Source organism: Leclercia adecarboxylata, assembly GCF_035787115.1.
GTDB lineage: Bacteria > Pseudomonadota > Gammaproteobacteria > Enterobacterales > Enterobacteriaceae > Enterobacter > Enterobacter adecarboxylatus_E.
In genome coordinates this window covers 57,672-100,859 of the sequence record NZ_JALKTL010000009.1, presented here as the reverse complement: position 1 = coordinate 100,859, position 43,188 = coordinate 57,672, and the positions used below count along the sequence as shown (strand labels likewise).

General features: G+C 55.5%; 41 protein-coding genes and 1 pseudogene (1 of these 42 cut by a window edge). 19 read left to right on the top strand and 23 right to left on the bottom strand.

Annotated elements, in window-relative coordinates; all coding sequences use genetic code 11:
* Window positions 1–169 precede the first annotated feature (169 nt).
* Both mobB and mobA read right to left on the bottom strand, forming a co-directional pair.
* The gene (gene mobB, locus MXM41_RS21355; protein ID WP_325934252.1) at window positions 170–676 is read right to left on the bottom strand and encodes a molybdopterin-guanine dinucleotide biosynthesis protein MobB; all 507 of its coding nucleotides are present in this window, start codon (window positions 674–676) and stop codon (window positions 170–172) included.
* A complete protein-coding gene (gene mobA / locus MXM41_RS21350) occupies window positions 673–1,257 on the bottom strand; it encodes a molybdenum cofactor guanylyltransferase MobA (protein WP_325934251.1) in 585 nt (194 codons plus the stop codon). Before mobA ends, mobB begins: the two co-directional genes overlap by 4 nt.
* Window positions 1,258–1,325: 68 nt before the next feature.
* On the opposite strand from mobA, the gene MXM41_RS21345 reads away from it, so the two are divergent.
* From MXM41_RS21345 to dsbA, 3 genes are all read left to right on the top strand, one after another.
* On the top strand, window positions 1,326–1,595 hold the full coding sequence (locus MXM41_RS21345; protein ID WP_039032193.1) for a YihD family protein: 270 nt from the start codon (window positions 1,326–1,328) through the stop codon (window positions 1,593–1,595).
* 75 nt (window positions 1,596–1,670) lie between these two features.
* Window positions 1,671–2,657 (top strand): serine/threonine protein kinase, encoded by a 987-nt coding sequence (locus MXM41_RS21340; protein WP_325934249.1) that lies wholly within the window; start codon window positions 1,671–1,673, stop codon window positions 2,655–2,657.
* A 27-nt stretch (window positions 2,658–2,684) separates the two neighbouring features.
* Window positions 2,685–3,308 carry a thiol:disulfide interchange protein DsbA gene (dsbA, locus tag MXM41_RS21335; protein WP_325934248.1) on the top strand — a complete coding sequence of 208 codons (624 nt, stop codon included), beginning with the start codon at window positions 2,685–2,687 and terminating at the stop codon, window positions 3,306–3,308.
* Between the two features lie 15 nt (window positions 3,309–3,323).
* Here the strand turns inward: dsbA and MXM41_RS21330 are convergent, their stop codons facing one another.
* A complete protein-coding gene (locus tag MXM41_RS21330) occupies window positions 3,324–4,232 on the bottom strand; it encodes an acyltransferase (RefSeq protein ID WP_325934247.1) in 909 nt (302 codons plus the stop codon).
* A 436-nt stretch (window positions 4,233–4,668) separates the two neighbouring features.
* Between MXM41_RS21330 and polA the strand changes: the two genes are divergently transcribed.
* Entirely contained in the window at window positions 4,669–7,461 is a 2,793-nt protein-coding gene (polA, locus tag MXM41_RS21325; protein ID WP_325934246.1) for a DNA polymerase I, read from the top strand.
* A 310-nt stretch (window positions 7,462–7,771) separates the two neighbouring features.
* Here polA and yihA read toward each other — a convergent pair whose 3' ends face one another.
* A complete protein-coding gene (gene yihA, locus MXM41_RS21320) occupies window positions 7,772–8,398 on the bottom strand; it encodes a ribosome biogenesis GTP-binding protein YihA/YsxC (protein ID WP_325934245.1) in 627 nt (208 codons plus the stop codon).
* A 581-nt stretch (window positions 8,399–8,979) separates the two neighbouring features.
* On the opposite strand from yihA, the gene yihI reads away from it, so the two are divergent.
* Together yihI and hemN are read left to right on the top strand one after the other, a co-directional pair.
* Window positions 8,980–9,492 carry a Der GTPase-activating protein YihI gene (gene yihI, locus MXM41_RS21315; protein WP_325934244.1) on the top strand — a complete coding sequence of 171 codons (513 nt, stop codon included), beginning with the start codon at window positions 8,980–8,982 and terminating at the stop codon, window positions 9,490–9,492.
* Window positions 9,493–9,680: 188 nt separating this feature from the next.
* On the top strand, window positions 9,681–11,054 hold the full coding sequence (hemN, locus tag MXM41_RS21310) for an oxygen-independent coproporphyrinogen III oxidase (protein WP_325934243.1): 1,374 nt from the start codon (window positions 9,681–9,683) through the stop codon (window positions 11,052–11,054).
* 51 nt (window positions 11,055–11,105) lie between these two features.
* On the opposite strand, the gene MXM41_RS21305 is transcribed toward hemN, so the two are convergent.
* The 4 genes from MXM41_RS21305 to glnA all read right to left on the bottom strand — a co-directional run bounded on the left by MXM41_RS21305 (window position 11,106) and on the right by glnA (window position 15,395).
* Window positions 11,106–11,216, bottom strand: a complete 111-nt coding sequence (locus MXM41_RS21305; RefSeq protein ID WP_325934242.1) for a YshB family small membrane protein — start codon at window positions 11,214–11,216, stop codon at window positions 11,106–11,108.
* A gap of 108 nt (window positions 11,217–11,324) precedes the next feature.
* Window positions 11,325–12,737 (bottom strand): nitrogen regulation protein NR(I), encoded by a 1,413-nt coding sequence (glnG, locus tag MXM41_RS21300; protein ID WP_325934241.1) that lies wholly within the window; start codon window positions 12,735–12,737, stop codon window positions 11,325–11,327.
* 11 nt (window positions 12,738–12,748) lie between these two features.
* Window positions 12,749–13,798, bottom strand: a complete 1,050-nt coding sequence (glnL, locus tag MXM41_RS21295) for a nitrogen regulation protein NR(II) (RefSeq protein WP_325934240.1) — start codon at window positions 13,796–13,798, stop codon at window positions 12,749–12,751.
* 187 nt (window positions 13,799–13,985) lie between these two features.
* Complete coding sequence (gene glnA, locus MXM41_RS21290; RefSeq protein ID WP_325934239.1) at window positions 13,986–15,395, bottom strand: glutamate--ammonia ligase; 1,410 nt, start codon at window positions 15,393–15,395, stop codon at window positions 13,986–13,988.
* A 388-nt stretch (window positions 15,396–15,783) separates the two neighbouring features.
* Between glnA and typA the strand changes: the two genes are divergently transcribed.
* From typA to fabY, 5 genes are all read left to right on the top strand, one after another.
* Window positions 15,784–17,607, top strand: a complete 1,824-nt coding sequence (gene typA / locus MXM41_RS21285) for a ribosome-dependent GTPase TypA (protein ID WP_325934238.1) — start codon at window positions 15,784–15,786, stop codon at window positions 17,605–17,607.
* Window positions 17,608–17,738: 131 nt separating this feature from the next.
* Window positions 17,739–18,338 (top strand): glucose-1-phosphatase, encoded by a 600-nt coding sequence (gene yihX / locus MXM41_RS21280; protein WP_325934237.1) that lies wholly within the window; start codon window positions 17,739–17,741, stop codon window positions 18,336–18,338.
* Entirely contained in the window at window positions 18,332–19,213 is an 882-nt protein-coding gene (locus MXM41_RS21275; protein ID WP_325934236.1) for a virulence factor BrkB family protein, read from the top strand. Before yihX ends, MXM41_RS21275 begins: the two co-directional genes overlap by 7 nt.
* The gene (gene dtd, locus MXM41_RS21270) at window positions 19,210–19,647 is read left to right on the top strand and encodes a D-aminoacyl-tRNA deacylase (RefSeq protein WP_325934235.1); all 438 of its coding nucleotides are present in this window, start codon (window positions 19,210–19,212) and stop codon (window positions 19,645–19,647) included. Before MXM41_RS21275 ends, dtd begins: the two co-directional genes overlap by 4 nt.
* A gap of 44 nt (window positions 19,648–19,691) precedes the next feature.
* Window positions 19,692–20,633 carry a fatty acid biosynthesis protein FabY gene (gene fabY / locus MXM41_RS21265; protein WP_325934234.1) on the top strand — a complete coding sequence of 314 codons (942 nt, stop codon included), beginning with the start codon at window positions 19,692–19,694 and terminating at the stop codon, window positions 20,631–20,633.
* Window positions 20,634–20,701: 68 nt separating this feature from the next.
* Here fabY and MXM41_RS21260 read toward each other — a convergent pair whose 3' ends face one another.
* Window positions 20,702–21,262 (bottom strand): Ail/Lom family outer membrane beta-barrel protein, encoded by a 561-nt coding sequence (locus MXM41_RS21260; RefSeq protein WP_325934233.1) that lies wholly within the window; start codon window positions 21,260–21,262, stop codon window positions 20,702–20,704.
* 167 nt (window positions 21,263–21,429) lie between these two features.
* A pseudogene (locus MXM41_RS21255) lies at window positions 21,430–21,867 on the bottom strand (alpha/beta hydrolase fold domain-containing protein); the annotation flags it as partial.
* 200 nt (window positions 21,868–22,067) lie between these two features.
* Between MXM41_RS21255 and MXM41_RS21250 the strand changes: the two are divergent.
* Complete coding sequence (locus tag MXM41_RS21250) at window positions 22,068–22,310, top strand: ribbon-helix-helix protein, CopG family (RefSeq protein WP_220435040.1); 243 nt, start codon at window positions 22,068–22,070, stop codon at window positions 22,308–22,310.
* A gap of 2 nt (window positions 22,311–22,312) precedes the next feature.
* Window positions 22,313–22,684, top strand: a complete 372-nt coding sequence (locus MXM41_RS21245) for a type II toxin-antitoxin system VapC family toxin (RefSeq protein ID WP_325934225.1) — start codon at window positions 22,313–22,315, stop codon at window positions 22,682–22,684.
* A gap of 39 nt (window positions 22,685–22,723) precedes the next feature.
* On the opposite strand, the gene fdhE is transcribed toward MXM41_RS21245, so the two are convergent.
* The 4 genes from fdhE to fdnG are packed head-to-tail and all read right to left on the bottom strand — an operon-like array spanning window position 22,724 to window position 28,247.
* Window positions 22,724–23,653, bottom strand: a complete 930-nt coding sequence (fdhE, locus tag MXM41_RS21240; RefSeq protein ID WP_325934223.1) for a formate dehydrogenase accessory protein FdhE — start codon at window positions 23,651–23,653, stop codon at window positions 22,724–22,726.
* On the bottom strand, window positions 23,650–24,285 hold the full coding sequence (fdoI, locus tag MXM41_RS21235; protein WP_103825280.1) for a formate dehydrogenase cytochrome b556 subunit: 636 nt from the start codon (window positions 24,283–24,285) through the stop codon (window positions 23,650–23,652). Before fdoI ends, fdhE begins: the two co-directional genes overlap by 4 nt.
* The gene (gene fdxH, locus MXM41_RS21230) at window positions 24,282–25,184 is read right to left on the bottom strand and encodes a formate dehydrogenase subunit beta (RefSeq protein WP_325934222.1); all 903 of its coding nucleotides are present in this window, start codon (window positions 25,182–25,184) and stop codon (window positions 24,282–24,284) included. Before fdxH ends, fdoI begins: the two co-directional genes overlap by 4 nt.
* A 12-nt stretch (window positions 25,185–25,196) precedes the next feature.
* Window positions 25,197–28,247 carry a formate dehydrogenase-N subunit alpha gene (fdnG, locus tag MXM41_RS21225; protein WP_325934221.1) on the bottom strand — a complete coding sequence of 1,017 codons (3,051 nt, stop codon included), beginning with the start codon at window positions 28,245–28,247 and terminating at the stop codon, window positions 25,197–25,199.
* 438 nt (window positions 28,248–28,685) lie between these two features.
* Here fdnG and fdhD point away from each other — a divergent pair, with 438 nt between their 5' ends.
* Entirely contained in the window at window positions 28,686–29,486 is an 801-nt protein-coding gene (fdhD, locus tag MXM41_RS21220) for a formate dehydrogenase accessory sulfurtransferase FdhD (RefSeq protein WP_418936803.1), read from the top strand.
* Between the two features lie 114 nt (window positions 29,487–29,600).
* Entirely contained in the window at window positions 29,601–29,813 is a 213-nt protein-coding gene (locus tag MXM41_RS21215; protein ID WP_325934220.1) for a YdgH/BhsA/McbA-like domain containing protein, read from the top strand.
* A gap of 41 nt (window positions 29,814–29,854) precedes the next feature.
* On the opposite strand, the gene MXM41_RS21210 is transcribed toward MXM41_RS21215, so the two are convergent.
* Both MXM41_RS21210 and MXM41_RS21205 read right to left on the bottom strand, forming a co-directional pair.
* Window positions 29,855–30,178 (bottom strand): AzlD domain-containing protein, encoded by a 324-nt coding sequence (locus MXM41_RS21210; protein WP_325934219.1) that lies wholly within the window; start codon window positions 30,176–30,178, stop codon window positions 29,855–29,857.
* On the bottom strand, window positions 30,178–30,837 hold the full coding sequence (locus MXM41_RS21205) for an AzlC family ABC transporter permease (protein ID WP_325934217.1): 660 nt from the start codon (window positions 30,835–30,837) through the stop codon (window positions 30,178–30,180). Before MXM41_RS21205 ends, MXM41_RS21210 begins: the two co-directional genes overlap by 1 nt.
* A 103-nt stretch (window positions 30,838–30,940) precedes the next feature.
* Between MXM41_RS21205 and MXM41_RS21200 the strand changes: the two genes are divergently transcribed.
* The 4 genes from MXM41_RS21200 to MXM41_RS21185 all read left to right on the top strand — a co-directional run bounded on the left by MXM41_RS21200 (window position 30,941) and on the right by MXM41_RS21185 (window position 36,051).
* Complete coding sequence (locus MXM41_RS21200; RefSeq protein ID WP_325934215.1) at window positions 30,941–31,489, top strand: XRE family transcriptional regulator; 549 nt, start codon at window positions 30,941–30,943, stop codon at window positions 31,487–31,489.
* Between the two features lie 19 nt (window positions 31,490–31,508).
* Window positions 31,509–32,504, top strand: coding sequence for a LacI family DNA-binding transcriptional regulator (locus MXM41_RS21195; RefSeq protein WP_325934213.1), 996 nt, complete (start codon window positions 31,509–31,511; stop codon window positions 32,502–32,504).
* A 104-nt stretch (window positions 32,505–32,608) separates the two neighbouring features.
* Window positions 32,609–34,732 carry an alpha-galactosidase gene (locus tag MXM41_RS21190; protein WP_325934212.1) on the top strand — a complete coding sequence of 708 codons (2,124 nt, stop codon included), beginning with the start codon at window positions 32,609–32,611 and terminating at the stop codon, window positions 34,730–34,732.
* Window positions 34,733–34,776: 44 nt separating this feature from the next.
* On the top strand, window positions 34,777–36,051 hold the full coding sequence (locus MXM41_RS21185) for an MFS transporter (protein ID WP_325934210.1): 1,275 nt from the start codon (window positions 34,777–34,779) through the stop codon (window positions 36,049–36,051).
* Here the strand turns inward: MXM41_RS21185 and rhaM are convergent.
* The 7 genes from rhaM to rhaD form a co-directional block, all read right to left on the bottom strand.
* Entirely contained in the window at window positions 36,039–36,353 is a 315-nt protein-coding gene (gene rhaM / locus MXM41_RS21180) for an L-rhamnose mutarotase (protein WP_325934209.1), read from the bottom strand. The genes MXM41_RS21185 and rhaM overlap by 13 nt on opposite strands.
* Window positions 36,350–37,498 (bottom strand): lactaldehyde reductase, encoded by a 1,149-nt coding sequence (gene fucO / locus MXM41_RS21175; RefSeq protein ID WP_325934207.1) that lies wholly within the window; start codon window positions 37,496–37,498, stop codon window positions 36,350–36,352. The genes rhaM and fucO overlap by 4 nt, the downstream gene beginning before the upstream one ends.
* Window positions 37,499–37,719: 221 nt before the next feature.
* Window positions 37,720–38,724: an ABC transporter permease gene (locus MXM41_RS21170; RefSeq protein ID WP_325934206.1), complete on the bottom strand. Its 1,005-nt coding sequence runs from the start codon at window positions 38,722–38,724 to the stop codon at window positions 37,720–37,722.
* Window positions 38,721–39,725, bottom strand: a complete 1,005-nt coding sequence (locus tag MXM41_RS21165; RefSeq protein WP_325934205.1) for an ABC transporter permease — start codon at window positions 39,723–39,725, stop codon at window positions 38,721–38,723. Before MXM41_RS21165 ends, MXM41_RS21170 begins: the two co-directional genes overlap by 4 nt.
* On the bottom strand, window positions 39,725–41,227 hold the full coding sequence (locus tag MXM41_RS21160; RefSeq protein ID WP_325934203.1) for a sugar ABC transporter ATP-binding protein: 1,503 nt from the start codon (window positions 41,225–41,227) through the stop codon (window positions 39,725–39,727). The genes MXM41_RS21165 and MXM41_RS21160 overlap by 1 nt, the downstream gene beginning before the upstream one ends.
* A gap of 152 nt (window positions 41,228–41,379) precedes the next feature.
* The gene (gene rhaS, locus MXM41_RS21155) at window positions 41,380–42,366 is read right to left on the bottom strand and encodes a rhamnose ABC transporter substrate-binding protein (protein ID WP_325934202.1); all 987 of its coding nucleotides are present in this window, start codon (window positions 42,364–42,366) and stop codon (window positions 41,380–41,382) included.
* Window positions 42,367–42,447: 81 nt separating this feature from the next.
* A protein-coding gene (rhaD, locus tag MXM41_RS21150; protein WP_325934200.1) for a rhamnulose-1-phosphate aldolase crosses the window boundary here: on the bottom strand, window positions 42,448–43,188 show its 3' portion. It continues 90 nt past the right edge of the window; the window shows 741 of its 831 coding nt (coding positions 91–831); its start codon lies beyond the right edge, outside the window — the gene reads right to left on this strand; the stop codon is at window positions 42,448–42,450.

Genomic DNA, 43,188 nt, shown 5'->3' with positions numbered 1-43,188 from the left:
ATGCCGAACTCAGAAGTGAAACGCCGTAGCGCCGATGGTAGTGTGGGGTCTCCCCATGCGAGAGTAGGGAACTGCCAGGCATCAAACAAGCCGAAAGCCCGTCCGCAAGGACGGGCTTTTTGCGTTGCGGCGCCGGAAAGCGCGCCGGGCGACGCTGCGCTTGCCCGGTCTACGAAGTCTTCATCCAGTCCTGAATGAAATCCACGATCCCCTCCGCATCATTGATATCTAATACCGGTACCTGAAGCGACAGGGAAATGTCACTGGCCACCGCGATAACATGCTCATCAAGCGTTAATTCATTAATTTCATGCCCTGTCTCGCTGCGAAATAGCAGGATCTTTGCCACAGGCTCATGCTTAAACCCTTCTACCAGAACCAGATCCAGCGTCGAATGATCCATCCGGCTGATGAGGTAAGTCAGATCAACGTCTTTTTCTTCAGGTGTCTCGGTCATCAAGGCCCAACGTTGGCTGCTGGCGACAAGGGTTTGCGCCGCGCCGGCTTTACGCAGTTCATAACTGTCCTTACCGGGAATATCGACATCCATATTGTGGTGGGTATGCTTGATAAGACCGGGGCGCACACCTCTGTCACACAGTACCGGGATCATAGCTTTCAAAAGGGTGGTTTTCCCCGTACCGCTCCACGCGGCGATCGCTAAAACAGGTATCATTGCTGCCTCTGCATAGTGTTTATCTGTTCGAGGGTATTTATGTTAATAAACGACTGTTTCATATCGCTAAAATCAACAGAATGCCCGCCCGCCTGCCGCATAAAGACCATCACCCGGCGCTCGCCCGCAGCTAAATAGTTTTGTAACTCCGGTATAAGCTGGCGGTTCATTAACGCAATCGTTGGATGGTCGCGTTCGCCGTCATGCGCCCAGACAACGGCTGCCGCTTCCCTGTGCTTAACAAACCGCTCAGTCAGGCAATCAGGGATAAAGGGTGTATCGCAGGGGCAAAACAGAAACCACTCGGCATCGCACTGCTGCATAACGGAAAGCATGCCAGCCAGCGGCCCCGGGTATTCAGCCAGCAGATCAGAGTAAATGGGGTATCCGCTTTCCTGATAAACGCCCATATTCTTGTTGGCACTGACAACGAGAGAACTCACTTGTTTACTTAGCATTTGTGCAACGTGCTGCCACAGAGGTACGCCGTTCAGCATCTGCAGACCCTTATCGATTCCCCCCATACGGGATGCCTTGCCACCGGCTAATACCACACCCGTGATCGTGCTTATCTGGCTCAACAATATCGCCTCTTTTATTGTGGGATTGACCCTGCTAACGTGTCACTCTAAATGAAAGGAGTATTACCATGAAATGTAAACGTCTGAATGAAGTTATTGAACTTCTCCAGCCAGCCTGGCAAAAAGAGCCAGAACTTAATCTGGTGCAATTCTTACAGAAACTGGCGCAGGAGTCAGGTTATGAAGGCGAACTGGCCGACCTTTCTGATGACATCCTGATCTATCACCTGAAAATGCGCGACTCCGGCAAAGATGCCGTGATCCCTGGCATTCAGAAAGACTATGAAGAAGATTTCAAAACGGCACTACTGCGCGCACGCGGCGTAATTAAAGAGTAAAAGCTTGTAAGAGGCGCCACCGTCATTGCCGTTAAATGATATCCTCAATCATTCGTATAATTTCCGGATGATCGGATGAACGACCAGGCCTTTACTTTCCAGACCTTACACCCGGATACCATTATGGATGCTCTGTTTGAGCAGGGCATCCGGGTGGATTCAGGTCTGACTCCACTAAACAGCTATGAAAACCGTGTCTATCAGTTTCAGGATGAGGATCGTCAGCGCCTTGTTGTGAAATTTTATCGCCCGCAGCGTTGGTCAGCCGAGCAGATTCAGGAAGAGCATCAGTTCGCGCTCGATCTGGTAGCCGATGATGTTCCCGTTGCCGCACCGCTTAAATTCAATGGTCAGACACTCCTGTCGCACCAGGGATTTTATTTTGCTGTATTTCCCAGCCTCGGTGGTCGGCAATTTGAAGCTGATAATATTGATCAGATGGAATGGGTTGCCCGTTATTTAGGACGCATTCATCAGACAGGTAAGAAACACGCCTTTACTTCGCGTCCCACCATCGGCATACAGGAATATCTCCTCGAACCGCGTCAGGTGTTTGAAGCATCCACGCTTATTCCTTCAGGTCTGAAAGCCGACTTTCTTGCCGCAACGGATTGTTTAATTAGCGCCGTCATCGCGCGCTGGGATAACAACGTAAAAACGCTGCGCCTGCACGGTGATTGCCATGCCGGGAATATCCTCTGGCGTGACGGGCCATTATTTGTTGATCTCGATGATGCGAGAATGGGACCTGCGATTCAGGATCTCTGGATGCTGCTGAATGGCGATAAAGCCGAGCAGCGAATGCAACTTGAGACGATTATCGAAGCTTATGAAGAGTTCAGTCCCTTTAATTCAGACGAAATTGCATTGATCGAACCTTTACGCGCCATGCGTTTTGTTTATTATCTTGCATGGTTAATCAGGCGTTGGGACGACCCCGCGTTTCCCAAAAATTTCCCGTGGCTTATCGGGGAAGATTACTGGCGTAACCAGATATCCACATTTATTGAGCAGGTAAAGGTTCTGCAGGAACCACCTATGCAATTAACGCCAATGTATTAATCGAACACACCCAGGAGAGAGTTGATCATGAAAAAAATATGGCTGGCGCTGGCAGGTATGATTCTGGCATTTAGCGCTTCGGCTGCACAGTTCACCGACGGTAAACAGTATATTACCCTCGACAAACCTGTCGCCGGAGAACCTCAGGTTCTGGAGTTCTTCTCATTCTATTGCCCGCACTGCTATGAGTTCGAGCAGGTTCTGCATGTTTCCGATAACGTGAAGAAAAAGCTGCCGGAAGGCACCAAAATGACCAAGTATCACGTTGAGTTCCTTGGCCCGCTGGGCAAAGACTTAACGCAGGCGTGGGCTGTCGCTATGGCCCTGGGCGTGGAAGACAAAATTACTGCGCCGATGTTTGAAGCCGTTCAGAAAACCCAGACCGTACAAACAACTGCCGATATCCGTAAGGTATTTGTTGATGCAGGCATTAAAGGTGAAGAATACGATGCAGCCTGGAATAGCTTTGTCGTGAAATCCCTGGTGGCGCAGCAGGAAAAAGCGGCTGCTGACCTGCAACTGCGTGGCGTTCCTGCCATGTACGTTAATGGCAAATACCAGCTGAATATGCAGGGTATGGATACCAGCAGCATGGATATCTTCGTGCAGCAGTATGCCGATACCGTGAAATATCTGGTTGAGAAGAAGTAATAAAGAAAACGCCGGTCAGTGACCGGCGTTGTTGTATTGGGCTTTAATGCAGTCGATTAAAGTGTCTTTCTCTGTCCACAACGAATTCAGCCAGAGCTGGAAACGTCGCTTAAAGTTCTTATCGTTAACATAATCCCCATGTAACTCTTCAGCCACAGGCACCAGATTAATACGCACCACAATCCGGGTTAACTTGCCACTGAGCATATCGTAAAACGGTGTCTTATCGTTCTGTGGATAACACAGCGTCACATCCAGTAATTTATCGAACTGTTGGCCCAGTACGTTAAGTGCCATGGCGATCCCAGCCGCTTTTGGCGGCAGCAGGTTGTTGTACAATGAGCGGGTTTGCTGCTTTTTCTCTTCGGTAAAACGAGAACCTTCAACAAAATTGACGATGGTGGTGGGGTGCGCGCGAAACTTCTCGCAGGAGCGGCGTGTGGTTTCAACGTCTTTGCCGCGACGTTCAGGATGGCGTATCAGATAGCTGCGCGAATAGCGCTTCATGAAAGGCATATCCAGAGCCCAACAGGCCAGCCCAATAAAGGGTACCCAGGCAAGCTGCTGCTTAAGGAAGTACTTATTCATCGGAATGTGTTTGCGGAACAGCACGCATAACACCACGATATCGGCCCAGCTATGGTGGTTACAGATGAGCAAATACCAGTTTTTCTTGTTGAATCCTTCGAGTCCCTGAACATCCCACTTCAGATGGGGATTAAGACGCAGAAGTATCGCCAGGCCTTCACACCAGCAATACATCATAACGTTACAGAATGCAGATACGGCGCGCCAGACGAAGGGGATCGGTAACAGCAGTTTAATTATTCCGGCAATGATGATTGGCACAGAACAGGCGATAGTGACCAGAATAGTTAATGCGATACTTAGCAGTAGGGTGGTCGCAGCCAGCAGTCTAGACATGATGAGTGTTTTCAGGTGATTAGCTATGATTAGCGCCTGATAAACAGGCACCGGGCGCTGATTTTACCAGAAAATGGCCAAAGGATGGCGCTTTAACTTGGCGGAAAGGGTGATTTGCCTGCGCAGTGGAGAAAAATTCTGTGTCGCCGATCCTGCCTGGCTTATATCCACATGGAGTAAATTGTCATCAATCGAAAATATGAGATCGCAATCAAACTACAAGTGTTTGATTGTTAAGTGAAATAATTATCAGTGCGATCGTCGTAAAGCACATTTAGTCCAGGCGGCAGAAACTACTCACAAACTTATCCACAGATTTAATTTGCGAGCGATCCAGAGGATCGCAAAATCTTTGGCTGTATTGGCCGTGAAAAACTGATGTTTTCATCCTTATGTGGCATCCTTTATCCATAAATTACTTAAAGGCACGGACATTATGGTTCAGATCCCCGAAAATCCGCTTATTCTCGTCGACGGTTCGTCTTATCTCTATCGGGCGTACCACGCATTTCCTCCGCTGACCAACAGCGCGGGAGAACCTACTGGCGCTATGTATGGCGTGCTGAACATGCTGCGTAGTTTGATCATGCAGTATCAGCCAAGCCATGCCGCAGTGGTCTTCGATGCGAAAGGCAAAACTTTCCGGGATGAACTGTTCGAGCATTACAAATCTCATCGACCGCCGATGCCGGACGATCTGCGTGCGCAGATTGAACCTCTGCATAAGATGGTAAAAGCGATGGGACTACCTTTAATGGCCGTCTCGGGCGTAGAAGCTGACGACGTTATCGGTACGCTGGCGCGGGAAGCCGAGAAGATGGGCCGTCCGGTACTGATTAGCACCGGTGATAAAGACATGGCTCAGTTGGTCACGCCGGGGATCACCCTGATTAACACCATGACCAATACCATTCTCGGGCCGGAAGAGGTGGTGGCTAAATATGGCGTGCCGCCGGAACTGATCATCGACTTCCTTGCGTTGATGGGCGACTCCTCCGATAACATTCCCGGTGTGCCGGGCGTTGGTGAGAAGACAGCCCAGGCACTGCTGCAAGGTCTGGGCGGGCTGGATACGCTATATAGCGAGCAGGATAAAATCGCCGGGTTGACCTTCCGCGGTGCAAAAACGATGGCCGCTAAGCTTGAGCAAAACAAAGAGGTGGCATACCTCTCTTATCAGCTGGCGACCATCAAAACAGACGTTGAACTGGACCTGACCTGCGAACAGCTGGCAGTGCAGCAGCCCGCCGCCGAAGAGCTGTTGAGCCTGTTTAAGCAATATGAGTTCAAACGCTGGACAACCGATGTCGAAGCGGGGAAATGGCTGCAGGCGAAAGGGGTTAAACCAGCGGCTAAGCCAAAAGAAACCCTGGTAATTGAAGCAGAAGAACCACTGGAAGAAGCAGCCAGCGCACTCTCTTCTGAGCATTACGAAACCATCCTTGATGAAGCGCAGCTGCAACGGTGGATTGAAAAGCTACAGCAGGCGCCGGTATTTGCTTTTGATACCGAAACCGACAGCCTCGATAATATCTCCGCCAATATGGTGGGGCTCTCATTCGCCACAGAACCGGGCTTAGCCGCCTATGTGCCGGTTGCCCACGACTATCTGGATGCGCCTGAGCAGCTAACGCGTGAACGCGTGCTCGAACTGCTGAAGCCGATCCTGGAAGACGAAAAAGCGCTTAAGGTCGGGCAAAATCTCAAGTTCGATCGCGGTATCCTGCAAAACTACGGCATTGAGCTGCGTGGCATTGCGTTTGATACCATGCTGGAGTCTTATATCCTCGACAGCGTAGCTGGTCGTCACGATATGGATTCGCTCTCCGATCGCTGGCTGAAGCATAAAACTATCACCTTTGAAGAGATCGCAGGGAAGGGCAAGAATCAGCTGACCTTTAACCAGATTGCGCTGGAAGAAGCCGGCCGCTATGCGGCAGAAGATGCTGACGTCACCCTGCAACTGCATTTAAAGATGTGGCCTAAGCTCGAAAAACACGCCGGGCCGCTGAACGTGTTCCAGAATATTGAGATGCCGCTGGTGCCGGTGCTGTCCCGTATTGAGCGCAATGGCGTTAAGATCGATCCTGCCGTGTTGCACAAGCACTCAGAAGAGATCGCCTTGCGCCTGCATGAGCTGGAACAAAAAGCGCATGAGATCGCCGGAGAGCCGTTTAACCTCTCGTCTACCAAACAGCTGCAGACTATCCTGTTTGAAAAACAGGGTATTAAGCCGTTGAAGAAAACGCCTGGCGGCGCGCCGTCCACCTCTGAAGAGGTGCTTGAGGAGCTGGCGCTGGACTACCCTCTGCCAAAAGTGATCCTTCAGTACCGTGGGCTGGCAAAGCTGAAATCAACCTACACCGATAAGCTGCCGCTGATGATCAACCCGAAGACTGGCCGCGTTCATACCTCCTATCATCAGGCTGTGGCGGCCACCGGGCGCCTGTCTTCAACTGACCCTAACCTGCAAAACATACCGGTGCGTAATGAAGAAGGGCGCCGTATTCGTCAGGCATTTATTGCGCCAGAGGATTACGTCATTGTTTCTGCTGACTATTCCCAGATCGAACTACGAATTATGGCGCACCTGTCCCGGGATAAAGGGCTGTTGACCGCCTTTGCTGAAGGACAGGATATTCACCGGGCAACGGCGGCTGAAGTGTTTGGGATGCCGCTGGAGAGCGTCACCGGCGAGCAGCGCCGCAGCGCTAAAGCGATCAACTTTGGTCTGATCTACGGCATGAGCGCCTTTGGCCTCTCCCGTCAGCTCAACATCCCGCGTAAAGAGTCGCAGAAGTATATGGACCTCTATTTCGAGCGCTATCCGGGCGTTCTGCAATATATGGAAAATACGCGCGCTCAGGCGAAAGAAAAAGGCTATGTCGAGACCCTGGACGGACGCCGCCTCTATCTGCCGGACATCAAATCCAGCAACGCAGCCCGCCGAGCCGGTGCCGAGCGCGCCGCGATCAACGCCCCAATGCAGGGAACGGCTGCGGACATCATTAAACGTGCAATGATCGCCGTTGACGCCTGGCTGGAGAAAGAGCAGCCGCGGGTGAGGATGATCATGCAGGTACACGATGAACTAGTGTTTGAAGTGCATAAAGACGATCTGGAGGCTGTCTCGAAAAAGATCCACGAACTGATGGAGAACAGCATGGAGCTGGATGTGCCGTTGCTGGTGGAAGTCGGACACGGAGAAAACTGGGATCAAGCTCACTAAGTGTTTATGGCATATCTACTGTTTTTGTAAGTAAGCAACATAACCATGAACGTTTTGTGATGATCATTAGAATTCCCTATGTAAAGAATGAAAAAAAACTACAAAAAGTGCTTTGTCTGTAGACTAAAAAAGGGTAGAGTTATCCACGTAGGGTACAGAGGTAAGATGTTCTATCTTTCAGACCTTTTACTTCACGTAATCGGATTTGGCTGAATATTTTAGCCGCCCCAGTCAGTAATGACTGGGGCGTTTTTTATTGCGGCAAAGAAAAAACTGCGCAAAAAAAGCGCGGACATCGCCGCGCTCATCTTTACTCATCCGCTTCTGAGGCGGGTTCCAGCTCGCTGTACCAGATATCCAGCTTCTCACGCAGCTTATCCACACCTTGCTTCTTCAGTGAAGAAAACGCCTCTACCTGGATGTCGCCATTAAATGCCAGCACCGCTTCACGCACCATATTCACCTGCGCTTTACGCGCGCCGCTGGCCAGCTTGTCGGCTTTCGTGAGCAGAACCAGCACCTGGATCCCGCTTTCTACGGCCCAGTGGATCATCTGCTGATCGAGATCTTTAAGCGGATGGCGGATATCCATCAGGACGACCAGACCCTTCAGGCACAGACGTTTTTCCAGATATTCACCCAGGGCACGCTGCCACTTAAGCTTCATCTCTTCCGGAACTTCTGCATAGCCGTAACCTGGCAGGTCAACCAGGCGTTTACCTGGAGCGACTTCGAACAGGTTAATCAGCTGCGTACGGCCAGGCGTTTTAGAGGTACGTGCCAGGCTTTTCTGATTGGTCAGGGTATTCAGAGCGCTGGATTTCCCCGCGTTAGACCGGCCAGCAAATGCCACTTCAAGACCCGTATCGGCGGGTAAATGGCGAATATCAGGCGCACTGAGGATAAAATGCGTCTGGTGATAATTCAGGTTGGTCACGTGGTTGTCTCCAGAAATTCGTAACGTTGGAGGGATTATACCTGAACAAAGAGAAAAGGCTTTTCTCATCGGCAATCCGGCTGTAAGTAAAAACCCTTGGGTTTGTGAGAGATCTGCCATTCGTGCTATGGGAGATTTAAGAAAAATCGCAGGGCATTAAAAATTCAAAACCAGTAAAATCAAAACATTAACCTTTAGTCTTAGTCTGAAAGTCACAGATGAAGGGCTTTTGTGGCTTGTTCGTTCAGCCGGACACGGTAAAGTAGCTTTCAACGGCGAGGATGCCGAGAGGAATCGGACTTAAGGACAAGGGTCAGGAGCGCCAGGAGGCGAAGACACAGGAAAGTCAGGAAGACGTACGCCAGGAGGCGTTTAAAAGGGAAAAGGAACCTATCACGGACGGTACCGGCTAAAGGAAAGACAGGGTTAGTTGTCAGCAAACAGGGATTGTCAGACCCGTAACGGGTTTTGAGTCAGGAAAAAAGGCGACAGATTGCTCTGTCGCCTTTTTTCTTTGCTTGCTTTCTGCTAGATTTCGCCGCAATTCTATACTCAAGAAAACGGCTTAAAGACAAAATATCATGAAAAAACCGACCTCCGCTGCCGGCGCTAAACGTCCAGCAAAAGCACGCCGCAAAACGCGCGAAGAACTGAATCAGGAAGCGCGCGATCGCAAACGCGATAAAAAGCATCGTGGTCATGCTGCGGGTAGCCGCGCGAGTGGCGGTGCTTCGGGCGCGTCTGCGAATAATAAGCAGCAGAAAGACCCGCGTATCGGCAGTAAAAAACCTGTTCCATTAGGCGTGACTGATACCCCGGTCACCAGGCAGCACAAACCGAAGAGCGAGAAACCTATGCTTTCACCGCAGGCTGAGCTGGATTTACTGGAAAATGATGAGCGCCTGGATGCGCTGCTGGAACGTCTTGAAGAGGGTGAAGCCCTGAACGCTGAAGAGCAATCCTGGGTTGACGCCAAACTGGATCGTATCGATGAGCTGATGCAGCAGCTTGGTCTCTCCTATGATGATGAAGACGAAGAGGAAGAAGAAGAGAAACAGGAAGATATGATGCGCCTGTTGAAAGGTGGAAACTAACATTTGCACCCGGCAGGTACTATCGTCCTGCTTATAACCCTTCCGGTTATATGTTATCTGGTGTGGTTATTCGTTAAACTACGGCGGTTGTCGCGGCGACAGAAGTGGCTGCGCACCCGATTCATGACCCGCACAGGGGTCAGAACGGGCCGCCGTATACGAACGCGACACCAACGGAAGGAGTGAGCATGTCTGTACCAACCATCGACTGGGATCTGGCCCTGATCCAGAAATATAACTATTCCGGGCCGCGTTATACCTCTTATCCCACTGCGCTGGAATTTTCCGACGCATTCGGTCAAACCCAGTTTCAGCAGGCGGTAGCGCGTTATCCTGACCGCCCGCTCTCTCTGTATGTTCATATCCCGTTCTGTCATAAGCTCTGCTATTTCTGTGGCTGCAACAAAATTGTGACCCGTCAGCAGCATAAGGCAGATCAATATCTGGATGCGCTTGAGCAGGAAATCCTGCATCGTGCCCCGCAGTTTGCCGGTCGTCACGTCAGCCAGCTCCACTGGGGCGGCGGTACGCCAACGTATCTGAATAAAGCGCAAATCAGCCGCCTGATGACTCTGCTGCGGGGTAACTTCCATTTCAATGCGAATGCAGAAATCTCTATCGAAGTGGACCCACGCGAAATCGAGCTGGATGTGCTGGATCATTTGCGTGCCGAAGGTTTTAACCGCCTGAGTATGGGTGTGCAGGACTTCAACAAAGAGGTCCAGCGCCTGGTCAACCGCGAACAGAATGAAGCCTTCATCTTCGCTCTGTTAAATCATGCCCGGGAGATCGGCTTCACCTCCACGAATATCGATCTGATTTATGGCCTGCCAAAGCAAACGCCGGAGAGCTTTGCCTTCACGCTGAAGCGCGTGGCGGAGCTGAACCCGGATCGCCTGAGCGTCTTTAACTACGCGCATCTGCCGACGCTGTTTGCTGCTCAACGCAAAATCAAGGATGCCGACCTGCCTTCCGCGCAACAAAAGCTGGATATCCTGCAGGAAACCATCTCCTCGTTAACCGAGACCGGCTACCAGTTTATCGGCATGGATCACTTTGCCCGCCCGGATGACGAGCTGGCTATTGCCCAGCGCGAAGGTGTGCTGCACCGTAACTTCCAGGGTTATACCACCCAGGGCGATACGGATCTGCTGGGGATGGGGGTATCGGCCATCAGCATGATTGGCGATTGCTACGCGCAGAACCAGAAAGAGCTGAAGCTCTATTATCAGCAGGTGGATGAGAGCGGCAACGCCCTGTGGCGCGGCATCGCGTTAACCCGCGACGACTGTATTCGTCGGGACGTGATAAAAGCGCTGATCTGTAACTTCCGTCTCGATTTTAACGCGGTAGAAGCGCAGTGGGATCTCGTGTTCAGCGATTACTTTGTTGAGGACATGAAGCTGCTGGCGCCGCTGGCGAAAGACGGGCTGGTGGATGTGACGGAGAGTGCGATTGAGGTTACGCCGAAGGGGCGCCTGTTGATTCGTAATATCTGTATGTGCTTTGACGCGTATCTGCGCCAGAAAGCGCGGATGCAGCAGTTCTCGCGCGTGATTTAAGGCGTTCGAGAGTAGGCCGGGTAAGGCGAAACCGCCACCCGGCGAACCCCTCTAGCTAAACAACCCAACCAGTGCCGCACACAACACTGCTGCAACTGCCGTTTGCGGCGTATGGCTTTCGACTGCTCCGCCAGACAACATATTCACGATTGATTCCAGCATAATGCCCCCCATTTTCCGGGCGAGATCATACTCAACTCACTGGAACAGTAAAGCGCAAAATAGCAGCAATTTGCGTTTGATTAATGCGCTTTACACTATGGGAAAATATCACTCCATCCCGAGCTCTTTTAACTTACGTGTCAGAGTATTGCGACCCCAGCCCAGCAAGCGTGCCGCCTCCTGCTTATGGCCCTGGGTATGGCGCAGCGCGGTGGTGAGCAGCGTGCGTTCCATTTCGGGCTGTGCCTCGGAGAGCAGGTTTTGATGACCGGAACGCAGCGCGCGATCGGCCCATTGCGCCAGCAGCGTCGCCCAGCTGTCGGGCAGACTCTGACCGGTGCTGCTTTCCGGCACATGGGTTTCGAAAAGCTCTGGCGGCAGATCCTGAATCAAAACTTCCTGGCCAGCGGCCATCACCGTCAGCCAGCGGCAGGTATTTTCCAGCTGCCGCACGTTACCCGGCCAGGCCAGACGCGTCAGCGCTGCTTCGGTTTCCGGGTGCAGCAGTTTGGCTTCCACCCCCAGTTCGCGGGCGGCATCCTGCAGGAAATGACGCGCCAGACGCGGAATATCTTCGCGACGCTCGCGCAGCGGCGGCAGATGTACGCGAATAACATTCAGACGGTGGAAAAGATCCTCACGGAATTTGCCCTCCTGAACGCGCTGCTCCAGGTTCTGGTGGGTGGCGGCGATAATACGCACATCCACTTTAACCGGCGCATAGCCGCCCACGCGGTAAAACTGACCGTCCGCCAGCACGCGCAGCAGACGAGTCTGAACGTCGAGAGGCATATCGCCGATCTCATCCAGAAACAGCGTCCCGCCGTCGGCCTGCTCAAAGCGACCCTGACGGATGGTGTTGGCGCCGGTAAAGGCCCCTTTTTCATGACCGAACAGCTCGGATTCAATCAAATCCTTAGGGATGGCCGCCATATTCAGGGCGATAAAGGGGGCTTTGACGCGCGGGCTGTGGCGATGCAGGGCGTGCGCGACCAGCTCTTTCCCGGTGCCTGACTCGCCGTTAATCAGGACGCTGATGGAGGAGCGCGACAGACGGCCAATGATGCGAAATACATCCTGCATCGCCGGCGCTTCGCCAATGATATCTGTCGTGGGGCCGAAAACCGGGGCGTTACGCGGCTGCTGCTGTTCCTGATAATGGCTAATGGCGCGTTCAACCAGCGCCACCGCTTCGTCAATATCAAACGGCTTTGGCAGATAATCGAACGCACCCTGCTGGTAGGCGCTGACGGCCGCATCCAGATCGGAGTGGGCGGTCATTATGATGACCGGTAGCATCGGGTGGCGCTGTTTGATCTGTTTTAACAGCGCCAGGCCGTCCATCCCCGGCATACGGATATCGGAAAGCAGCACATCCGGGGTTTTGGTGGTGAGGGCGTCAAGCACCTCAGCGCCACTTTCAAAAGCGGTGCAGCTTAAACCTGCTCCGGTAAGCGCCCGTTCAAGCACCCAGCGGATGGAGCTATCGTCATCAACTACCCAGACTATCCCTCGTTGCATAACCTAACCCTCTATTTCCTGATTGGCAGGTAAACCGAAAACTCGGTATGACCCGGCCAACTGGTAAATTCAATTTTGCCGGAATGCTGATCTATCAAATTACGGGCAATCGATAAGCCAAGCCCGGTCCCGCCTTCACGGCCGCTGACCATCGGGTAAAACAGCGTGTCCTGTAAATGGGAAGGGATGCCCGGGCCGTTATCTTCCACGTCGATGCGTGCCGCCAGACGGTAGCGCGTGCCGTGCAGCGTCAACTGAAACGCGGTGCGGGTGCGCAGAATAATTTCGCCACCTTCCGCACCCAGTGCCTGCAGAGCATTACGCACGATATTCAGTAAAACCTGTTCAACCTGGTCAGGATCGTGCGGCAGTTCCGGCAGGCTGGGATCGTAATCCCGAATCAGCCTAACGTTATCCGGCAGCTCCATCGACACCAGTTTGACGACGCGCTCGGCCACTTTGTGAATGCTCTCGGTGACGTGCATCCCGGGTTGCTGCGGCCCCAGCAGGCGATCCACCAGGTTACGCAGGCGATCGGCCTGTTCAATAATAACGTTGGTATATTCCGCCAGCGCCGGGTCGGGCAGGGCTTTGGTGAGCAGCTGCGCCGCACCGCGCAGGCCGCCGAGTGGGTTTTTAATCTCATGGGCGAGGCCACGCACCAGATCGCGGGCGGCAATCTGCTGGGCGTGCTGAAGCTGCTCCTGGCTCAGGCGGCGCTGGTTATCCATTGGCGCCATCTCCAGCAAAATGAGTCCTTCCGGCAGCCGCTGGGCGGTCAGCGACAGGATATGCGAGCGTCCGTCGATCACCAGCGTGACTTCGTTATCGGTAAAACCTTGCCCCGCCTGGAGGCTCTCCTGCATCAGGCCGATGTTCAGGGAAAAATAACTCAACAGCTCGGGCAGCGGCGCGCCAAACAGTTTGCGAGAACTTTGCGCCAGTAACTGCTGGGCCGCGGGATTGGCGTAATGTACCGCCAGATCGTCATCGACCAGTAAAATGCTGTTGATAAGAGAATTGAGGATCTGCCCAGCATCGGGCAGCGTGCCAGTTGCCATTCAGCAGTCTCCTGGAGTTGTTTGCACTGTTTTAGTGCAGTATAGCGTTTTCGCGGTAAAAAACGCGTGAGATCAGCTTGTTGACGGTGAAAAAAGCCCATCCGAAGATGGGCTGAAAAGTTTCCACGGCAACAAAAAAACGGCTATCAATCTCGCGCGGAAAAGGCCGCGCGACAGGGATTGAAGATTAGACGCTGTAGTACAGTTCGAACTCAACCGGGTGCGGAGTCATGCGAACGCGGTCGTTCTCTTCCATACGCAGCGCGATGTAAGCATCGATCGCTTCGTCGGTGAATACGCCGCCAGCGGTCAGGAACTCACGGTCAGCATCCAGTGCGTTCAGTGCTTCTTCCAGAGAACCTGCAACCTGTGGGATCTCTTTCGCTTCTTCTGGCGGCAGGTCGTACAGGTTTTTGTCCATCGCTTCGCCCGGGTGGATCTTGTTCTTGATACCGTCCAGGCCTGCCATCAGCAGTGCTGCGAAGCACAGGTATGGGTTAGCCGCTGGATCCGGGAAGCGTACTTCGATACGACGTGCTTTCGGAGATGAAACCACCGGGATACGGATAGAAGCAGAACGGTTACGGGCAGAGTAGGCCAGCATAACTGGCGCTTCGTAGCCTGGGACCAGACGCTTGTAGGAGTTAGTGGTTGGGTTCGCCAGGGCGTTGATCGCTTTAGCGTGTTTAATAACACCACCGATGTAGTGCAGTGCCTGCTCGGACAGACCCGCATATTTGTCGCCAGCGAACAGGTTAGTACCGTTCTTGGACAGGGACATGTGGCAGTGCATACCGGAACCGTTGTCACCAAACATTGGTTTTGGCATGAAGGTCGCGGTTTTACCGAAGCGGTGCGCAACGTTGTGAACAACGTATTTGTAGATCTGAATTTCGTCCGCTTTTTTGGTCATGGTGTTGAAACGGGTGGCGATTTCGTTCTGGCCAGCAGTTGCAACTTCATGGTGATGTGCTTCAACAACCAGGCCCATCTCTTCCATGATCAGACACATGGTAGAACGGATGTCCTGTGAAGAGTCAACCGGTGGGACCGGGAAGTAACCGCCTTTAACGGCTGGACGGTGACCTTTGTTACCGCCTTCGTATTTGGTGGAGGAGTTCCATGCGCCTTCGATATCATCGATAGCAACGTGAGAACCTGAAGTGGTCGCACCAAAACGGATGTCGTCGAACAGGAAGAACTCTGGCTCTGGCCCGAACAGAACGGTGTCTGCGATGCCGGTGGAGCGCAGGTACTCTTCAGCGCGTTTAGCGATAGAGCGTGGGTCGCGGTCGTAGCCCTGCAGGGTGCCTGGCTCGAGGATGTCGCAACGGATGATCAGGGTAGATTCTTCGAAGAACGGGTCAATGAGCGCGGTAGATGCGTCAGGCATCAGTACCATGTCGGATTCGTTGATACCTTTCCAGCCACCAATCGAGGAGCCGTCAAACATTTTGCCTTCTTCAAAGAATTCGGCATTTACCTGATGAGCAGGAATAGTGACGTGCTGTTCTTTACCTTTGGTGTCGGTGAAGCGCAGATCGATAAACTTCACTTCATGTTCGTTCAGCATCGTCAAAACGTGTTCAGCGGACATACTTAACTCTCCAGATTGGTCATTGTCGTCGTGGTAACGAGGTCTTCAAATTCTGTGTAAGGCTGGCTTGAGTGCCTTTTGCTGCCGTATTTTTTATAAAGCGAAATCTGTGCCAACTTTTAAAACACCCCAAAAAGGCGTTATCATGCGCACCATAGTGCAAAAGGGCTGCACCACGGTGGTTTTGTTGCACCAGTATAGTGCTTCAATGTGAACATTAAGCACCATATTGGTGCAATTTACGTTAAAGCGCCCTTTTACCGCTCCGTGAAAGCGATCACAAAGCATCTCTGCAATACTTGTTTGCGGGGGATGTTTGTGATCCTGTTTTGTAGTGCGATTAATCCGTGTACAATAACGCGCTATTTCTAATGCCTGAGGCAAAGTTGTGATCGAAAATCTGCGTAATATCGCCATCATCGCGCACGTTGACCATGGTAAAACTACCCTGGTTGATAAGCTGCTGCAGCAATCCGGTACGTTCGATGCGCGTGCCGAAACTCAAGAACGCGTGATGGACTCCAACGATTTGGAGAAAGAGCGTGGGATTACCATCCTCGCTAAAAACACCGCGATCAAATGGAATGACTACCGTATCAATATCGTTGATACCCCAGGGCACGCCGACTTCGGTGGTGAAGTTGAGCGCGTGATGTCCATGGTGGATTCCGTGCTGCTGGTGGTTGACGCATTTGACGGCCCAATGCCGCAGACGCGCTTCGTAACCAAAAAAGCATTCGCCCATGGCCTGAAGCCAATCGTGGTAATTAACAAAGTTGACCGCCCTGGCGCGCGTCCTGACTGGGTTGTTGATCAGGTCTTCGACCTGTTCGTTAACCTGGATGCGACCGACGAACAGCTGGACTTCCCGATCGTTTATGCGTCTGCGCTGAACGGTATCGCCGGTCTGGACCACGAAGACATGGCTGAAGACATGACCCCGCTGTACCAGGCGATTGTTGATCATGTTCCGGCGCCAAACGTTGATCTCGACGGTACCCTGCAGATGCAGATCTCTCAGCTGGACTACAACAACTATGTTGGTGTAATCGGCATTGGTCGTATCAAGCGCGGTAAAGTGAAGCCAAACCAGCAGGTCACTATCATTGATAGCGAAGGCAAAACCCGTAACGGTAAAGTCGGTAAAGTGCTGACTCACCTGGGCCTTGAGCGTATCGAGAGCGACATTGCGGAAGCTGGCGACATCATCGCTATCACCGGTCTGGGCGAGCTGAACATCTCTGACACAATCTGCGACCCGCAGAATGTAGAAGCGCTGCCAGCGCTGTCCGTTGATGAGCCGACTGTAACCATGTTCTTCAACGTCAACACCTCTCCGTTCTGTGGTAAAGAAGGTAAGTTCGTTACCTCCCGTCAGATCCTTGACCGCCTGAACAAAGAGCTGGTGCATAACGTTGCGCTGCGCGTTGAAGAGACCGAAGACGCTGATGCATTCCGCGTTTCTGGTCGTGGTGAGCTGCACCTGTCTGTTCTGATCGAAAACATGCGTCGTGAAGGTTTCGAGATGGCGGTTTCCCGTCCGAAAGTTATCTTCCGTGAAATCGATGGCCGTAAACAAGAGCCATTCGAGAACGTGACGCTGGACGTTGAAGAGCAGCACCAGGGTTCTGTGATGCAGGCTCTGGGTGAGCGTAAAGGCGACCTGAAAAACATGAATCCAGATGGCAAAGGCCGCGTACGTCTCGACTACGTGATCCCAAGCCGTGGTCTGATCGGCTTCCGTTCTGAGTTCATGACCATGACCTCTGGTACCGGTCTGCTGTACTCCACCTTCAGCCACTACGACGACGTTCGTCCGGGTGAAGTAGGTCAGCGTAACAACGGCGTTCTGATCTCCAACGGTCAGGGTAAAGCGGTTGCGTTCGCCCTGTTCAGCCTGCAGGATCGCGGTAAGCTGTTCCTGGGTCACGGTGCAGAAGTCTATGAAGGCCAGATCATTGGTATTCACAGCCGTTCTAACGACCTGACTGTAAACTGCCTGACCGGTAAGAAACTGACCAACATGCGTGCGTCCGGTACTGACGAAGCAACGGTTCTGGTTCCACCGGTTAAGATGACCCTGGAGCAGGCTCTGGAATTCATCGATGACGACGAACTGGTAGAAGTGACTCCACAGTCTGTTCGTATCCGTAAACGTCACCTGACCGAAAACGACCGTAAACGCGCAATGCGCGGTTCAAAAGAAGATTAATTTTCTTCTCTGCGTTTTCTAAAACCCCGCCTTCTGGCGGGGTTTTTCTTTTTCTGCCATGCCGTGCGCTTCATAGCCAAACATCTCCTTTCCCGCTACAGTTACTTTTCACGACGAATAAGGAGAAACACATGCTCTATATCTTTGATTTAGGAAATGTAATTGTCGATATCGACTTCAATCGCGTGCTGGGCGCATGGAGTGATTTCAGCCGCGTACCGCTGGCGACGCTTAAGCAAAGTTTTACGATGGGCGAGGCTTTCCATCAGCATGAGCGCGGTGAAATATCCGATGAGGTTTTTGCCGAAAAGCTTTGCCAGGAGATGGATCTTCCGCTCAGTTACGAACAATTTTCCCACGGCTGGCAGGCTGTCTTTGTCGGCATCCGCTCTGAGGTGATTGCCATCATGCACAAACTGCGCGAGCAGGGGCATCGGGTGGTGGTGCTCTCTAACACCAACCGTCTGCACACCACCTTCTGGCCGGAAGAGTATCCCGAAGTGAAGGCGGCAGCGGATAAAATCTATCTCTCCCAGGAGATGGGAATGCGTAAGCCGGAAGCGCGCATCTACCAGGCCGTTCTGCAGGCCGAAGGATTCTCTGCCGCCGATGCCGTCTTTTTTGACGATAACGGCGATAATATAGAGGGAGCTAACCAGTTGGGTATCACCTCAATCCTGATCACCGGAAAACAGACGATACCCGATTATTTTGCGAAGCAGTTATGCTAAAAACCGTTCATCAAAAAGCCAGCCACCACACCAGGCCGCTGCGTGCGTGGCTAAAACTTCTCTGGCACCGTATCGATGAGGACAACATGACGACGCTGGCAGGTAACCTTGCCTACGTGTCGTTGCTCTCTCTGGTGCCGCTGGTGGCGGTCATTTTTGCGCTTTTTGCCGCCTTTCCGATGTTTTCGGATGTCAGCCTGCAGCTGCGGCATTTTGTGTTTGCCAACTTCATGCCTGCCACCGGGGATGTCATTCAGAACTACATTGAGCAGTTTGTCGCCAACTCCAGCAAAATGACCGCGGTTGGGGCTGTGGGACTTATTGTCACCGCGCTGTTGCTGATGTATGCCATTGATAGTGCGTTGAACTCTATCTGGCGCAGTACCCGCGCGCGTCCCAAAGTTTACTCTTTCGCGGTCTACTGGATGATCCTGACCCTGGGGCCATTGCTGGCCGGGGCCAGCCTGGCGATCAGCTCTTATCTGCTCTCGTTACGCTGGGCCAGCGAACTTAACAGCGTGATTGATGATGTGCTGCGTATCTTTCCGCTGCTCCTCTCCTGGCTCGCTTTCTGGTTGCTTTACAGCATTGTTCCTACCACGCGTGTCCCTAACCGGGATGCGATGGTGGGGGCGCTGGTGGCCGCTCTGTTGTTCGAACTGGGCAAGAAAGGCTTCGCGCTTTACATCACCATGTTCCCCTCCTACCAGCTGATTTATGGCGTGCTGGCGGTGATCCCCATTTTATTCCTCTGGGTTTACTGGACGTGGTGTATCGTCTTGCTTGGCGCGGAAATTACTGTCACTCTCGGGGTATACCGCGAGCTAAAAAAAGCAGCAGAAGCCGAAAAACAACGAGAAGCAGACCAACCATGATTGCATTAATTCAACGCGTAACCCGTGCCAGCGTCACCGTGGAGGGTGAAGTGACGGGTGAAATTGGTTCGGGACTTTTAGTCCTGTTAGGTGTCGAAAGGGATGACGACGAGCAAAAAGCCAACCGCTTATGCGAGCGGGTATTAGGTTACCGTATCTTCAGCGATGCGGATGGCAAAATGAACCTTAACGTCCAGCAGGCGGGTGGCAGCGTGCTGGTGGTGTCCCAGTTTACGCTGGCAGCAGATACCGAGCGCGGCATGCGTCCTGGCTTCTCTAAAGGGGCTGCGCCGGATCGGGCAGAAGCGCTTTATGAGTACTTTGTGGAGCGTTGCCGCCAGCAAGAGATGCACACACAGACCGGACGATTCGCTGCGGATATGCAGGTGTCGCTGGTCAATGATGGCCCTGTCACTTTCTGGCTCCAGATATGAGTGAGCTGACGGTAAGGCCGCGGGTAACCAGAGAGAGTACAGCTATGTATCACCTTCGAGTACCGCAGACGGAAGAAGAGTTAGCGCTTTATTACCAGTTCCGCTGGGAGATGTTGCGTAAGCCATTACATCAACCGAAAGGGTCGGAACGCGATGCCTGGGACGCGATGGCGCATCACCAGATGGTGATGGATGAAGAGGGTAACCTTGTTGCCGTAGGAAGGCTGTATATCAATGCCGATAATGAAGCCTCAATCCGCTTTATGGCGGTGCACCCTTCCGTGCAGGATAAAGGCCTTGGCACGCTGATGGCGATGACGCTCGAGTCCGTGGCCCGCCAGGAGGGCGTGAAGCGCGTCACCTGTAGCGCGCGCGAAGACGCGGTGGAGTTTTTTGCCAAGCTGGGTTTCATTAACCAGGGCGAGATCACCACGCCGCAAACCACCCCGATTCGTCATTTTTTGATGATCAAACCCATCGCCTCGCTGGATGATATTCTGCATCGCGCCGACTGGTGCGGTCAGCTGCAGCAGGCCTGGTATCAGCACATCCCCCTGAGCGAAAAGATGGGGGTGCGCATTCAGCAGTACACCGGACAAAAATTTATCACCACCATGCCGGAGATCGGCAACCAGAACCCGCACCACACCCTGTTTGCCGGCAGCCTGTTTTCGCTGGCGACGCTGACCGGCTGGGGGCTTATCTGGCTGATGCTGCGCGAGCGCCATCTGGGCGGCACCATTATTCTGGCCGATGCCCATATCCGCTACAGCCGTCCTATCTCTGGAAAACCGAGCGCCGTGGCCGATCTGGGCTCACTAAGCGGCGATCTCGACCGCCTGGCCCGCGGTCGCAAAGCGCGCGTGCAGATGCTGGTGGAGTTGTTTGGTGACGACACCGCTGGCGCGCTGTTTGAAGGAACCTATATCGTGTTGCCCGCGAAGCCGTTTGGCGCGTATGAAGAAGGCGGGAACGAAGAAGAGTAACGTTCGGGGTTGAGAGTTACCCGCCGTGAAAGGGGTAACTCTCAGGTTCAGAGCTTCAGCCTGCTGGCTTAAAAACGATAGCCCATGCCCACGTTAAAACCATTAATGGAATAGTCGCGCTCCATACTGGCCTTTGTGCCTTCATAGCCAATATTAACCGAGAGGCTGTCGAACGGGTTCATTACCATTCCCACTCCCCAGGCGAATGAGGCCGATTTCTCGGAAATACCGCCGTGATGTACCTCATTATTACCGTAATTGACCCAGCGGGTATTCCCGGACGCTTTCACCCATGCCACGCCGCCGATGGCATAAAAAGAAATATAGTCATTGATACGGTACGCCGGTCCTGCCAGTAAAGAATAGTAATCGACGTCTATATCATTATGAACAACATCGCTGGCCGCTAAATAATCCTGCTTAGAGTTCGCCTTCATCCAGGAAAACGATCCCAGAAGGCTGACAGGTGAATTGAATTCATAGCGATACTGGACGTTTACGCCGTTCAGACTGTCAAAATCCGTTGCCTCGCTGTGCGCAAAGCCAACAGAAAAGGTGTGATGATTTGCAAATGCCAGGCTACTGGTCAGAGAGGCGGCCAGTAAAATTACCAGAGAGCTTTTATTCATTGATGTAATCCATTAATCAAAGAAACTAAATATTTAATAATGATGGTAAGAGGGGAGTGTGATGATTATTTTTCCTTTATCACACTGCCTTGGGCGATTTATTTTGCTTTGCTAAATTTGCGGGAGCAAATCTTAATTGCTTTATCATCAATATGGGATTTCTTAATTTATTCTCTTTTCGCTGCCACAGCACCCACTCGCCATGCGATATCCTGAATAACATCCCGGGCAGCCTGGCTAACCCCACCCAGCTGAAAGAAGCCGTGAATCACGCCAGACCAGCGTTGACAGGTAGAGTTCACGCCTTGATCGTTCAGGTTATGATGCAAGGCTTCGCCTTCGTCGCGTAACGGATCATATTCGGCGGTAATGATATGAGTTTTCGGCAGGCCATAAAAATCGTCCCGCCACAGTGGGCTGGCTTCAGGGTGCTGCCGCTCGTCGTAACCGCTGAGTAGCGTGTCGCGGGTAATCACGTAGTCCGAACCATTGCGGGTGCAGCTTTCAAAACAGGCCGTTGCGTCGAGCATAGGATAGATAAGAATCAGCTGTGCAGGCTGCCACAAACCCGTGGTTTTGAGCCGTAGCGCCGTAACCAGTGCCATAGATGCGTCCCTTTTCCTGTATGAATACACAGCCTTATAGCCTGGTTTTATACAGATGAAAACAGAGGATTGTGGTGAGGATAAGAATCTGGAAAGCGGCTCGCAAAAGCGTTCTCTGTCATCGTATTTTGCTTTAACCACAAATTAATAAGGTGTATTTTGCCTGAAAATTAACCATAGATGATATACTGGAGTGATATATGAGTTTATCGGTGAATATTGATATGGGCAGAATACTGATCGATTTGTCGGATGACGTTATTCAGCGGCTCGATAATCTTAAGCAGCTGCGGAACCAGCCGCGCGCTGAATTATTACGGGAAGCAATAGAGCAGTATCTCGATCAACAAAGTGTCTCGGTCATTCGTGATGCGCTGGGTCTATGGGGTAACCAGCAAGAAGACGGGCTGGAGTACGAACGTAAGCTACGTGAGGAGTGGTAAAAGTGGAACACATGGCGGTGTTTGATACCAATATTCTCATCGATCTCTTTAATAACCGGGTTGAGGCTGCAAATGCAATTGAAAGTGCTGCGTCGCACCGGACAATAAGCCTCATCACCTGGATGGAAGTCATGGTTGGGGCGCGCAGGCACGGTCATGAGGCGAAAACGGCTGCAGTTATGGGCGCTTTCGAAATTATCGATATTACGCGTGAGATTGCTGAAAGAAGTGTATTGCTCCGCGAGAAGCATGGGATGAAACTTCCAGATGCCATTATTCTGGCCACAGCTCAGAGCAGAAACTGTCCGTTAATTTCACGCAATACCAAAGACTTTGCAGGTATAGCAGGGGTAGTTTCACCCTATCAACTGTAGGCCGGGCAAGCCTACGCTGCCCGGCTTAATTACAGGGAATTACTCCCCTTCACCCGGGAACAGGAACGGATTGATAGAGCTGCGGGCAAAGCCCTCCTGCTCCATTTTGGCGTCCAGTACCAGCGTGGCGAGATCGTCGGCCACCGCTTCCACTTTCGGGTCTTTTTCCTGATACAAAATCTTCAGGTAGGTGCCGCAGTCGCCGCAGCTTTCGGCTTTCACCGCCGACTGTTCGTTTTCCAGCGACCAGTAGTGCAGATCGCGGGTCTGTTCGCAGTTGCTACATTTCACGCGCACCACGTGCCACTCGGTTTCACACAGGTTGCAGTGCAGATAGCGCAGCCCCTGAGTGGTACCGATTTGCACCATACTGGAAACCGGCATCGAACCGCATACCGGGCAGAACTGGCGTGCTTCACCGTATTCAGCGCGGGCCTTGCCGGGGATCAGGCTGGCCATTTGCGCCCAGTAGAGCGACAGGGCGGCCCAGATAAACGGCGCTTTATCGCTGCTGACCGAAGCAAAATCTGAGGCAAACAGCGCGCTCGCCATCAGCTCCAGCTCCTGCTCAGAGGCTTTTTCGAGATTCTCGATCACCGCCAGCGCCGGGCCGCTCATCTCCGGCTTCAGCTCGGCAATCAGCGAGTGCAGCAGTTTATGCCAGTGCTTATCGCGTGGCAGAACGTGGATATCCAGCGGCGGTTTACCCTGCACGTTCGCCTCTTTGATGCGTGCGGTCAGGTCCATCTGCAGTGGATGGTCGTACAGCACCACTTCTTGGGCGTGGGCGATCAGCGCCGCAAAGCGCAGATAGTCGCCCAGTGGATTGCTCTCAGCCAGTTCACGCAGGCGTTCCGCGCGGCGGTTGTAGAGGTTTTTCAGTCTGGGGAACAGTAACGGCGGAATCACTTCCGCCGTGCGTTTCTCGCTCGAACCCAGCTCATCTTGCGGGATTATGCGAATACTCATTCAGTTTTGTTTTCCGTTGTCTTGCGGACTTCTCGGTACCAGCGCGGGTGATGTTTCTTCGCCCACGTTTTGGTTACCCAGCCTTCCACCATCGCGGTAATGGTGCCTTTCACCCAGAGGGCGGCGTAAATATGCACCATGATAACCACAATTAACGCCACTGCGGCAAATGAATGCAGCATTAACGCAAATCGGATCACCGGGATTGAGAAAGCAGGCGCGAAATACGGACGCCAGATGATCACGCCACTTACCAGCAGCAGCACCAGGAAGATAATCGCCGCCCAGAATACGCATTTCTGGCCGAAGTTATAGCGTCCGGTATCACCCACTTCCTCGTTGACGACGATCTTACGAATATTCTTCGCCCAAAAGATATCATCCCGATTGATTAGGTTGTGGTGCCAGTAACGGAAAAACATGATGATGAACGAGGCAAACATCACTACCCCGACGAACGGGTGCAGGATGCGCGCCAGCTGCGGCGTACCCAGGATCTGCATCAGCCAGTTGAAGGAGGGGAAGAAGAACCCCAGCCCGCTTATCGCCGCCAGCATGAAGCAGAAGGCGGTGACCCAGTGGTTGATACGTTCCGGCGCCGTGTAGCGCACGATGGTGTCACGTCTTTTCATTTGCGCACCTCGTCTTTCTCTTCATGCAGGTTGTCGTCTTCCTCTTCCGCGCGGTTCGGACCGACACCGACGTAGTGGAAGATGCTCGCGGCGAAGGTCGCAGCAAAACCGACGGCGGCCAGCGGTTTCCAGATACCTTTCCAGAACTTCACGGTGGCGCTGATCTCCGGGTTCTCCGGCAGGCCGTGATACAGATTCGGCTTGTCGGCATGGTGCAGCACGTACATCACGTGCGTACCGCCAACACCAGCCGGATCGTACAGGCCTGCGTTGTCGTAACCGCGGGTTTTCAGCTCGGCGACGCGCTCGCCCGCCAGCGTTTTCATATCCTCTTTGGAGCCAAAGTGGATAGCGCCGGTTGGGCAGGTCTTCACGCACGCAGGTTCCTGGCCGACGTTCACGCGGTCGACGCACAGCGTACATTTGTAGACGCGGTTGTCTTCCGGGTTCAGTCGCGGCACGTCGAACGGGCAGCCGGCGATGCAGTAGCCGCAGCCGATGCATTGCTCAGACTGGAAATCGACGATGCCGTTGGCGTACTGAATGATTGCCCCTTCCGCCGGGCAGGCCTTCAGGCAGCCCGGATCGGCGCAGTGCATACAGCCGTCTTTACGGATCAGCCATTCCAGTTTGTCGTTCTGCTCCACTTCCGAGAAGCGCATCACCGTCCAGGATTTGGCGGTCAGATCGGCGGGGTTGTCGTACACCCCGACGTTGTGACCCACCTCATCACGGATGTCGTTCCACTCTGAACAGGCCACCTGACAGGCTTTACAGCCGATACAGGTGGTGACGTCGATAAGCTTCGCCACTTCCTGCTGGTGATCCCGCGCCTGAGGCGCGGGCGTGAAACTGTTTGTCGCGGAACGACGAATGATATCTTGCGATTGATAAGCCATAAGTCGTCTCCGTTACACCTTTTCCACGTTCACGAGGAAGGCCTTAAACTCCGGCGTCTGCGTGTTCGCATCGCCGACGAAAGGCGTCAGGGTGTTAGCAATAAACCCTTTCTTCGCCACCCCTTCGTAACCCCAGTGAATTGGGATACCGATGGTGTCCACCTGCTGGCCGTGCACGTTCAGGGTGCGAATACGCTTGGTCACCACTGCCTTGGCCTTGATATAGCCGCGGTTGGAGGAGACCTTCACGGTATCGCCCTGGACAATGCCCAGCTTGTTCGCCAGCTTCTCGCCGATCTCCACGAACTGTTCCGGCTGCGCGATAGCATTAAGCAGCGCGTGTTTGGTCCAGTAGTGGAAGTGCTCGGTCAGGCGGTAGGTGGTGCCCACATACGGGAACTTGTCTTTTTTGCCCAGCGCTTCAAGATCGCCCTTAAAGATACGGGCCGCCGGGTTAGAGACCACGTTCGGGTGCAGCGGGTTGGTGCCCAGCGGCGTCTCGAACGGCTCGTAGTGTTCCGGGAACGGCCCTTCTGCCATTTTATCGATAGCAAACAGGCGACCCATCCCTTCCGGCTGCATGATAAACGGCCCGACATCGCTGCCCGGTGCGGCAGTGCTGTAGTCCGGAATATCCACGCCGCCCCACTTCGCGCCGTCCCATTTCAGCAGCTGACGCTTCGGATCCCACGGGTTGCCCTGCGGGTCTGCCGATGCACGGTTATAGAGAATGCGGCGGTTCAGCGGCCACGACCATGCCCAGCCCAGCGTATTACCGAGGCCCGACGGATCGGCGTTATCGCGGTTGGCCATCTGGTTGCCTTTCGGCGTCCAGCTACCGGCAAAGATCCAGCAGCCGCTGGAGGTGGTGCCGTCATCGCGCAGGTGCGCGAAGGTGCTGAGCTGATCGCCTTTCTTCGCCAGCACGGTGCCGGTGGCCGGGTCGATCACATCCGCCAGCGCCTTGCCGTTGCTCTCCATCGCCACCTCTTCCGGGGATGGATTTTCCGGCGTGGAGTAGTTCCAGGTCATGTTCAGCACCGGCTCCGGATTTGCCCCGCCTTCTGCCGCATACATCTTACGCATGCGTAAGAAGATACCGGCCAGGATCTCGCCGTCGTTCATGGCGATGCCCGGAGCGTCCGCACCTTTCCAGTGCCACTGCAGCCAGCGACCGGAGTTAACGATAGAGCCGTTCTCTTCCGCAAAGCAGGTGGAGGGCAGACGGAACACTTCGGTCTGAATCGTCGACGGATCGACGTCGTTCGACTCACCGTGGTTCTGCCAGAAGGTGGAGGTCTCGGTGTTGAGCGGGTCAATCGTTACCAGGAATTTCAGTTTCGACAGCGACGCCACAACCTTGTTCTTGTTCGGGAACGAGGCGACCGGGTTAAAGCCCTGGCACAGATAGCCGTTGACTTTGCCCTGGTTCATCATCTCGAAGTATTGCAGAACGTCGTAGCCTTTATCCCACTTCGGCAACCAGTCAAAGCCCCAGCTGTTTTCGGCCGTCGCTTTATCACCGTAGAAAGCCTTCATCATCGAGACGAAGAATTTCGGGTAGTTACTCCAGTAGTTCACCTGACCTTCCAGCAGCGTTTTAGGCGTGTTGGCGGTGAGGTAGGTCTGGAGATCGGTCTGCTTCTCGCTCGGCAGGTTCATGTAGCCGGTCAGGCTCTGCGACAGCAGGCCGAGATCGGTCAAACCCTGAATATTGGAGTGGCCGCGCAGGGCGTTCACGCCGCCACCTGCCATCCCCATGTTGCCGAGCAACAGTTGCACCATCGCCATGGTACGGATGTTCTGCGCGCCAACGGAGTGCTGCGTCCAGCCCAGGGCATAGAGGAACGACGCGGTTTTATCGTGAGCGCTGGTTTCGGCGATGTACTCGCACACCTTCAGGAAGTCGGCCTTTGGCGTACCACAGATGGTTTCAACCATCTCCGGCGTATAGCGGGAAACGTGCGTTTTCAGCAGATTCCACACGCAGCGCGGGTGTTGCAGGGTGGTATCGCGTTTGGCAAAACCGTTTTCATCCAGCTCGTAGTTCCAGCTGGTTCTGTCGTATTTGCGCGCTTGCGCGTCATAACCGCTGAACAGACCATCGTCGAAGCTGTAGTCCTCACGCACGATCAGGCTGGCGTTGGTGTAGGCCTCGGTGTATTCACGGTTATATTTTTCGTTGGTTAGCAGGTACAGCAATACGCCTGACAGGAAGGTAATGTCAGTACCGGAGCGAATTGGAGCATAGAAGTCGGCAACCGACGCCGTACGCGTAAAACGCGGATCGACGACAATCAGCTTCGCGCCATTGTGGATCTTGGCTTCCATCGCCCAGCGGAACCCCACCGGATGCGCTTCTGCCGCGTTCCCACCCATCACGACGATGAGGTTGGCGTTTTTCATGTCGACCCAGTGGTTGGTCATCGCACCGCGACCAAATGTTGGAGCAAGACTTGCTACCGTTGGTCCGTGTCAGACACGCGCCTGGTTGTCGACCGCGAGCATACCGAGTGCGCGCGTGAATTTTTGCGTTAAATAACCGGTTTCGTTGCTGGAGGCAGACGCACACAGCATGCCGGTGGAGAGCCAACGGTTAACGGTGGTGCCTTCGGCGTTCTGCGCCATAAAGTTGGCATCACGGTCTTCTTTCATCAGCTTAGCGATGCGATCGAACGCCTCTTCCCAGCTAATTTGCTGCCATTTATCGGAGCCTGGTGCGCGATATTCCGGGAATTTCAGGCGGCTTTCCGAGTGGATGAAGTCCACCAGACCTGCCCCTTTCGGGCACAGCGCGCCGCGGTTGACCGGGTGATCCGGGTCGCCTTCGATATGGAAAATAGATGCTTTGGCGTTTTTCGCACCGTCGCCGAGGCTATACATTAACAGCCCACAACCGACAGAGCAGTACGTACAGGTATTACGGGTTTCGCGGGTGCGCAGCAGTTTGTACTGCCGAGTTTCCGCCAGCGCGACGCCGGGCGCAAAGCCCAGTGCTGCTGCCGTGGTGCCTGCCATACCGCCAGCGCAGATCTTAAAGAACTGCCTTCTGCTGACCTGCATGGGTCACTCCTTGTTTCGACATTGCTACCCTTCATTCTTCGCGCCTGCACGAATTATTTGGGGTCATTATTGTTTTACTTCACGGCTGATTTTTGACCGCAAAGTTGAAAATTTGCGTTAAACCCTCATTTCCACGAGGGGTATGTCAGAATACCACAATGTCGGTACGCTTGTTCCAACGGCGTTAAAACAAAGTGAACGTATTATCACGGTGATGATTATAAAATGTGATATTGATCACATGATGCTCCCGAACTGTTACAAACCTGTTCATGCGTCGGGTTTGTCCCTCAGGTAAAGTTGCGCGGACAGAGCGGTAAAAATTGATCCATACTATGCGCCAGGCCGGAAAAGTATGGTGCAATAGCAGGCCTTCCCACGTGGTTGCTCAGGAAATTCGTTGTGTTGAAACAAAATGGTGATACCCGCCTTACGTCACTGCCTGCCGGTGTGGCAGAACGCCGCGTACACAGACCCCTTCAGATTAGCCTCCCGACTCCCGATTTTCTGGCGGAAGAGGTGCCCGTCGCGCTGGTTTATAACGGTATCTCCCATGTGGTGATGATGGCTTCCCCCAAAGATCTGGCGCTGTTTGCCATCGGCTTTTCGCTGTCTGAAGGCATCATTGAGCACCCGCGTGAGATCTACGGCATGGAGGTGATATCCGTTTGCAATGGTCTCGAAGTGCAGATTGAACTCTCCAGCCGTCGTTTTATGGCCCTTAAAGAGCGCCGCCGGGCGCTGGCCGGGCGCACCGGCTGCGGGGTGTGCGGCGTGGAGCAGCTGAACGACATCGGTAAACCCATTACGCCGCTGCCCTTCAGCCAGACCTTCACCCTGTCAAACCTCAATATTGCGCTGCACAATCTTAACTCGGTGCAGCCGGTGGGCAATCTGAGCGGGTGTACCCACGCCGCAGCCTGGGTATTGCCGTCCGGGGAGATTGCCGGTGGGCATGAAGATGTCGGGCGCCATGTGGCGCTGGATAAGCTGCTGGGCCGCCGGGCCGGAGAGAGCGCCGACTGGCAGCAGGGGGCCGCGCTGGTCTCCAGCCGGGCCAGCTACGAGATGGTGCAAAAAGCGGCGATGTGCGGTGTGGAGATCCTGTTTGCGGTCTCGGCTGCCACTACGCTGGCCGTTGAGGTGGCCGAGCGTTGCAACCTGACGCTGGTGGGGTTCTGCAAGCCGGGAAAAGCCACGGTCTATACCCATCCGCAGCGTCTGATTGTTGATCAGTAATTTTGAATGTTAATAGCAAATCCTTCCGCTATCAGTTGTCGGTGATGAGGCTTATTATTTATCACATCAAGGCACAACGCCTTACACCAACAACTTAATGAAAGGGTCACTATCATGAAAAGCATCAAAACTTTTGTCGCTGTTATCGCTCTGGCTGCTTCTTTCGGTTCTTTCGCTGCTCAGTCCGTTACCGCATCCGCCAGCACCATTGACGGCGCAGAAGCAAAAATCGCCGCTCAGGCTCAGCAGGCGGGCGCGTCGTCTTACACCATTACTCAGGCCTTCACCGGTAACCGCGTGCACATGACCGCCGAACTGAACAAATAAGCACACAGCATCTGTCGAAAGAGCGCCCCCGGGGCGCTTTTTTAGTTTATGCCCGCCAGACGTAACAACGCTGTTACCACCGCCGCCGCAATAATCACGAAGATCAACGGCACCTTGCGCCAGGCGAGGAAAACCGCGAACGCCACGCCCAGCACCCGCGCCATTCCGGCAAAATGTTCCCCTTCATAGAACGTGGTCGCCAGGGCCACCGAAAACAGCAGTACCGTTGCCGCATCGGAAAGCAGAGCCTGGGAGCGTTCCGACAGGGCTAACCGGCTGCCCAGTTTTGCTCCACCGAGACGCATCAGATAGGTGCCTGCGGAAAGCAGGGCGATGCCGAGAATAAAGACGGTCATGTTTTCCATTACTTTTTCCTCGCCGCGAGGCCAAGCAGAGAGAGCAGTACCGGCAGGCCCACCGGCGCAAAGGGCACCGCGGCCAGCGACAGCGCCGCGCCGCTACAGGCGCGGACAAGCGTTGTGCGGTTTTTAAAGGCGGGCACCACTAAGGCCAGCAAAATGGCCGGGAATACCGCATCCAGTCCGATGGTCTCCGGCTCGGGCAGCAGTTTTCCGACCATCGCCCCCAGCAGAGTGCCCAGCGGCCAGATGATTGCCACGCCCAGGCCGCAGAGCCAGTAGGCGGCTTTACGCTGTTCCGGCGTTTTTTGCGACAGGCCAAACACCACGCTTTCGTCATTCATAATGTGGCAGCCTAAGAAACTGGCGCCGCGCTTGCCCACCAGCTCGCGCACCGTTACGCCAAACGGCACGTGGCGGGCATTGACCAACAGCCCGGCGGCGGCGGCGGCAAGCGGATTGCCGCCGCTGGCGACGATGCCGATAAACATAAATTCCGAGGCGCCCGCCAGCACCGAAATGGAGAGCACAAACGGCACCCACAGCGGAAAACCGTACGCCATCGCCAGCGAGCCGTAGGACATTCCCACGACGCCTACCGCCAGGCAGACCAGAATGATGGCTTTGACCGTGTCGCCTTGCAGGCAAGAGAGAGTGTGCTTCATACATATTTAGCCATATCGAACGAGTATCCATTATAATGAACGCAATAAAACCGTTTATCAAGATGAACGATTCGTTCGATTTAACAGTAAAAGAGGCCGTTTTATGACGCAGCCAATAAGCGTGATCGCCAAAAGTCTGGTGCGAGAGCGCATGCGGACCGGACTTTCACTGGCGGAAATTGCCCGTCGTGCCGGGATCGCCAAATCCACACTCTCCCAGCTGGAGTCCGGGAACGGCAATCCCAGCCTGGAAACCCTGTGGTCGCTGTGTGTGGCCCTGGATATTCCGTTTGCGCGTTTGCTCGAACCCCAACAGCCCACAACGCAGGTGCTCCGCCTTGGAGAAGGCACCAAAGTGGTGGCGGAACAGGCCAACTATGAGGCCATTTTACTGGCGGCGTGCCCGCCAGGTGCCCGACGCGATATCTATATCCTGATGGCCCAGCCCGGAGCTGACCGTATCTCGCATCCGCACCCACCGGGATCGGTTGAGCATATTATTGTGATGAAGGGGCGGGCGCTGATTGGCCTGACCGAAACGCCGGAGGAGCTGGGGCCAGGAGACTATATTTGCTATCCTGCCGACCAGCCGCATATCTTCAGAGCCCTTGAGCCCGACACATACGCGCTTATGGTGGCGGAACAAAACTAACCCCAGGTCACGGAAAATCATGTCGCTTAAAGCCATTGCTAAAGAACTGGGACTGTCGGTAACGACGGTGAGCCGCGCCCTCAACGGCTATTATGACGTTTCCAGCGAGACGCGCGCCCGCGTGGAGGCCGAAGCGCAGCGGCGTGGCTATCGGCCGAACACCTTTGCCCGCCGTCTGAAGATGGGCAAGATCGACGCCGTGGGGCTGGTTTTCCCGGTTCATCCCGTTCCGCTCAATAACAGCGTTTTTATGGACATGGTCGGCGAAATTAGCCATGAATTAGCGCGACATGAGATCGATTTGCTGCTGATCGCCGACGACGATTTGGCCGATAAACACAGCTACATGCGCATGGTGCAAAGCCGTCGCGTAGATGCCCTGATTGTGGCGCACACGCTCGATAACGATCCGCGTCTTGAACAGCTGCAGGCTGCCGGGCTCCCCTTCCTGGCGCTCGGTCGCAGCCATCTGCCAAAGCCCTATGCCTGGTTCGACTTTGATAATTACGCGGGTACGCACACCGCCACCCGGCACCTGATTGCGCGCGGACATCAGCGCATCGCCTACCTGGGAGAAAGCCACAATCAGGCCTTCATTACCCAGCGCCGTCAGGGCTATCTCGACGCCCTCAAAGAGGCGGGGCTTTCCAGCGAATGGCTGCGAACCATGCCGCCATCGCGCCGCGCGGGCTACACCGCTACCCAACAACTGCTGGCGCTGGACGTGCCCCCGACGGCGATTGTCACCGACTGCAACACCCACGGCGACGGTGCGGCGATGGCGCTGGCGCAGAGCGGGCGCTTAACCGGCGAGCATGCCGTTTCGCTGGTGGTTTACGATGGCCTGCCGCAGGACAGCATTGTCGATATCGACGTGGCGGCGGTGATCCAGGCCACCCGTCAGGGGGTGGGCAGGCAGATCGCGGATATGGTTTTGCAGCTGATTAACGGCGGTGAAATCAGCCAGCTTCAGGTGCTGTGGCAGCCGGAGTTCTCCCCAGGCCAGACGGCCTGATTTTCCCCAATTTCTAAACCCGATCACAAATCCGAAACGTTTTGGTTTGTATCCGAAACGTTTCGGATCAACACTCAGGATATCCCGATGACAGGAGATGTCCGATGCAAGAGGCTGTTTTACGACTCGCGAGCGAAACGGTGGATGTGGTGATAAAAACCCACCCGTTTGCCGAAATTCTTTACTGGGGGCCGCACCTTCGCCACTTTTCGCCGCAGGATGCGGTCACGCTCTCCCGTCCGGTTGCCAACGGCAGGCTGGACGTGGACTCACCGGTTACGCTGATGGCGGAGCTTGCCCACGGTCTGTTCGGCGCGCCGGGTATTGAAGGCCATCGTCAGGGGCGCGATGGCTCTCCGCAGTTCCGGACCACTGCGGTATCGCAGCAGGGGCAAACTCTGACCGTGTCCGCCGAAGACGAAACCGCCGGGCTACGTTTGATCAGCGAGATTGCCCTTGATGACAGCGGCGTGCTGGCGGTTCGCCACGGTCTGACTAACCTCAAAAGCCAGCCGTGGCAGGTTGATCGCCTGGCCGTTACGCTGCCGCTGGCGGAACGTGCTCGTGAAGTGATGGCCTTTCACGGCCGCTGGATCCGCGAATTCCAGCCGCATCGCCTGCTGCTGGAGCACGACAGCTTTGTAATAGAGAACCGCCGCGGCCGCAGCTCCCATGAGCACTTTCCGGCGCTGATTAGCGGCACGCCGGGCTTTTGCGAAATGCAGGGCGACGTCTGGGGCGTGCATCTTGGCTGGAGCGGCAACCACCGCCTGCGCGCCGAGGCCAAAACCGATGGCCGCCGTTACCTGCAGGCCGAAGCACTGTATCTGCCGGGTGAAATGGCGGTGGAGGAGGGTGAAACGCTCTGGACCCCACACCTCTACGCCAGCTACTCCGGCCAGGGGCTCAACGGCATGAGCCAGCAGTTCCACCGCTATCTGCGCAGCAACATCATTCGCTTCCCGGACAACAAACCGCGCCCGGTACACCTCAACACCTGGGAGGGGATCTACTTCAATCACGACCCGGAATACATTATGCGGATGGCCGACGAAGCGGCCGCGCTGGGCGTGGAGCGCTTTATCATCGATGACGGCTGGTTTAAAGGTCGCAACGACGATCGGGCGGCGCTGGGCGACTGGTATCTCGATGAACAGAAATACCCCAACGGCTTAACGCCGGTGATTAATCATGTCAACGATCTCGGTATGGAGTTTGGCATCTGGGTCGAGCCAGAGATGATCAATCCAAACTCGGATCTCTGTCGCGCTCACCCTGACTGGGTGCTGGCTCTTCCGGGTTATATGCAGGCCACCGGTCGCCATCAGTGGGTGCTGAACCTTAACATTCCGGCTGCGTTCAACTACCTTCTGGAACGTATGAGCTGGCTGTTAGGGGAGCATAAGATTGACTATGTGAAGTGGGATATGAACCGCGAGCTGGTGCAGCCGGGACATAACGGCAAGGCCGCGGCTGACGCCCAGACCCGGCAGTTCTATCGCCTGCTGGAGACCCTGGGCGAGCGCTTCCCGCACGTAGAGTTTGAGTCCTGCTCCTCCGGCGGCGGGCGTATCGACTATGAAGTGCTGACCCGCTGCCATCGCTTCTGGGCGTCTGACAATAACGATGCCCTGGAACGTAATACCATTCAGCGCGGCATGAGCTATTTCTTTCCACCGGAGGTGATGGGCGCGCATATCGGTCATCATAAATGCCACGCCACTTTCCGCCAGCACAGCATCGCCTTCCGCGGCCTGACGGCGCTGTTTGGCCATATGGGGCTGGAGCTGGATCCGCTCGCCGTGGATGAACATGAGCGCGAAGGCTACCGACACTACGCCGCGCTGCATAAGCAGTGGCGCGAGGTGATCCATCACGGTACCCAGTGGCGGGTGGACATGCCCGACAGCACCACTCTGGCGCAGGGGATCGTGAGCGCCGATCGGGGACAGGGACTGTTTATTGTCAGCCAGATGGCGATGCCGGACTACACCCTGATGATGCCGCTGCGCATGCCGGGGCTGGCGCCCAACGCCCGGTACCGTATCACGCTGCTCGACCACCCCAACATCCGCCTGACCGGGGAGGGTGGGCACACCATGCGCAAGCTGCCGGCCTGGATGGAGACGCCGCAGACGGTGAGCGGCGAATGGCTGATGCAGGCGGGGCTGGCGCTGCCGGTTCTGGATCCAGAGACCGCCATTCTGATTGGCGTTGAACGTGTATAAGGGCCATGGGCCGGGTAACCGGCCCTGAGTTGAGGATAAAAATAATGAATACGACTGCCTGTACCCACAAAGATAATCCGAACTTCTGGATCTTCGGATCGTTCTTCTTTCTCTACTTCTTCATCATGGCCACCTGCTTTCCGTTCCTGCCGATCTGGCTGTCGGATATCATCGGCCTGAATAAAACCCATACCGGGATTGTCTTTTCCTGCATCTCGCTCTCCGCCATCTCGTTCCAGCCGGTGCTGGGCGTGGTGTCCGACAAGCTGGGGCTGAAAAAACATCTGCTGTGGGTAGTCGCGGTGCTGCTGTTTCTGTTCGCGCCGTTCTTTCTCTACGTCTTCGCTCCGCTGCTAAAAACCAACATCTGGCTCGGGGCGCTGAGCGGCGGGCTTTATATCGGCTTTGTCTTTTCGGCGGGGTCGGGCGCCATTGAGGCTTACATCGAGCGCGTAAGCCGCAACAGCTTCTTTGAATACGGCAAAGCGCGGATGTTTGGTTGTCTCGGCTGGGGGCTGTGCGCCTCAACAGGCGGCATTCTGTTCGGCATCGATCCCTCATATGTATTCTGGATGGGCTCCGCTGCGGCGCTGGTCCTGATGCTGCTGTTGGTGGTGGCAAAACCGAAGCCCAACCAGACCGCGCAGGTGATGAACGCCCTGGGCGCTAACCAGCCGCAGATCACCGTCAGAACCGTGATCAACCTGTTCCGTCAGCGCAAAATGTGGATGTTCATTTTGTACGTGATTGGCGTGGCCTGCGTCTATGACGTCTTCGATCAGCAGTTCGCCACCTTCTTTAAAACCTTCTTCGCAACGCCCGAGGCGGGCACACGCGCGTTTGGTTTTGCGACCACCGCCGGAGAAATCTGTAACGCCATCATCATGTTCTGCTCGCCGTGGATCATTAACCGCATTGGCGCGAAAAATACCCTGCTGATCGCCGGACTGATTATGGCGACGCGCATTATCGGGTCGTCATTTGCCACCACCGCCGTGGAAGTGGTGGCCCTGAAGATGCTGCACGCGCTGGAGGTGCCGTTCCTGCTGGTTGGCGCATTTAAGTACATCACCGGGGTATTCGATACCCGACTGTCAGCGACCATCTACCTGATTGGTTTTAACTTTGCCAAGCAGCTGGCGGCAATTTTCCTCTCCGCCTTTGCCGGGAATATGTATGACCGGATCGGCTTCCAGGATACCTATCTGATGCTGGGCTGTTTTGTGCTGGCGATTACGCTGGTGTCGGCGTTTACGCTGAGCAGTAAGCGGGAGATCGCTGCCGCGAGCGCGGCAGCGTTAACACATCAGGCCAGGTAAAAAACCTCTTTCAGCCCGGTACTCACCGGGCTGTTGTCCGGGTTAGAGGGCATCACCTCCCCCATATATTTCCACCAGCGCTGGCAGACATCGGTGTTCGCCACCGCATTCCAGCGCTCTTCTGACTCGATCTCCACCGTGGCAAACAGCAGGTGACGTTCTTTATCGAGATAAATGGCGTAGTGGTGCGCGCCGTGGTCTTTCAGCACCGCTTCCAGCTCGGGCCAGATCGGATTGTGGCGGCGTTCGTACTCCTCGTGTGCGTCAGGGTTCACCTGCATCACAAAGGCTTTGCGGATCATAATGCCTCCAGATAGAGTTCGCGTACCTCGTCGCGGCTGGCGCGGCGCGGGTTGCAGGGGGCGCACGGGTCGGCGAGGGCTTTGTCGAGCCAGCCTTCGATGTCGGCTTTGGTGACGCCGAGCTTGCCGAAGCCGGACGGGATCCCGACGCGGGTGCTCAGGGCGCGGATGGCGTTGATCGCCTCCATGCTGGCCGTTTCGTCGCTCATGTCGCGGGTGTCCACGCCCATCGCCTGGGCCACGCGGGCAAAGCGCCCCACGGCGTTGGGGCGGTTAAAGTTTTCGATGATCGGCAGCAGGATGGCGTTGCAGACGCCATGCGGCAGGTTGTGCGTGGCCCCCGGCTGGTGGGCCAGCGCGTGCACCAGCCCCAGTCCGGCGCTGTTAAAGGCCATGCCCGCCAGATACTGTCCGTAGGCCATCTGCTCCCGCGCCACGAGATTGTGGCCGTTGTTCACCGCTTCCGGCAGCCAGTGGGCGATAAGGCGAATGGCCTCCAGCGCGTTGGCGTCCGTAAGGGGATGAGCACCGACGGAGACATAGGCCTCGATAGCGTGGGTCAGGGCATCCATGCCGGTGGCGGCGGTGACGGACGCCGGAATCTCGAGCATCACGCTGGCGTCATCCACGGCAATGTCCGGGATGATGTTGGGGTCGATGATTACCTCTTTAACCTGACGCGCGGAATCGATAATCACCGCGTTGCTGGTCATCTCTGCCGCCGTGCCTGCGGTGGTGTTGATGGCCACCAGCGGCACGCCGGGGTTAAGCACTTTGCCGACGCCGGAATAAGCGGTAGACGGACCAGGATTGGCGGTGAGAATTTTAATCGCTTTGGCGGTGTCGATCGGGCTACCGCCGCCGAAGGCAATGAGGTAATCGCACCGGGCATCCCGGAAAGCGGCAAAACCCTGCTGGACCAGTTCTTCCGTCGGGTTCGGGAAGACCGCGTCGAACAGGTGATAAGGCATCTGCTGCGCGTCGAGAGCGGTAAACAGGCTGTCGAGCAGGCCCAATTTCACCAGCTGGCCGTCGGTGACGATCAACGCGGTGCCCCACTGCTTGTTCGCCACCAGCTTAACCATATCGCCGATTGCGCCCGCACCGTGCAGGCTGATTTTCGGCAGCGCCAACATAAAGCTCATGATAATTCTCCTTAATGGTGATTTTGCAAATCTGTACCCCTCACCCTAACCCTCTCCCCGGAGGGGCGAGGGGACTGCTCCGTGCGGCCTTTCTCCCTCTCCCCTTTGGGGAGAGGGGACTGCTCCGTGCGGCCTTTCTCCCTCTCCCCTTTGGGGAGAGGGGACTGCTCTGTGCGGCCTTTCTCCCTCTCCCCTTTGGGGAGAGGGCCGGGGTGAGGGGATTAAATCCGTCTTCGCTGCATAATCCGGCGGGTGACGATCGGCAGGGAGATCACCACAATCAGCATCGCGCCGATAATTACCGACATCACGATGCCCGGCACGTTGAGCAGGCTCAGGCCGAAGGTGACCAGCCCCATCAGGAAGGCGGCGATAATCACGCCCACCATGCTGCCGGAACCGCCCAGAATATTGACGCCGCCGAGCACCGCCATGGTCACCACCGCCAGCTCCCAGCCCATCGCAATCGTCGGGCGGGTACTGCCCAGACGCGAGGTGAGCAGCACCGAGGCCAGCCCGGCCATCAGCCCTACCAGGGCAAAGAGGATCATGTTGTGACGTTTCACGTTGATGCCGGAATACCATGCCCCGGTGGGGTTATTGCCGATGGCGTAGGTGCGACGCCCGAAGTTGGTTTTATGCAGCACAAAGGCAAACACCACCGCCAGCACGATAAACAGCGCGAACTCAAACGACAGCGCCCCCCAGACGTACCCCTGGCCAAACCAGGCGAAGCTCTCCGGCCAGGTATTGAGTGCCTGGTCGCCCAGCAGAATGTAGGTAATGCCGCGATAGAGGCTCATGGTGCCGATGGTGATCACAATCGATGACAGGTTAAAGCGGGTCACCAGCAGGCCGTTGAACAGCCCGCACAGCAGGCCGACGCCTAACCCCACGCAGACAAGCCACGGCGTATCCAGCCCCGCAGCCGCGCAAAAGCCCATCACCGTGGAGCTCAGCGCGATGGTGGAGGCTACCGACAGGTCAATTTCACGGGCGATAATCAGCATCGCCATCGGCAGCACGATGATCGCCTTTTCGGTGAAGTTGAAGGTGGCATCCGACAGATTCCAGATATTCAGGAAATAAGGGGAGGCCAGGGCGTTGGCCACGAACACCGCCAGGGTCACCGCCAGCAGAAAACCCTCCCAGCACAGCAGGCGCTGGAAAATGCCCGGCGCAGCGGGCGCATTTTTGATCTCTTCAGAGGTCATCACTTTACTCATGATCTCACCGCCTGTTTCTGACGTGCCAGCGCCGCATCGCGCAGGATCAGCCGTCCTTTGCGTTTGTTGCCGCGCTCATTGAGCAGCACCGCAATCACAATCACTGTCCCGGAAATCGCCATCTGCCAGAACGGCGACACGCCGATCACCGGCAGGGCATTGTTGATGATGCCAAGGAACAGCGCGCCGCACAGGCAACCTAACACCCGGCCGGTTCCGCCCATGGTGCTGATGCCGCCAATCACGCAGGCCGCCACTACCTGCAGCTCAAAGCCGTTCGCCACATCGACATAGGCCACCGCGAAGCGCGAGATCCACAGATAGCCGCAGAATCCGGCCAGCGCCCCGGAGAGGCAGAAGCTGACGAACTGCATTTTGCCGGCGTTGATGCCGGTGTAGTACGCCGCCGTGGCGTTACCCCCCGCGGTGTAGAGAGCCCGTCCGGTGCGGCTGTAGCGCAGGAAGTAGCCCACCAGCAGCAGGGCGGCAATGGCGCACCAGCTCAGCACCGGTAACCCCAACAGCGAGGCCCGCGGCAGGCCGAGGAAATCGGCGCCCATCTGGTTAGAGTTGACCCAGCCGCCGCCGGAGAGCAGAAAGATAATCCCGCGGTAGATGCTCATGGTGCCAAGCGTCACCACAATCGCCGGGATGCCCATTTTCCACACCAGCAGGCCGTTGATGGCGCCCATCAGCAGGCCCAGGGCCGTCGCCAGGATCAGCAGCGCCCAGACCGGTACCTCGGGGTAGTTAAAGTTGATCAGGGCGACAATCATCCCGGTCAGCGCCAGGTTTGCCGCCATCGACAGGTCGATGCCTTTGGTCAGCAGCACCATCATCTGCCCGAGGGCGAGAATGATCAGAATCGAGGTGTCGTTAAACATCTCCACCAGGTTGCCCGGGGTGATAAACGACGGGACGCGGGTACCGATGGCGATCACCATCAGCACGATCACCGCTGCCAGCAGCGCTTCGCGGTGTTTAAGCAGTTGTTGCACCATTATGCGGCCTCCTGTCTGGCACCGCTGGCGGCGCTGACGATGGTTTCGGCCGTCGCGCCCCCCGCCTGATACTCTGCCACCATTAACCCTTCATGCATGACGATAATTCGGTCCGCCATGCCCATCACTTCCGGCAGTTCGGAGGAGACCATGATCACCGCCAGCCCCTGACCGACCAGCTCGGACATAAACTGGTGTACCGCCGCCTTGGAACCGATATCGATCCCTTTAGTCGGTTCATCGAGGATGATGACGTCCGGGTGGGTTGCCAGCCATTTGCCGATCACCACTTTCTGCTGGTTGCCGCCTGAAAGGGTCTCCACTGCCTGTTTCCAGCTAAAAGCTTTTACCTGCAAACGCCTGGCGTATTCATCGGCCAGCTGCCACTCGCGCTCGTCATTCAGCACGCCGCTGGCGTTGAGTTTGCCAAGCTGCGGCAGGCTGATGTTCTGCGCAATCGACAGCTCAATAATCGCTCCCTGCTTCTGGCGCTCTTCCGGCACGCAGACGATCCCGGCTTTGATGGCGTCCGCGGGCTGGCGGAAGTGCTGCGCTTTACCGTTGAGCACAATGCTGCCGGAGGAGGGGCGCGAGACGCCGGAGAGCGCCTGCATTAGCTCGGTACGCCCGGCACCCACCAGTCCGTAGAAGCCGAGGATTTCGCCTTTGCGCAGGGTAAAGGAGATGTTCGCGAACTCGGTGGGGTGGCAGAGTTCCTTTACTTCCAGCACGGTATCGCCTTTCTCGCACGCCACTTTCGGGAAGGTCTGGGTAATGGCGCGGCCCACCATCATCGCCACCATCCGCTCTTCGGTGATGTCGTTGATGGCCCCGGCGCCGACAAACATGCCGTCGCGCAGAATGGTGTAGTGATCCGCCAGCTCAAAAATCTCGTCGAACTTGTGGGAGATAAACAGGATCGCTTTGCCCTCTTGCTTCAGACGTTCGACGATCTGGTAGAACTCGAGGATTTCATGCTGCGACAGGGCGGCGGTGGGTTCATCGAGGATCACTACCTGCGCGTCAAACGACAGCGCCCGGGCAATTGCCACCATATGCCGTTGGGCGATGCTCAGGGTTTTCAGCGTCGCACGCGGATCTATCTGCACCTCCAGACGGGTGAGGATCGCCTGCGCCCGGCGGTGCATTTCCGGCCAGTCGAGCTTTTTGAAAAAGCCCTTATAGAGATACTGGCCGACAAAAATGTTTTCGGTGACCGACAGCTCGTCGAACAGCACGGTCTCCTGATGGATAGCGGTAATACCCACCTTATGCGCCGAGTCGGGAGTCGGCAGCTGAATGGGAATGGCTTTGTAGAGGATCTCACCTTCGTCGGGCTGGTAGATGCCGGTCATCACTTTGACCAGCGTCGATTTACCCGCGCCGTTTTCACCGATCAGGGCGGTGACTTTGCCCGGCCAGAGCTCAAGCTGTACGTTCTCAAGGGCGCGCACACCGGGGAAGACCTTAGTGATGCCGTTGAGCTGAAGCAATGGGGTCATGATAGTTCTCCAGAAATTCCATTACCCCTCACCCCAACCCCTCTCCCCATGGGGCGAGAGGCTCGATCGGTTCCCTCTCCCCTATGGGGGCGAGAGACTCGATCGGTTCCCTCTCCCCTATGGGGAGAGGGTTAGGGTGAGGGGTTAAGCTGTTAGAAGATTTTTGAGAACTTATCAATGTTGCTGGCATCGTAAACGAACGGCTCAGCCATCGCGCCGCTGCCGTCGGCATCCAGCTTCACTTTGCCCAGTTTACCCATGCTGGCTTCTTCTTTGGTGGCCGTACCTTTCACCAGATCGTCCGCTAAGTAAGTCGCGGCATAACCGAGGTCGATGGGGTTCCAGATGGCGAAGCTCTTGCTGGCGCCGGATTTCACCGCGCCCGCCATCTCAGACGGAAGCCCTAAGCCGGTGACGTACACTTTGCCGATCTTGCCCTGATCTTTCACCGCCTGCGCGGCCGCCACGATGCCGACCGACGACGGGGAGACGATCACCTTCAGATCCGGGTAAGTTTTTAGCAGCCCGACCGCTTCGCGGTAGCTCTTGTCAGACAGATCGTCGCCATAGGCCACGGTCACCAGGTTGACGGACGGGTACTGCGGCAGCACCTTTTTCATCTCGGCAATCCAGGTGTTCTGGTTGGTGGAGGTTGGCGTGGCGCTCAGTATCGCCACGTCGCCTTTCTCCACGTTCAGCGCTTTCAGCGCTTCGGCCGCCAGCTTGACGTTGGTCTCGCCGATCAGCGCGTTATTAGACGGGTTGAGGTGAATCTGGCGCCCGGCTTTCGCCACGCCGGAATCCCATGACACCACTTTGATGCCGCGCTGCATCGCTTTTTTCAGCACCGGTACCACGGCATCAGGATCGTTTGCGGAGATGGCGATCGCATCCACGCCCTGGGCGATCAACCCGTTCAGCACTTCGATCTGCGCTTCCGCGGTCGTCGTCGTCGGGCCGGTATAGATCACTTTGACATCACCCAACTCTTTGGCTGCCTCCTGGGCACCCACGTTTGCCGCTTCAAAGAAGCCATTACCTAAGGATTTCGCCACCAGGGCGATTTTCACTTCCGCTAAAGCAGAACCGGACAACGCCAGGGCGGCAACGGTGAGGATCAAGCTTGTCTTTATTTTCATTGCTTTTACTCCACTTAATTGAGTTATGTAGGGTTTGCAGGTGTAGATTCGCCCCGTCTCAATGAGCGGGGCGCGATGTTCTTATTTGTACAGATCTAACGCCGACTGCACAGGGGTGACGCCAAAGCGTTTACCCAGTGCGATCAACTCTTCCCGGGTGATGGTCTGCTTCATGCCGCCCATCGAATAGACTTTCACCAGTACCTCGGCAGACTTTTCGGCGGTGTCGATCAGGCCAAAGGTCTCATCCAGCGTCGGGCCGCTGCCAAACACGCCGTGGAACGGCCACAGCACCAGGGAGCGTTTTTGCATCTCCGTTGCCGTGGCACCGCCGATTTCGTCGGTACCTGGCACCATCCACGGCAGGATGCCCACGCCATCCGGGAAGACCACCAGACACTCGGTACTGCCTTCCCACAGCTGGCGGGTGATGACGTCTGAGTTGTTCTCCAGGACAAAGGTCAGGGCAATCAGGTTGGTGGCGTGGCAGTGCATGATCACCCGATCTTTCCCATTGGTGGCTTTGATACGCTCGCAGTGGGAGAGGAAGTGGGCCGGCAGTTCAGAGGTAGGCACCGCTTCGTCAGTCAGCCCCCAAAGAATGTGGTAGCCCGCGCCGTCGCTGTCCACTTTTACCACCCCTAAATTTGCGGTGGGATCGAGCTGCACGTTGCGGAAGAATTTGCCGGAACCGGTGACGATAAACGGCGTGTTGGCGAGCAGCGGCATCGGCTGGCTCAGGGCGATATAACGTGGTCTGGCGTGGAAATCCGCCTCAAACGGGGCGATATCCGCGTCATCCAGGCGCAGCGTCAGGTTGCC

Excerpts from the sequence above, each read along its gene's own strand:
- rhaS (WP_325934202.1), bottom strand. The coding sequence starts at position 42,366 with ATGAAAATAAAGACAAGCTTGATCCTCACCGTTGCCGCCCTGGCGTTG.
- fucO (WP_325934207.1), bottom strand. The coding sequence starts at position 37,498 with ATGAGCTTTATGTTGGCGCTGCCGAAAATCAGCCTGCACGGTGCGGGC.
- MXM41_RS21340 (WP_325934249.1), top strand. The coding sequence starts at position 1,671 with ATGAACGACCAGGCCTTTACTTTCCAGACCTTACACCCGGATACCATT.
- fabY (WP_325934234.1), top strand. The coding sequence starts at position 19,692 with ATGTATCACCTTCGAGTACCGCAGACGGAAGAAGAGTTAGCGCTTTAT.
- MXM41_RS21185 (WP_325934210.1), top strand. The coding sequence starts at position 34,777 with ATGAATACGACTGCCTGTACCCACAAAGATAATCCGAACTTCTGGATC.
- MXM41_RS21275 (WP_325934236.1), top strand. The coding sequence starts at position 18,332 with ATGCTAAAAACCGTTCATCAAAAAGCCAGCCACCACACCAGGCCGCTG.
- fdhE (WP_325934223.1), bottom strand. The coding sequence starts at position 23,653 with ATGAGTATTCGCATAATCCCGCAAGATGAGCTGGGTTCGAGCGAGAAA.
- MXM41_RS21345 (WP_039032193.1), top strand. The coding sequence starts at position 1,326 with ATGAAATGTAAACGTCTGAATGAAGTTATTGAACTTCTCCAGCCAGCC.
- glnA (WP_325934239.1), bottom strand. The coding sequence starts at position 15,395 with ATGTCCGCTGAACACGTTTTGACGATGCTGAACGAACATGAAGTGAAG.
- yihX (WP_325934237.1), top strand. The coding sequence starts at position 17,739 with ATGCTCTATATCTTTGATTTAGGAAATGTAATTGTCGATATCGACTTC.
- hemN (WP_325934243.1), top strand. The coding sequence starts at position 9,681 with ATGTCTGTACCAACCATCGACTGGGATCTGGCCCTGATCCAGAAATAT.
- MXM41_RS21165 (WP_325934205.1), bottom strand. The coding sequence starts at position 39,725 with ATGGTGCAACAACTGCTTAAACACCGCGAAGCGCTGCTGGCAGCGGTG.
- MXM41_RS21160 (WP_325934203.1), bottom strand. The coding sequence starts at position 41,227 with ATGACCCCATTGCTTCAGCTCAACGGCATCACTAAGGTCTTCCCCGGT.
- polA (WP_325934246.1), top strand. The coding sequence starts at position 4,669 with ATGGTTCAGATCCCCGAAAATCCGCTTATTCTCGTCGACGGTTCGTCT.
- glnL (WP_325934240.1), bottom strand. The coding sequence starts at position 13,798 with ATGGCAACTGGCACGCTGCCCGATGCTGGGCAGATCCTCAATTCTCTT.
- MXM41_RS21190 (WP_325934212.1), top strand. The coding sequence starts at position 32,609 with ATGCAAGAGGCTGTTTTACGACTCGCGAGCGAAACGGTGGATGTGGTG.
- MXM41_RS21305 (WP_325934242.1), bottom strand. The coding sequence starts at position 11,216 with ATGCTGGAATCAATCGTGAATATGTTGTCTGGCGGAGCAGTCGAAAGC.
- fdoI (WP_103825280.1), bottom strand. The coding sequence starts at position 24,285 with ATGAAAAGACGTGACACCATCGTGCGCTACACGGCGCCGGAACGTATC.
- MXM41_RS21170 (WP_325934206.1), bottom strand. The coding sequence starts at position 38,724 with ATGAGTAAAGTGATGACCTCTGAAGAGATCAAAAATGCGCCCGCTGCG.
- dsbA (WP_325934248.1), top strand. The coding sequence starts at position 2,685 with ATGAAAAAAATATGGCTGGCGCTGGCAGGTATGATTCTGGCATTTAGC.
- dtd (WP_325934235.1), top strand. The coding sequence starts at position 19,210 with ATGATTGCATTAATTCAACGCGTAACCCGTGCCAGCGTCACCGTGGAG.
- yihI (WP_325934244.1), top strand. The coding sequence starts at position 8,980 with ATGAAAAAACCGACCTCCGCTGCCGGCGCTAAACGTCCAGCAAAAGCA.
- MXM41_RS21195 (WP_325934213.1), top strand. The coding sequence starts at position 31,509 with ATGTCGCTTAAAGCCATTGCTAAAGAACTGGGACTGTCGGTAACGACG.
- MXM41_RS21250 (WP_220435040.1), top strand. The coding sequence starts at position 22,068 with ATGAGTTTATCGGTGAATATTGATATGGGCAGAATACTGATCGATTTG.
- mobB (WP_325934252.1), bottom strand. The coding sequence starts at position 676 with ATGATACCTGTTTTAGCGATCGCCGCGTGGAGCGGTACGGGGAAAACC.
- fdxH (WP_325934222.1), bottom strand. The coding sequence starts at position 25,184 with ATGGCTTATCAATCGCAAGATATCATTCGTCGTTCCGCGACAAACAGT.
- MXM41_RS21205 (WP_325934217.1), bottom strand. The coding sequence starts at position 30,837 with ATGAAGCACACTCTCTCTTGCCTGCAAGGCGACACGGTCAAAGCCATC.
- MXM41_RS21330 (WP_325934247.1), bottom strand. The coding sequence starts at position 4,232 with ATGTCTAGACTGCTGGCTGCGACCACCCTACTGCTAAGTATCGCATTA.
- MXM41_RS21215 (WP_325934220.1), top strand. The coding sequence starts at position 29,601 with ATGAAAAGCATCAAAACTTTTGTCGCTGTTATCGCTCTGGCTGCTTCT.
- MXM41_RS21210 (WP_325934219.1), bottom strand. The coding sequence starts at position 30,178 with ATGGAAAACATGACCGTCTTTATTCTCGGCATCGCCCTGCTTTCCGCA.
- MXM41_RS21200 (WP_325934215.1), top strand. The coding sequence starts at position 30,941 with ATGACGCAGCCAATAAGCGTGATCGCCAAAAGTCTGGTGCGAGAGCGC.
- rhaM (WP_325934209.1), bottom strand. The coding sequence starts at position 36,353 with ATGATCCGCAAAGCCTTTGTGATGCAGGTGAACCCTGACGCACACGAG.
- MXM41_RS21260 (WP_325934233.1), bottom strand. The coding sequence starts at position 21,262 with ATGAATAAAAGCTCTCTGGTAATTTTACTGGCCGCCTCTCTGACCAGT.
- glnG (WP_325934241.1), bottom strand. The coding sequence starts at position 12,737 with ATGCAACGAGGGATAGTCTGGGTAGTTGATGACGATAGCTCCATCCGC.